The sequence below is a fragment of the Streptomyces sp. NPDC087787 genome (assembly GCF_044743035.1).
Classification (GTDB): domain Bacteria; phylum Actinomycetota; class Actinomycetes; order Streptomycetales; family Streptomycetaceae; genus Streptomyces.
Genome location: NZ_JBIUVQ010000012.1, coordinates 113,544 through 171,214, shown reverse-complemented (window position 1 = coordinate 171,214; position 57,671 = coordinate 113,544). Strand labels below are relative to the sequence as shown.

45 protein-coding genes, 2 tRNA genes and 2 pseudogenes (1 of these 49 only partly in view) are annotated in these 57,671 nt (G+C 71.6%); 17 read left to right on the top strand and 32 right to left on the bottom strand.

The features are described 5' to 3' along the window. Positions 1-435: the final stretch of an adenosine deaminase gene (locus tag ACIOWN_RS20525; protein WP_362350363.1), read on the top strand. Its footprint begins 1,212 nt before the window's first position; only the last 435 of its 1,647 coding nucleotides appear in the window; its start codon lies off the left edge, out of view; it ends in the stop codon at positions 433-435. Between the two features lie 158 nt (positions 436-593). Here the strand turns inward: ACIOWN_RS20525 and ACIOWN_RS20520 are convergent, their stop codons facing one another. The 14 genes from ACIOWN_RS20520 to bldG form a co-directional block, all read right to left on the bottom strand. Continuing rightward, positions 594-2,936, bottom strand: coding sequence for a SpoIIE family protein phosphatase (locus ACIOWN_RS20520; protein ID WP_401983042.1), 2,343 nt, complete (start codon positions 2,934-2,936; stop codon positions 594-596). Between the two features lie 115 nt (positions 2,937-3,051). Then, positions 3,052-4,362, bottom strand: a complete 1,311-nt coding sequence (locus ACIOWN_RS20515) for a PP2C family protein-serine/threonine phosphatase (protein WP_401983040.1) — start codon at positions 4,360-4,362, stop codon at positions 3,052-3,054. Between the two features lie 167 nt (positions 4,363-4,529). After that, positions 4,530-4,718, bottom strand: a complete 189-nt coding sequence (locus tag ACIOWN_RS20510; RefSeq protein ID WP_362350143.1) for a hypothetical protein — start codon at positions 4,716-4,718, stop codon at positions 4,530-4,532. Between the two features lie 268 nt (positions 4,719-4,986). After that, positions 4,987-5,063 (bottom strand) — tRNA-Thr (locus ACIOWN_RS20505). A 117-nt stretch (positions 5,064-5,180) separates the two neighbouring features. Next, positions 5,181-6,800, bottom strand: a complete 1,620-nt coding sequence (locus ACIOWN_RS20500; protein WP_362350140.1) for an alpha/beta hydrolase — start codon at positions 6,798-6,800, stop codon at positions 5,181-5,183. A 92-nt stretch (positions 6,801-6,892) separates the two neighbouring features. Continuing rightward, on the bottom strand, positions 6,893-8,098 hold the full coding sequence (locus tag ACIOWN_RS20495) for a DNA polymerase III subunit delta' (protein ID WP_362350137.1): 1,206 nt from the start codon (positions 8,096-8,098) through the stop codon (positions 6,893-6,895). A gap of 219 nt (positions 8,099-8,317) precedes the next feature. Continuing rightward, on the bottom strand, positions 8,318-11,680 hold the full coding sequence (gene tmk, locus ACIOWN_RS20490) for a dTMP kinase (RefSeq protein WP_362350134.1): 3,363 nt from the start codon (positions 11,678-11,680) through the stop codon (positions 8,318-8,320). 165 nt (positions 11,681-11,845) lie between these two features. Continuing rightward, on the bottom strand, positions 11,846-14,704 hold the full coding sequence (topA, locus tag ACIOWN_RS20485; protein ID WP_362350131.1) for a type I DNA topoisomerase: 2,859 nt from the start codon (positions 14,702-14,704) through the stop codon (positions 11,846-11,848). Between the two features lie 248 nt (positions 14,705-14,952). Beyond that, positions 14,953-15,150, bottom strand: coding sequence for a hypothetical protein (locus ACIOWN_RS20480; protein WP_362350128.1), 198 nt, complete (start codon positions 15,148-15,150; stop codon positions 14,953-14,955). Between the two features lie 312 nt (positions 15,151-15,462). Beyond that, entirely contained in the window at positions 15,463-17,007 is a 1,545-nt protein-coding gene (locus ACIOWN_RS20475; protein WP_362350126.1) for a class I SAM-dependent methyltransferase, read from the bottom strand. 70 nt (positions 17,008-17,077) lie between these two features. Further along, entirely contained in the window at positions 17,078-17,695 is a 618-nt protein-coding gene (locus tag ACIOWN_RS20470; protein ID WP_362350124.1) for a small secreted protein, read from the bottom strand. 189 nt (positions 17,696-17,884) lie between these two features. Further along, a complete protein-coding gene (locus ACIOWN_RS20465; protein WP_362350122.1) occupies positions 17,885-20,287 on the bottom strand; it encodes a sodium-translocating pyrophosphatase in 2,403 nt (800 codons plus the stop codon). 313 nt (positions 20,288-20,600) lie between these two features. Continuing rightward, complete coding sequence (locus ACIOWN_RS20460; RefSeq protein WP_362350119.1) at positions 20,601-21,035, bottom strand: ATP-binding protein; 435 nt, start codon at positions 21,033-21,035, stop codon at positions 20,601-20,603. 105 nt (positions 21,036-21,140) lie between these two features. Then, complete coding sequence (gene bldG, locus ACIOWN_RS20455; RefSeq protein ID WP_009189842.1) at positions 21,141-21,482, bottom strand: anti-sigma factor antagonist BldG; 342 nt, start codon at positions 21,480-21,482, stop codon at positions 21,141-21,143. An 82-nt stretch (positions 21,483-21,564) separates the two neighbouring features. On the opposite strand from bldG, the gene ACIOWN_RS20450 reads away from it, so the two are divergent. Then, positions 21,565-24,075: a DEAD/DEAH box helicase gene (locus ACIOWN_RS20450; protein ID WP_362350116.1), complete on the top strand. Its 2,511-nt coding sequence runs from the start codon at positions 21,565-21,567 to the stop codon at positions 24,073-24,075. Positions 24,076-24,497: 422 nt separating this feature from the next. Here ACIOWN_RS20450 and ACIOWN_RS20445 read toward each other — a convergent pair. The 7 genes and pseudogenes from ACIOWN_RS20445 to ssd form a co-directional block, all read right to left on the bottom strand. After that, positions 24,498-24,869 (bottom strand): annotated as a pseudogene (locus ACIOWN_RS20445) (Rv3654c family TadE-like protein); the annotation flags it as partial. 59 nt (positions 24,870-24,928) lie between these two features. Beyond that, entirely contained in the window at positions 24,929-25,276 is a 348-nt protein-coding gene (locus ACIOWN_RS20440; RefSeq protein ID WP_401983036.1) for a TadE family type IV pilus minor pilin, read from the bottom strand. Positions 25,277-25,337: 61 nt separating this feature from the next. After that, positions 25,338-25,529: a DUF4244 domain-containing protein gene (locus tag ACIOWN_RS20435; protein WP_362350110.1), complete on the bottom strand. Its 192-nt coding sequence runs from the start codon at positions 25,527-25,529 to the stop codon at positions 25,338-25,340. Between the two features lie 83 nt (positions 25,530-25,612). Next, complete coding sequence (locus ACIOWN_RS20430; protein WP_401983034.1) at positions 25,613-26,452, bottom strand: type II secretion system F family protein; 840 nt, start codon at positions 26,450-26,452, stop codon at positions 25,613-25,615. Further along, entirely contained in the window at positions 26,410-27,300 is an 891-nt protein-coding gene (locus ACIOWN_RS20425; protein ID WP_401983032.1) for a type II secretion system F family protein, read from the bottom strand. Before ACIOWN_RS20425 ends, ACIOWN_RS20430 begins: the two co-directional genes overlap by 43 nt. Continuing rightward, positions 27,293-28,468: a TadA family conjugal transfer-associated ATPase gene (locus tag ACIOWN_RS20420; protein ID WP_362350360.1), complete on the bottom strand. Its 1,176-nt coding sequence runs from the start codon at positions 28,466-28,468 to the stop codon at positions 27,293-27,295. The genes ACIOWN_RS20425 and ACIOWN_RS20420 overlap by 8 nt, the downstream gene beginning before the upstream one ends. A 74-nt stretch (positions 28,469-28,542) precedes the next feature. Further along, a complete protein-coding gene (gene ssd / locus ACIOWN_RS20415) occupies positions 28,543-29,646 on the bottom strand; it encodes a septum site-determining protein Ssd (RefSeq protein ID WP_362350103.1) in 1,104 nt (367 codons plus the stop codon). A 555-nt stretch (positions 29,647-30,201) separates the two neighbouring features. Here ssd and ACIOWN_RS20410 point away from each other — a divergent pair. Continuing rightward, on the top strand, positions 30,202-31,035 hold the full coding sequence (locus ACIOWN_RS20410; protein ID WP_362350100.1) for an HAD-IB family hydrolase: 834 nt from the start codon (positions 30,202-30,204) through the stop codon (positions 31,033-31,035). 371 nt (positions 31,036-31,406) lie between these two features. On the opposite strand, the gene ACIOWN_RS20405 is transcribed toward ACIOWN_RS20410, so the two are convergent. Continuing rightward, on the bottom strand, positions 31,407-32,267 hold the full coding sequence (locus ACIOWN_RS20405) for an oxidoreductase (protein ID WP_362350098.1): 861 nt from the start codon (positions 32,265-32,267) through the stop codon (positions 31,407-31,409). A 100-nt stretch (positions 32,268-32,367) separates the two neighbouring features. Between ACIOWN_RS20405 and ACIOWN_RS20400 the strand changes: the two genes are divergently transcribed. Continuing rightward, complete coding sequence (locus ACIOWN_RS20400; protein WP_362350096.1) at positions 32,368-33,348, top strand: ATP-binding protein; 981 nt, start codon at positions 32,368-32,370, stop codon at positions 33,346-33,348. Between the two features lie 97 nt (positions 33,349-33,445). Here ACIOWN_RS20400 and ACIOWN_RS20395 read toward each other — a convergent pair whose 3' ends face one another. Next, positions 33,446-34,708 (bottom strand): hypothetical protein, encoded by a 1,263-nt coding sequence (locus ACIOWN_RS20395; RefSeq protein ID WP_362350093.1) that lies wholly within the window; start codon positions 34,706-34,708, stop codon positions 33,446-33,448. 303 nt (positions 34,709-35,011) lie between these two features. On the opposite strand from ACIOWN_RS20395, the pseudogene ACIOWN_RS20390 reads away from it, so the two are divergent. From ACIOWN_RS20390 to ACIOWN_RS20365, 6 genes and pseudogenes are all read left to right on the top strand, one after another. Next, a pseudogene (locus ACIOWN_RS20390) lies at positions 35,012-36,541 on the top strand (SulP family inorganic anion transporter); the annotation flags it as partial. 244 nt (positions 36,542-36,785) lie between these two features. Further along, positions 36,786-38,750, top strand: a complete 1,965-nt coding sequence (gene acs / locus ACIOWN_RS20385) for an acetate--CoA ligase (protein ID WP_401983029.1) — start codon at positions 36,786-36,788, stop codon at positions 38,748-38,750. Positions 38,751-38,972: 222 nt separating this feature from the next. After that, the gene (gene nhaA, locus ACIOWN_RS20380) at positions 38,973-40,412 is read left to right on the top strand and encodes a Na+/H+ antiporter NhaA (protein WP_362350088.1); all 1,440 of its coding nucleotides are present in this window, start codon (positions 38,973-38,975) and stop codon (positions 40,410-40,412) included. A 114-nt stretch (positions 40,413-40,526) separates the two neighbouring features. Next, on the top strand, positions 40,527-41,021 hold the full coding sequence (locus ACIOWN_RS20375) for a phage holin family protein (protein WP_362350085.1): 495 nt from the start codon (positions 40,527-40,529) through the stop codon (positions 41,019-41,021). Further along, entirely contained in the window at positions 41,018-41,968 is a 951-nt protein-coding gene (locus tag ACIOWN_RS20370) for an alpha/beta hydrolase (protein WP_362350082.1), read from the top strand. Before ACIOWN_RS20375 ends, ACIOWN_RS20370 begins: the two co-directional genes overlap by 4 nt. 127 nt (positions 41,969-42,095) lie before the next feature. After that, the gene (locus ACIOWN_RS20365) at positions 42,096-42,275 is read left to right on the top strand and encodes a hypothetical protein (RefSeq protein ID WP_362350079.1); all 180 of its coding nucleotides are present in this window, start codon (positions 42,096-42,098) and stop codon (positions 42,273-42,275) included. A gap of 22 nt (positions 42,276-42,297) precedes the next feature. Here the strand turns inward: ACIOWN_RS20365 and ACIOWN_RS20360 are convergent, their stop codons facing one another. The 3 genes from ACIOWN_RS20360 to nth all read right to left on the bottom strand — a co-directional run bounded on the left by ACIOWN_RS20360 (position 42,298) and on the right by nth (position 45,416). Continuing rightward, positions 42,298-43,497: a MarP family serine protease gene (locus ACIOWN_RS20360; RefSeq protein WP_362350076.1), complete on the bottom strand. Its 1,200-nt coding sequence runs from the start codon at positions 43,495-43,497 to the stop codon at positions 42,298-42,300. A 98-nt stretch (positions 43,498-43,595) separates the two neighbouring features. Beyond that, positions 43,596-44,300: a CoA pyrophosphatase gene (locus ACIOWN_RS20355; protein WP_326803434.1), complete on the bottom strand. Its 705-nt coding sequence runs from the start codon at positions 44,298-44,300 to the stop codon at positions 43,596-43,598. 135 nt (positions 44,301-44,435) lie between these two features. Continuing rightward, positions 44,436-45,416: an endonuclease III gene (gene nth / locus ACIOWN_RS20350; protein ID WP_401983026.1), complete on the bottom strand. Its 981-nt coding sequence runs from the start codon at positions 45,414-45,416 to the stop codon at positions 44,436-44,438. 335 nt (positions 45,417-45,751) lie between these two features. Between nth and ACIOWN_RS20345 the strand changes: the two genes are divergently transcribed. Beyond that, positions 45,752-46,426, top strand: coding sequence for a Crp/Fnr family transcriptional regulator (locus ACIOWN_RS20345; RefSeq protein ID WP_100568471.1), 675 nt, complete (start codon positions 45,752-45,754; stop codon positions 46,424-46,426). 102 nt (positions 46,427-46,528) lie between these two features. On the opposite strand, the gene ACIOWN_RS20340 is transcribed toward ACIOWN_RS20345, so the two are convergent. The 4 genes from ACIOWN_RS20340 to ACIOWN_RS20325 all read right to left on the bottom strand — a co-directional run bounded on the left by ACIOWN_RS20340 (position 46,529) and on the right by ACIOWN_RS20325 (position 48,963). Further along, positions 46,529-47,359, bottom strand: coding sequence for an MBL fold metallo-hydrolase (locus ACIOWN_RS20340; RefSeq protein WP_362350070.1), 831 nt, complete (start codon positions 47,357-47,359; stop codon positions 46,529-46,531). Between the two features lie 43 nt (positions 47,360-47,402). Continuing rightward, positions 47,403-48,272, bottom strand: coding sequence for an NUDIX hydrolase (locus ACIOWN_RS20335; protein WP_362350067.1), 870 nt, complete (start codon positions 48,270-48,272; stop codon positions 47,403-47,405). 71 nt (positions 48,273-48,343) lie between these two features. Further along, a complete protein-coding gene (locus ACIOWN_RS20330) occupies positions 48,344-48,808 on the bottom strand; it encodes a RidA family protein (RefSeq protein ID WP_100568468.1) in 465 nt (154 codons plus the stop codon). Continuing rightward, the gene (locus ACIOWN_RS20325) at positions 48,805-48,963 is read right to left on the bottom strand and encodes a DUF4177 domain-containing protein (RefSeq protein WP_009189813.1); all 159 of its coding nucleotides are present in this window, start codon (positions 48,961-48,963) and stop codon (positions 48,805-48,807) included. Before ACIOWN_RS20325 ends, ACIOWN_RS20330 begins: the two co-directional genes overlap by 4 nt. Before the next feature lie 106 nt (positions 48,964-49,069). Between ACIOWN_RS20325 and ACIOWN_RS20320 the strand changes: the two genes are divergently transcribed. Beyond that, the gene (locus tag ACIOWN_RS20320) at positions 49,070-50,047 is read left to right on the top strand and encodes an ArsA-related P-loop ATPase (protein WP_362350062.1); all 978 of its coding nucleotides are present in this window, start codon (positions 49,070-49,072) and stop codon (positions 50,045-50,047) included. Then, positions 50,044-51,420, top strand: coding sequence for an ArsA family ATPase (locus ACIOWN_RS20315; RefSeq protein WP_362350059.1), 1,377 nt, complete (start codon positions 50,044-50,046; stop codon positions 51,418-51,420). The genes ACIOWN_RS20320 and ACIOWN_RS20315 overlap by 4 nt, the downstream gene beginning before the upstream one ends. Before the next feature lie 157 nt (positions 51,421-51,577). On the opposite strand, the gene ACIOWN_RS20310 is transcribed toward ACIOWN_RS20315, so the two are convergent. Beyond that, positions 51,578-51,916 carry a WhiB family transcriptional regulator gene (locus ACIOWN_RS20310; RefSeq protein ID WP_172632898.1) on the bottom strand — a complete coding sequence of 113 codons (339 nt, stop codon included), beginning with the start codon at positions 51,914-51,916 and terminating at the stop codon, positions 51,578-51,580. A gap of 583 nt (positions 51,917-52,499) precedes the next feature. Between ACIOWN_RS20310 and ACIOWN_RS20305 the strand changes: the two genes are divergently transcribed. Beyond that, on the top strand, positions 52,500-54,761 hold the full coding sequence (locus ACIOWN_RS20305; protein WP_362350057.1) for a transglycosylase domain-containing protein: 2,262 nt from the start codon (positions 52,500-52,502) through the stop codon (positions 54,759-54,761). Positions 54,762-54,863: 102 nt separating this feature from the next. On the opposite strand, the gene ACIOWN_RS20300 is transcribed toward ACIOWN_RS20305, so the two are convergent. Next, complete coding sequence (locus ACIOWN_RS20300) at positions 54,864-55,328, bottom strand: GatB/YqeY domain-containing protein (RefSeq protein WP_362350054.1); 465 nt, start codon at positions 55,326-55,328, stop codon at positions 54,864-54,866. A gap of 154 nt (positions 55,329-55,482) precedes the next feature. Between ACIOWN_RS20300 and ACIOWN_RS20295 the strand changes: the two genes are divergently transcribed. From ACIOWN_RS20295 to ACIOWN_RS20285, 3 genes are all read left to right on the top strand, one after another. Then, positions 55,483-56,409 carry a metallophosphoesterase gene (locus tag ACIOWN_RS20295; protein ID WP_401983023.1) on the top strand — a complete coding sequence of 309 codons (927 nt, stop codon included), beginning with the start codon at positions 55,483-55,485 and terminating at the stop codon, positions 56,407-56,409. Positions 56,410-56,538: 129 nt separating this feature from the next. Then, positions 56,539-57,372, top strand: coding sequence for a Pr6Pr family membrane protein (locus ACIOWN_RS20290; RefSeq protein ID WP_362350048.1), 834 nt, complete (start codon positions 56,539-56,541; stop codon positions 57,370-57,372). A gap of 32 nt (positions 57,373-57,404) precedes the next feature. Then, a tRNA-Pro gene (locus tag ACIOWN_RS20285) sits at positions 57,405-57,478 on the top strand. Positions 57,479-57,671 lie beyond the last annotated feature (193 nt).

The following is a 57,671-nucleotide window of genomic DNA, read 5'->3' as shown; positions in this document are numbered from 1 at the left end:
GCCGTCGAAGTGCCCTTCTCCAGCAACGCCCAGATCCTCGGCGTGAAGGGCGCCGAACACCCCTTCACCACGTACCGCCGCTTCGGCGTCCCCATCGTGCTGGCCACCGACGACCCCGGCGTGTCCCGGATCGACATCAGCCACGAGTACCAGTACGCCGCCGCGACCTACGGCCTGTCCTACCCCGAGCTGAAGGACCTCGCGCGCGCCTCGCTCCAGTACGCCTTCCTGCCCGGGGCGAGCCTGTGGCAGGGCAATCCCACCACCGGGGGCTACCGGGTCGTGCCCGCCTGCCGCGGTGAACGCCCCGGCCTGTCCGTACAGTCCGCGGCGTGTCAGCGTCTGCTGTACGGCAGCCCCAGGGCGGAACTCGAATGGCGCCAGGAGGCGGCCTTCGCCACCTTCGAACGCACACACGCCCGCACGACCCGCTGAACCCCACCCTCCGCGCGCCCTCCCCCGGGTGCGCGGAGGAACAGATTCCGGGAGGCCGCCACCCGTTGTCCGCGCGTGGCGCGCATGCCGCGGCCGGACGGTGGGACTACGGCCTGCCGATCATGCACGGATCACGGCGCGCACCACCGCTCGCCGCGCTACTGCTCCGAGTCGGGCGGCAGCAGCCCGTCGACGGACAGCCCTTCCAGACCATCCAGCCCTTCCAGCCCCGCCAGTCCCGCCACGGACAGACCCTGCACCGGCGCGCCCTCAACCGGCAGGGCCAGCTCGCACCAGATGGTCTTGCCGTCGCGGGCATGGCGGGTACCCCAGCGCTGGGTGAGCTGGGCGACCAGCATCAGGCCGCGTCCGCCCTCGTCGAAGATGCGGGCCTGGTGCAGATGCGGGGCGGTACTGCTGGCGTCGGAGACCTCGCAGATGATCGTCCGGTCGTGGATGAGCCGCATCTGTATGGGCGGCTGGCCGTAGCGGATGGCGTTGGTGACCAGCTCGCTCACCACCAGTTCGGTCACGAAGCCGATCTCCTCCAGGCCCCAGGAGGCCAGCAGGCGGGCGGTGCGAGCCCGGATCCGGGCCACTTCCGCCGGTTCCGCGGCGATGTCCCAGGTGGCGACGTGCGTCTCGTCCAGGCTGTGCGGCCGGGCCAGCAGCAGTGCGGCGTCGTCGGCCGGGGGCTCGGGCAGCAGCGTCTTGACCACGTGGTCGCACAGGGCTTCCAGCGAGTCGCACGGCTCGGTCAGTACCTGGCGCAGCTCCTCCAGCCCCGCCTCCAGGTCGCGCTGCCGGGATTCGACCAGGCCGTCGGTGTAGAAGGCGAGCAGGCTGCCCTCCGGCACCTCGATCTCCGCCGTCTCGAACGGCACACCGCCGACACCGAGCGGCGGCCCGGAGGGCAGGTCGAGGAAGTCGGCGCTGCCGTCCGGGGCCACGACGATCGGCGCCGGATGGCCGGCACGGGCCAGCGCGCAGCGCCCGGTCACCGGGTCGTACACCGCGTACAGGCAGGTGGTCCCGACGTCGGCGGCGCCGCCGCGTGCCGGGTCGGCACCGTCGTCGGCGCCGGATTCCGCGGACTGCCGGCTCACCAGGTCGTCCAGCCGGGTGAGCAGTTCCTCGGGGGTGGGATCGACATCGGCGAGGGTGCGCACGGCCGTACGCAGCCTGCCCATGGCCGCGGCGGCGTGGATGCCGTGTCCGACCACGTCCCCGACCACCAGCGCGACCCGGGCACCGGAGAGCCCGATCACGTCGAACCAGTCCCCGCCCACCCCGGCGCGGGCCGCGGCGGGCAGATAGCGGGAGGCGGCCGACACCGCCGAGTGCTCGGGCAGCTGCTGCGGCAGCAGACTGCTCTGGAGGGTGCGCGCGATCTCGTACTGGTTCTCCAGCGCCGCGGCCTTCTCTATGCTCGCCGAGGCCAGCTGGGCGAGCTGGACGAGGACCGCCTCGTCGTCGGCCGTGAATTCGCCGCCGTCCGTCTTGTCCGAGAGCTGGATCAGCCCGAGGTTGCGGCCGTCGGTGGCGATCAGCGGGACGGCCAGCCAGCCGCGCATCGGCGGATGGACCGGGGCGTAGGAGCCGAAGCCCCGCCAGGCGGGATGCGCCTCCAGCTCGTCCTGGGTCATCCGCATCGGCCGGTTGTCCTTGCACACCAGGACGTAGATCCCCTCTCCGGCCGGGGGCGCGTCGAAGAAGCGGTACTCGCCGTACTTGTCCGACAGGGAGACCGCGTTGATCGCCTGGGTCCAGCGGAGGTTCGTGGTCATGCTGGTGACCGACTGGTGCGTGCCCACCAGCGCCCTGGCCTCCTCGGTGACCGTCTGCAGGGCGTAGTCCAGTGAGGGCGCGGCGTTGATCCGCAGACTGGCCCGGGCCAGGTCCTGCAACTGCTGTGATCGTCTGTGCTCGAGCACGGCGGCGGCCGCGGCCCGCGCGTAGAGCCGGCTGTGCTCGGCCGCGTCCAGCCGCAACCGGATCTCGCTCATCACCGATACGCCCAGTTGCTCGAGGGCGTGCTGCTGGTCCGGGTCCCACAGCCGAGGCCTGGTGTCGATCACGTACAGCACGCCGATCGGCAGTTCCTCGAGGAGCAGCGGCACACCCAGGTAGGCGCGCATGCCGGTGGCGGCGACCGCGCGGTCGGCCCGGTGTACGGAGTCGCAGCGGATGTCGTCGATGGCCAGCGGCCGGCCCGAGACCACCACCTCGGAGCAGAAACCCCAGTCGACCCGTTCCTGCTCCCCGTGCCACGGTACGGCCCTGCCGTTGTCGCCCCGGATGTACTGCTGGTCCGCCCCGGCCAGGCTGATCAGGGCCATACGGGTGTCCAGCAGCCGGACGGCCAGGTCCACGGACCGGGTGAAGGTGTCCGCGGTCAGTGCGTCGACCGCGCGGACGGCATCCACCGCGGCCAGCCGTGCGGGCTCGTGCAGCACCGCGGCAGGGTTCGGCGGATCGCCCGCCTTACCGAGCTCGGCCATGACCCCTCCGCGCCTGCCGTGTGAGTACGCACCCCGCTTGGATCCGGCGGTCCAGGCCTTGGTCCTGAACCCCTGGGCCGCCCGGGGATGTCGCCCGGACGTTCCAATCAGGGAGTCACCCTTGCCTGATTTCAAAAGTACGCCTGCCGCCCGCGGCGGCGAACCGGACCGGGTCCGCCGACGCGCACTGTCCCCGGCCGGTCCATGACTGAGACCGGAACTGAGACCGCGGCGCCCGTAGCGCGCCAGTGCCCTGTGGGGAGGGCTCGGCATTCCGCTCGTACCGCTGTCGGTCTTCGCCTTCTCCCGCTTCGTCATGGGGGATGAGGGCCCGGCGGATGGCGAGGAGGGCGACGTCGTCGCCGAAGCGTCCGTCGGTGTGGGCGAGCAGGTCGCGTTCGATGCGGTGGAGCAGTGCCTCTGGAGGGTGGTTGGTCCACTGGGCTGCACGTTCCGCGAACGGGTAGAAGACGCCGTTGTGGTCACGGGCTTCGATGACACCGTCGGTGTACAGGACCAGCGTGTCCCCGGGGGCGAAGGGCAGGACATCGACGACGTGGTTGCCGGGATCCGTGACGCCGACGCCGAGTGGGGGCGCGGGGTGGAGGCGGGGCACGTGGACGGTGTTGTCCGGGCCGAGCAACAGGGGTGCCGGGTGACCGCAACTGGTCATGCGGACCAGGGGCTCGGCGTCGGCGATCTCGACCAGAAGAGCGGTCACGAAACGTTCTCCCGCCTCGCCCTCCGGTTCGAAGTCGGCGAGGTAGCGGATCATGCTCCGTTCCAGGGAAGTGGCCAGATCGGGCAGGGAGGCCTGCTGGTGAGCGGCCTCGCGGAAGGCGCCGAGCAGGAGGGCGGCCTCGCCCAGGGCGGGAAGGCCCTTGCCCCGCACGTCGCCAATCATCACGCGGGCCGCGCTGCCGGTGCGGACGGCGGCATACAGGTCGCCGCCGACAGCGGCCTCCTCCTCGGCAGCCAGATAGACACAGGCGAGCCGCAGCGGGCCCAGCCGCCTCGGCAACGGCCACATCACCACCTGCTGGGCGGCCTCGGCGATCGACCGGACCCGGGCCATCTGGCGTGCGTGCCGGTCGCGAACCGCACACAGGACCACGATCAACGAGGTGATCACCGCAATAGCGATCACCTCCACCATCACATTCCGCGAAGCCACCCTTCCGGCGAACCAGCCGTTGGCCGCCTCGCCCGCCATGGCCAGGACCCCGATACCGGCCGTCGTCCAGGGGCCCGCGAACCACGCGGTGAGCGTAGGCGCGACCACCAGCAGGGGACCGAGAACGATGTCTGGCCCGGTCGCGATGTCCGCGGCGGTGATCACAACGACGAGCACGACAGGGATCAGCAGCAGCAGGTGGCTCGGCTGCCACGGCTGCTCGCGACCCACATGTCCCTGCCTGGAGCCCACGCCTTCCACACTGCACCGCTCCGGTGGCTTGCGCCACGACGGCTTTCAAGACCGACCCCTTCTGCACCCGAGGCGCGGATCATCGGCGAGAACGTGGCAACGCTGGTGGACCCGCCAACCGTCGACGGACAGAGGCGCACGCGCTCACCACGCGGCCGTGGTCTCTCCTACCGCCTGGATCGCCGGGAACGCTGCCACTCGCGGGCCGTCCCGACCATGGTGAGGCCGACGAACGTCCATACGCCAGCCCTCGCAGCGTCCCAGAACGTCCAGTGGTCCCACAGCTCGATCACCAGCGCGCCCACTGCAGCCGCGATGAAGGCCACCACCGCGTTTCCCAGCAATATCCGCCCCATGCCGCCCCCACCCTCGTCCCTGACGAACCGCGCATCAAGCTACGCCAAGGGTGGCCCCCGTTCTCGCCAAAATCCGGAGCCACCCTTGTCCAACCCAGCCGCAACAGACCTGTTGGAGGTCTCCCTGCAACGCCTTCGCCCCGTCCGGAACCGCCGACTGAGACCAGAACTGAGACCGGCGACAGTCGTGCCGCCCGCGCCCGGCGGCGCCGTCGTCTCCGCTGATGGAGAAAGCCCAGCTCAGACGCTGTCTGAGCTGGGCTTCGGATGGAGCCGCTTTCGGGATTCGAACCCGAGACCTACGCATTACGAGTGCGTTGCTCTGGCCATCTGAGCTAAAGCGGCGTGCGGTCGGCACCATGGTGCGATCGGCAACGTCGGTAAGTCTACACAGTTTCCGGGGGTGCTTCGCACACGCCCCCGGTGCCCCTGGGGCCGGGGCGCCGGGGGGCGGGGCGGTGGTTACGAGCAGCGCTTGCCGTTCGCCGGAGGTGTTCCCTGGAGGAGATAGGTGTTGATCGCGGAGTCGATGCAGCCGCTGCCGCGGCGGTAGGCGGTGTGGCCGTCGCCGTCGAGGGTCAGCAGGCGGCCCGAGGCGAGCTGGCGGGACAGGGCCTGGGCCCAGCGGTAGGGGGTCGCCGGGTCGCGGGTGGTGCCGACCACCACGATGGGGGCGGCGCCCCTGGCCTCGATGCGATGGGACTGGCCCGTGGGCTTCACCGGCCAGTACGCGCAGTTCAGCGTGTTCCAGGCGAGGCCGCGGCCGAAGACCGGGGAGGCCTTCTCGAAGGCGGCGAGGGCTCCCTCCACCTGCTCGGGGTCCGTGAAGGGGGCCGGCAGGTCCAGGCAGTTCACGGCGGCGTTGGCGTACATCAGGTTGGTGTAGTGGCCGCCGGAGTCGCGCTCGTAGTAGCTGTCGGCGAGGGCCAGCAGCGCGGCGCCGTCGTTCCGCTTCATCGCCGACGTCAGCGCCGCGCGCAGTTGCGGCCAGGCCGCCTGGTCGTACATCGCCGCGATCACCCCGATGGTGCCGAGGGATTCGCCGAGGCTGCGGCCGCCGGCGTCACCGGCGGTGATCGGGTGGGCGTCGAGTCTGCGGAAGAAGGCGGCGAGCTGGTCGCCGACCTGCTCCGGCGTCGCGCCGGGGCCGCCGAGCGGGCAGTCGCTCTGCCGTACGCAGTCCTTCGCGAACGACTGGAAGGCCCCGTCGAAGCCCGCCGCCTGGTCCATGTTCATCCGGCGTGCCGACAGCGAGGGGTCCATGGCCCCGTCCAGGACCAGGCGGCCGACGCGTTGCGGGAACAGGCCGGCGTACGTCGCCCCGAGGAACGTCCCGTACGAGGCACCGACGTAGTTCAGCTTTCCGTCGCCCAGCACCGCGCGCAGGATGTCCATGTCGCGTGCCGCCTCCACGGTGGAGACGTGCCGCAGCAGCCGGGCGGCGTGCGCGCCGCAGCCCTCCGCGAACTTGCGGTACGCGGCGACGAGCGCGTCGGTCTCCTTGCGGTCGTCGGGCGTGAAGTCGGTCTGCGTGTACGTGTCCATGTCCCGGTCGTCGAGGCACTGCACGGAGTCGCTGCGGGAGACCCCGCGCGGATCCATCGCGACCAGGTCGTAGCGGGCGCGGACCTCCTCCGGATAGCCGGCACCGGCGTAGTGCTGGAGATAGGCGATGGCCGAGCCGCCCGGCCCGCCCGGGTTCAACAGGAGCGAACCGAGCCGCCCGCCCGGGCCGGACGCCTTCTTGCGGGCCACGGCCAGCCGGACGTCACCGGCGTCGGGCCGGTCGTAGTCGAGCGGCGCCTTGACCGTGGCGCACTCGAAGCCGGCCACCCCGCAGCCGCGCCAGGCCGGCTTCTGTCCGTAGTACGGCGACAGGGCGGGCGGCGTGGCCCGCGGCAGCGCGGCCAGCGCCGCGACCGCCGCGGGTTCGGCCCGGTGCTGCGTGGTGCCTGGGGTGCAGGCCGAGACCAGCAGGGCGGCGGCCGCCAGGAGGGTGCCGCCCGCGCGTACCGCGCGGAGGGAGGTTCGGGGCCGAGGGCCTCTGCTGCTGTTCGGACGGAGGGCGCGCCTGATGTGCATCCAGCGAGCGTAACTCTCCGCGACTGGTTGAGTGCGTTACGTGCGGAGCGTGGCTCGTACGAGTGACGCCGATGTCTCGGTGCCCGGCCTCGTCAGCCCGCTCTCAGGGCCATCGTCATGGCCTCCACCGCCAGCAGCGGGGACACGTTGCGGTCGAGGGCGTCGCGGCAGGCCGCGATCGCCTCTATGCGGCGCAGCGTGGACTCGGGCGAGCCGCCGCGGGCGAGGCGCTCCAGGGTGTCCTCGACGTCCGCGTTGGCGATGGCGACGCGGGAGCCGAGCTGGAGGGCCAGGACGTCGCGGTAGAGGCCGGTGAGGTCGGTCAGGGCGAGGTCGAGGCTGTCACGCTGGGTGCGGGTGCGTCGGCGCTTCTGCTTGTCCTCCAGGTCCTTCATCACGCCTGCCGTGCCGCGGGGCAGCCGGCCGCCCTGGGCCGCGCCGAGCGCCGCCCTCAGCTCCTCGGCCTCCTTGGCGTCCATCTCCTCCGCGAGCGCCTTGGCGTCGTCGGCCGCCGCGTCGACGAGTTCCTGGGCGGCCCTCAGGCAGCCGCCTATCTCGTCCACGCGCAGGGGGAGCTTCAGGACGGTGGCCCGGCGTTCGCGTGCGGCGGGGTCGGTGGCCAGGCGGCGGGCCCGCTCGATGTGGCCCTGGGTGGCGCGGGCCGCGGAGGCCGCGACGGCGGGTTCGACGCCCTCCCGGCGTACGAGCATGTCGGCTACGGCGTCCACCGACGGTGTGCGCAGGTTCACGTGCCGGCAGCGGGAGCGGATCGTGGGCAGGACGTCCTCGACCGAGGGGGCGCACAGCAGCCAGACGGTGCGCGGGGCGGGCTCCTCCACGGCCTTCAGCACGGCGTTGGCGGACTTCTCGTTCAGCCGCTCGGCGTCCTCGACGAGGATCACCTGCCAGCGGCCGGTCGCCGGGGCGGTGAACGACTTGCGCACGGTGTCCCGCATGTCGTCGGCAAGGATCTGCGTGCCCACGGCGGCGACCGTGTTGACGTCGGCGTGGGTGCCGATCAGCGCCGTGTGGCAGCCGTCGCAGAAGCCGCAGCCCGGGACTCCGCCGACGGCGCGGTCGGGGCTCACGCACTGGAGGGCGGCGGCGAAGGCCCGTGCCGTCTGCGTGGTCCCCGCGCCGGGTGGTCCCGTGAACAGCCACGCGTGCGTCATCTTCGACGCCTCCGGCGGCGGCGCGCCCGTGGTGGCCGCGGTGACCAGGGCGTCGGCGTCCCGGGCAGCGGCGCTCAGCTGTTCACTGACGCGCTCCTGCCCGACGAGGTCGTCCCACACGCTCATGGGTCACGCCGCCCTCTCGTCATGTCGTCATGTCCGTCATGGTTCGTGATGCGAGAACCATTGTGCGGGGCACCACTGACAACGCGGCGGGCGGGCTCCGCCGAGCCCCCACACCGACGGCCGCCTCCGAGCCCCCGCCGACGGCCGCCTCCGGGGCGCGGGCCGGGGCCCTTCGGCGTGGGGGAAGTCTCCGGCCCCCATGCCGGCACGGGGTCCGGCTCAGCCTCGCCGGCCCCTGCCCCGGCCGCCCTCGCCGTCGTCGGGCCCGTCGCCGTCCTCGCGCGGGCCCAGCAGTTCGTCCGCCAGGGTCGGCAGGTCGTCGAGGGGGGTCTCCTCGGCCCAGTCCGGCCGCGGCCGCCGCCGGGCGACCGCCTCGGCGTCCACCTGGGGCAGCTCCCGCGTACGGTCGTCACCGTCGTCGTGCCGGACGGCCCGCGACCGCTCGCCCCGGCCGTCCCGCTCGTCCCGGAAGAAACCGGGCGGGACCCGGTCCGCGGGGTCCTCCCCGCGCACCGGAGGCAGGACCGCCGTCTCGTCCGCGGCCCCCGGCGTGAAGGCCGGCAGTACGGCGGTCTCGTCCACGGCTCCCGGCGGGACGGGCGGCAGTACGGCCGTCTCGTCGGCGGCACCCGGCGCCACTACGGGCTTCGGGAGCTTCGCGGTCACCTCGGACTCCGACTCGCCCGCCGTCCGCGGCCGCCCCGACTCCGCCGGCCCGCGCGACGTCCCACGGAAGTCCTCGCCGGAGCCACGGCCCCTGTCCTGGTCCGAGCCCCGGCTCGTGCCCCGGTCCGAGCCCTCGCCCGAAGGCTCGCCGGCCGCCCGCTCGTCCCGCACCGGCGGCAGCACCGCGGTCTCGTCCACGGGCCCGCCCGACGCGTTCGTCGGCGTCACCACCGGCGTCGGCACGGTCATCGCCTCCGGCGGCACGGCCGCGGCCGAGGGCTCCGTGGACCGGCGCGGACCCGTCTGCGCGGTGGCCGCCGCCTGCTCCGCCGCCCGCCGGGCCTCCTCGGCCCGGCGCAGGGCCTCCTCCGCCTTGCGCTGCTTCTCCATCCGCCGCGCCTCGGCCTCGGCGCGCAGCCGCTGCTCCTCCTCGGCCTGCAGACGCCGCTGCTCCTCCTCGGCCTTGCGGCGCGCCTCGGCCTCCGCCCGTGCCCGCTCCTCCGCGAGCAGCCGGGCCTGTTCCTCCTCGGCCTTGCGGCGGGCCTCCTCGGCGCGCAGCCGGGCCTCCTCGGCCTGCCGCTCCGCCTCGCGCCGCTGCGCCTCCTCCAGCTCGCGCCGCTTGCGCTCCTCCTCCTCGGCGCGCAGCCGGGCCAGCTGCTCCTGGCGTTCGCGCTCCTGGCGCTCCTCCTCGGCCTTGCGCCGGGCCTCCTCCTCGGCCTTGCGGCGCGCCTCCTCCTCGGCCTTCCTGCGCGCTTCCTCCTGCGCCTTCAGCTCGGCCTCGGACAGCGGCAGCATCTGGTCGAGCCGGTGCCGGACGACCGTGGTCACCGCCTCCGGCTCCTGCCCGGCGTCCACCACGAGGTAGCGGCCGGGGTCGGCGGCGGCCAGCGCCAGGAAACCGGACCGCACGCGCGCGTGGAACTCGGCCGGCTCCGACTCCAGGCGGTCGGGCGCCTCCGTGAACCGCTCACGGGCGGTCTCCGGCGAGACGTCCAGCAGGACCGTCAGGTGCGGCACAAGGCCGTTCGTCGCCCAGCGGGAGATCCGCGCGATCTCCGTCGGGGACAGGTCACGGCCCGCGCCCTGGTAGGCGACGGAGGAGTCGATGTACCGGTCGGTGATCACTACGGCGCCCCGCTTCAGCGCGGGCCGTACGACCGTGTCGACGTGCTCCGCGCGGTCGGCGGCGTACAGCAGGGCCTCCGCGCGGTGGGACAGCCCCTGCGAGGACACGTCCAGCAGGATCGAGCGCAGCCGCTTGCCCACGGGAGTGGCACCCGGCTCGCGGGTGAGGACGACCTCGTGGCCCTTGGACCTGATCCAGTCGGCGAGCGCCTCGGCCTGCGTGGACTTGCCGGCGCCGTCACCGCCCTCCAGGGCGATGAAGAACCCGGACTCCGCGGGGGCCGTCACCGGGTCGTCGCCGCCCCGCAGGGCGTCGACGAGGTCCTGCCGCAGCGGTACGCCGGAGCGGTCGTCGACCTTGGCGAGGACCAGCGCGGCCACCGGCAGCAGCAGCGCGCCGACCAGCATCAGCGTGAACGCGGCGCCGCCGTGCGCGAACACGAACCGGCCGTCCTGGAGCCGGTGCGGGCCGATCCCGGCCGCGACCACGGGGGCGAGCACGACACCGAGCGCCACGAAGACGCGTACCACCGCGTGCAGGTGCTCGGTCATGCGCGGCTTGCGGTAGTCCTCGGCCTCCTGGTCGAGCAGCGTGTGCCCGGTGTTGGCGGCGGCGCCCGCGCTCACGCCGGCCAGCGCGAGGATCAGCAGGACCGTGGTGACGTCGGGGACCAGCCCGGCGGCGAGCAGGGCGACGCCGGTGAGGGCGATCGTCAGGGCCAGCAGCCGTCGCCGCGACAGGGAGACCAGCGCCTTCGGCGCCGTACGGATGCCGACCGCGACCCCACCGGTCAGGGCGAGCACCGCCAGCCCGTACAGCACCGGACCGCCGTGCAGGTCCGTGGCGTGCAGCACGCAGACGGCGACGGCGGCCGCGACCGCCCCGGCGACGGACGCGCAGGCGAGCACAAGCAGCGGCACGGCACCCGTGCGGCCCTTGTCGACACCGGAGCCCGTCTTCGGGCGGCGCAGGCCCTCCAGCGGCGAGCGCGGGCGCGGGGTGCGGGTGCCGGGCAGTTCCAGGTTGGTCAGCACGGACAGGGACGCGGCGAACAGTCCGGCCGCGACGTACGCGCCAAGGGCCGCCTGGTGCTGGTCGAACCAGGCGACTGCGGTGCCCAGGAGGTTGTTGACCAGGGAGGCGGCGACCAGGGAGGCGGCCGCCAGCGGGACCGCCAGGAAGGTGGTCCGCAGCGACAGGCGGCGCAGGGCGTCCATGTGGTCCGGCAGCGGGCGCACCGTGGCGCCCTCCGGGGGCGGGGCGGGCAGCAGCGCGGGGGCCGCGCCGTCCCGGCACACGCTCCAGAGGCGCTCGGCGGCCCCGGTCACGAAGACGGTGACCAGGAGGAGGACCAGGGCGTTGTCCGGCGTCCAGTCGATCCACAGCGGGGCGACGATCAGCAGGGCGGCACGCAGGCCGTCGGCGCCGACCATGGTCCAGCGCCGGTCGAGCGGCCCCTCCTGGGAGGTGAGCGAGGTGAACGGTCCGAGGAGGACCGCGCCGAAGAACAGCGTCGCCAGGACGCGCGCTCCGAAGACCGTCGCCACTGCGAAGGCCACGCCCCGGTAGCCACCGCCGAAGGGGCCGGTGACGGCCGCCGCCTGGAGGGCGAGGACGACCAGGACCAGGAGCGCGAGGGTGTCCCCGACTCCTTCGGCCAGTTGGGCGCTCCACAGCCGCCGCAACTGCGGCCGGCGCAGCAGGGCGCGGACGGCACGCTCGCGGGAATCGGTCAGGAGAGCGTCGTCGGGTGCGGAGGTGTGGGCCGTTGGCTGCTCGGCTCGCGTCATGCGTTCAGCCTATCGGGACGCACCGACAGCTCGGAGTGACCGACCGGAGGTGCGCACGCCCCGACACCAAAGTGATGCCGGGGCGTGCCTTTTGCAAAGGAGCCGTGAGGGATCCGCGGTGCGACCGGTCCTTCGGAGAGGAGCCGTGCCGGATCCGCCGCGCGATCAGTCCTCCGCCGCCTTGGCGGCCGTCGCCTTCGCGGTGGTCTTCTTGGCCGCCGTCTTCTTGGCCGCCGTCTTCTTGGCGGTGGTCGTCTTCTTCGCCGCGGTCTTCTTCGCGGCCGTGGACGCCGTCTTCTTCGCCGGCGTCTTCTTGGCGGCGGCCTTCTTCGCGGTCTTCTTGGCCGGGCCCTTCGCGCGCTTCTCGGCGAGGAGCTCGAAACCGCGCTCCGGGGTGATCGCCTCGACGCTGTCGCCGGAGCGCAGGGTCGCGTTGGTCTCGCCGTCGGTGACGTACGGGCCGAAGCGGCCGTCCTTCACCACGACCGGCTTGCCGCTGACCGGGTCCTCGCCGAGCTCCTTAAGCGGCGGCTTGGCGGCCGCGCGGCCCCGCTGCTTGGGCTGGGCGTAGATCGCCAGCGCCTCGTCCAGCGTGATCGTGAAGAGCTGGTCCTCGGACTGCAGGGAACGCGAGTCCGTTCCCTTCTTCAGGTACGGACCGTAGCGGCCGTTCTGGGCGGTGATCTCCTGGCCCTCCGCGTCGGTGCCGACGACCCGCGGCAGCGACATGAGCTTCAGGGCGTCGTCCAGGGTGACCGTGTCCAGGGACATCGACTTGAACAGCGAGGCCGTACGCGCCTTGACCGCGTTCTTGCCGGTCTTCGGGGTGCCCTCGGGGAGCACCTCGGTGACGTACGGGCCGTAGCGGCCGTCCTTGGCGACGATCGTGTGGCCGGTGGCCGGGTCGGCGCCCAGCTCGAAGTCGCCGCTCGGCCTGGCGAGCAGTTCCTCGGCGAACTCGACGGACAGCTCGTCGGGGGCCAGGTCGTCCGGGATGTCGGCGCGCTGGTGGGTGTCGGTCTCCTTCTCACCGCGCTCGATGTACGGGCCGTAGCGGCCGACCCGCAGCACGATGTCGTTGCCGACCGGGAACGACGACACCTCGCGCGCGTCGATGGCGCCCAGGTCCGTCACCAGCTCCTTGAGGCCGCCGAGGTGGTCCCCGTCGCCGTTGCCGGCCTCGGCGGCGCCGCCGGTGCCGCCCGCGGCGAGGCCGCTGCCGGACGCCGTCTCGCCGAAGTAGAACCGCTTCAGCCACGGCACGGCCTTCGCCTCACCGCGCGCGATGCGGTCGAGGTCGTCCTCCATCCTGGCGGTGAAGTCGTAGTCGACGAGCCGCCCGAAGTGCTTCTCCAGGAGGTTGACCACGGCGAAGGACAGGAAGGACGGCACGAGAGCCGTGCCCTTCTTGAAGACGTAGCCGCGGTCGAGGATCGTGCCGATGATCGACGCGTACGTCGACGGGCGGCCGATCTCGCGCTCCTCCAGCTCCTTGACCAGGCTGGCCTCGGTGTAGCGGGCCGGGGGCTTGGTGGCGTGGCCGTCGACCGTGATCTCCTCGGCCGTGAGCGCGTCGCCCTCGCCGACCTGAGGCAGCCGGCGCTCGCGGTCGTCGAGCTCGGCGTTGGGGTCGTCGGCGCCCTCGACGTAGGCCTTGAGGAAGCCGTGGAAGGTGATCGTCTTGCCGGACGCGCTGAACTCCACGTCCCGGCTGTCGGCCGCGGTGCCGCCGATCCGCACGGTCACGCTGTTTCCGGTCGCGTCCTTCATCTGGGAGGCGACCGTCCGCTTCCAGATCAGCTCGTAGAGCTTGAACTGGTCGCCGGTCAGGGACGTCTCGGCGGGCGTGCGGAAACGATCACCCGAAGGACGGATCGCCTCGTGCGCCTCCTGCGCGTTCTTGACCTTGCCGGCGTACGTACGGGGCTGCGGCGGCAGGTAGTCGGCGCCGTAGAGGTGGGTGACCTGGGCGCGTGCGGCGGCGATCGCCGTGTCGCTCAGGGTCGTGGAGTCCGTACGCATGTACGTGATGAAGCCGTTCTCGTACAGCTTCTGCGCGATCTGCATGGTCGCCTTCGCCCCGAAGCCGAGCTTGCGGCTGGCCTCCTGCTGGAGCGTCGTCGTACGGAACGGGGCGTACGGCGAGCGGCGGTACGGCTTGGACTCGACCGAGCGGACGGAGAAGCGGGTGTCCTCCAGTGCGGCGGCGAGCGCACGGGCGTTCGCCTCGTCGAGGTGGAGGATGCTCTCGCTCTTGAGCCGGCCCAGGGAGTCGAAGTCGCGGCCCTGCGCGACGCGCCTGCCGTCGACGGTCTGCAGGCGTGCGACCAGCGACGACGGATCGCTCGGGTCGCCCGCGCGGCCGGTCGCGAAGGTGCCGGTCAGGTCCCAGTACGCGGCGGAGCGGAACGCCATGCGCTCGCGCTCCCGCTCGACCACGAGCCGTGTCGCGACGGACTGGACCCGGCCCGCCGACAGCCGCGGCATGACCTTCTTCCACAGCACGGGCGAGACCTCGTAGCCGTAGAGGCGGTCGAGGATGCGCCGGGTCTCCTGGGCGTCGACCAGCCGCTGGTTGAGCTGGCGCGGGTTGGCGACCGCCTCCCGGATGGCGTCCTTGGTGATCTCGTGGAAGACCATCCGCTTGACCGGGATCTTCGGCTTGAGCACCTCCTGAAGGTGCCAGGCGATGGCCTCGCCCTCGCGGTCCTCATCGGTGGCGAGGAAGAGCTCGTCGGACTCCTTCAGCAGATCCTTGAGCTTTTTGACCTGGGCCTTCTTGTCCGCGTTGACGACATAGATCGGCTGGAAGTCGTGTTCCACGTCCACACCGAGGCGGCGGACCTCGCCGGTGTACTTCTCGGGCACCTCCGCGGCGCCGCTGGGAAGGTCGCGGATGTGCCCGACGCTCGCCTCGACGATGTAGCCGGGGCCGAGGTAGCCCTTGATCGTCTTCGCCTTGGCAGGCGACTCGACGATGACGAGTCGGCGGCCGCCCTGTGCGGTCTCGCTGGTCGGGGACAACTTCGCTCTTCTCTCCGGTCGACGCTGGGGCCTCCCCAGGCCTTGATTTCCCGGGGGTCGGGTCGTGGTGACGCTGCGGAGTGTGACGGTACATCCCGCCCCCGTGTCAAACGGGAAAAGCCCGCAACGGCCACTCGAACGGTAACCCGACTACCCCCCTTCCTGCCGCCCGGAGTGCTCACCAGGCCGTTCGCGCTGATGCGGAGGGTGATTTCTCAGTTACGGAGACCGGACGGGCGCCGCGGCTCTCACAGCCGCCCGAAGCACCACACGCCGAGGGTCACGGCGGTCACGGCGGCCAGGGTCGCGACGGTCGCCGACGCGGTGCGCGGCAGGCCGGCGGCGATGGCCTCCCGGTGCCGGACCCGGACCACCGTCCACCCCAACAAGGCTGCTCCGAACAGGGAGAACACCGTTCCTGTGAAGATCGCCGGACCGCTCTCCATGTACGTACGCTCCCGTCCCCGCAGGCCCCGGTACGGGAGGCTGACAGCCGCGGGCGACGACGGCACGAACCCGCGGTGAACACGAGTCGGCCCGCTTCCCGAGGCGGTGCTTCCACCCCCTCCGCACGTGACGGGAATCAAGCTCTCCGCTTTTTTTCCGCCTTTTCCCGCCCGACCCCCGGCAAAGATCGAAAAGCAGGGCCGAGCCCGATCGAAACGGACTCGCAGGCCGCGGAAACGACGAGAACTCGCCGTCGCCCCCGCAGCCTCGCCGATCGCTGGAACCGATCACTGATCCGGTCGTCGAACCGGTCACTGAGCCGGTTCTTCCCCCGGTTTCTGCGCCGGTTCGATGAAGCCCTGCTCCACCAACAGGCGGATCTGGGCCGGTGTGCGGTCGCGCAGGAGAAGCGGACTCTCGCCCATCAGCTGGGCGATGGCGTCCAGGATGCGGCCGGCGCTCAGCGTGCCGTCGCAGACACCGGCGAAGCCGGCGCCCACCGTGTCCACCGCGGTGGCCCGGCGCATCCCCCGGTTCTGGCGCAGCACGACATGCTCGGGGTCCTCGGCGCCAGGCAGTCCGACCTGCTCCTGGACCACCTCGCGCACAAGCCGGAAGTGACCGTCGAGCAGGGCGGCGTCGTCGTGTTCCCGCAGGTAGTCGACCCGGGCGAAGTGTGCCCTGACGGTGTCGCCGAGCGGCTGCTCCACCGGGTGCGGCCACTCCTCCACGGTGATCGAGGGCGTCGCGGCGCTTGTCCTGCGCAGCGTGATCCAGCCGAAGCCCACGGCCCTGACCTTGCGCGCCTCGAACTCCTCCAGCCAGACGTCGTACCGCTCCTGGTACTCCGCGGCGTCACCGCGGTGGTCTCCCGCGTCCCTCAGCCACAGCTCGGCGTACTGCGTGACGTCCTGCACCTCGCGCTGCACGATCCACGCGTCGCACCCGCGCGGCACCCAGGACCTGAGCCTGTCCTGCCAGTCCTCCCCCTCGACGTGCTGCCAGTTGGCGAGGAACTGCGCGAATCCGCCCTCGTTCAGCCGGTCGCCCGCCTCCTGGACGAGCGTGCGGCACAGATCGTCCCCGGCCATCCCGCCGTCGCGGTACGTCAGCCGGGCGCCCGGGGAGATCACGAAGGGCGGGTTCGACACGATCAGGTCGAACCGCTCGTCGTCGTGGACCGGCTCGAACAGCGAGCCCTGGCGCAGATCGGCGGCCCGCGCGCCGGACAGCGCCAGCGTCAGGGCGGTGATGTGCAGCGCGCGCGGATTGACGTCGGTCGCGGTCACGCGCGTGGCGTGCCGGCCGGCGTGCAGCGCCTGGATGCCGGAGCCGGTGCCGAGGTCGAGCGCGGAGCCGACCGGTGTGCGGACCGTGATGCCGGCCAGGGTCGTGGAGGCGCCGCCGACGCCGAGGACGACTCCCTCGTCCCGGCTGCCGATCCCGCCCGCGCCGCCCACCGCACAGCCCAGGTCGGACACGATGAACCAGTCCTCGCCGTCGAGTCCGCCGTAGGGCCGGACGTCCACGGCCGCGGCGACCTCGTCCGCGCCGACGCGCACCAGCCAGCCGGTCTCCAGGCACGCCTCGGCGGGCAGGACGTCCGCCACGCGCGCGTACGGCACCGGCTGCTGGAGCAGGAACAGCCGGACCAGAAGCTCGAGCGGCGTGTCGCCGCGTGTGGCCCGGAGCGCGGGTACGGTCTCGCTGCGCGCCAGCGCGGCGTACGCGGGCGCGCCGAGCAGTTCGAGCAGTCCGTCGGCGGTGAAGGAGGCGCCGAGCAGGGCGTCCCTGAGCCGGGCGGCGACGTCCGGTCGGTCGGAGGCGGGCAGTGCGGGCAGGCTGGTGTCACTCACGCCCCCATTGTGTCGGCTCACTCCGACAGCGCACGCGCGCGTCTCAGCGCGCGTCGTGCGCCCGCGTACGTCAGCCGCTGGTCGCCGGGGACGAGGCCGAACCGGACGGGGTGGCGGAGGCGGACTTGCAGCTCGGCTGCTGGGCCATCGCCCTGCCGACGTCGCCTTCCTCAAGGTTCTTCAGCGCGTCGTTCCCGGTCCGGCTCAGCTTGTCCAGCCGGGTGGCGATGTCCTTGAGGCCGTCCGCGAACTTGGCCTGGTTCTTGGTGTCGAGCTTGTCCACCTGCTCCTTCAGGGAGGTGTACGAGGCCGACAGGCCGTTGAGTTCCTTGACCGCGTCCTGCTGCTTCTTCGGGCCGTTGTCGACCTCGGGTGCGCCGGCCGTGTTCACGGCCTGCCCGATGGCCTTGTAGGCGTCGGCCATGTCCTGGAAGGCCTGCGCGTCGGTCTTCTGGACCTGGGTCGGCGCGCTGTTGTCCGACGTCTCCTTCTGGATGGCGGTGTTCGCGGCCTCGATCTTCTTCGCCTGCGGCTGCACCGCGTCGCACACCTGCTTGGCCCAGGCGTTCAGCGCGTCGCTCTTGCCGTCGGCAGCGCTGCTGGTGCAGCCCGTCAGTGCCAGTACGAGTACCGCACCGCCGGACGCTGCGGCCGCGAGCTTCTTGTTCACCGGTTTGGTCCCTTCCATGGCTCTCGGCCCCGGAACATACACGCCATGTCGGCCGCACCAGCGAGCCGGTCGCCCCATGTGTAGTGTCTTGAGGCCATTTGCACCAAGCGAGAGAAGGCTCACTGGAAGCGTCCGCACACGCGGCGGGCGGGCGACGCGTCGTACGCGCCGCCCGCCCGTCTCCTCGGCTGGGCCGGGATGAGACCTCTACGACACCACCGCGGCATCGGCTGACTTGGAGACCGTTTCGGCGTCGTCGTCCCCCACGGCGATACCGCGCCGCTTGGAGACGTAGACCGCGCCGACGATCACGGCCAGCGACAGGACCGCGACCACGATCCGCACGCCGAGGCTCTTGTCGCTGCCGTAGGAGAACTTGATGACCGCGGGCGCGATGAGCAGCGACACCAGGTTCATCACCTTCAGCAGCGGGTTGATCGCGGGGCCGGCGGTGTCCTTGAAGGGATCGCCCACCGTGTCCCCGATCACCGTGGCCTCGTGGGCCTCGCTGCCCTTGCCGCCGTGGTGGCCGTCCTCGACGAGCTTCTTGGCGTTGTCCCAGGCACCACCGGAGTTGGCGAGGAACACCGCCATCAGCGTGCCCGCGCCGATCGCACCCGCGAGATAGGCGCCCAGCGCACCGACACCGAGCGTGAACCCGATGAAGATGGGCGCCATGACGGCGAGCAGCCCGGGCGTGGCGAGTTCGCGCAGTGCGTCCTTGGTGCAGATGTCGACGACCTTGCCGTACTCCGGCTTCTCGCTGAAGTCCATGATCCCGGGCTTCTCGCGGAACTGCCGGCGCACCTCGAACACCACCGAACCGGCCGACCGGGACACCGCGTTGATCGCCAGCCCCGAGAAGAGGAAGACGACCGCCGCGCCGGCGATGAGGCCGACCAGGTTGTTGGGCTGCGAGATGTCCATGATCAGGGTCATCGGCGCGCCCGAGCCGGTCAGTTTCTCCCCGACGTCACGCGCGCCCGTGGTGATGGCGTCCCGGTACGACCCGAAGAGCGCCGAGGCCGCGAGGACGGCGGTGGCGATGGCGATGCCCTTGGTGATGGCCTTGGTGGTGTTGCCCACCGCGTCCAGGTTCGTGAGCACCTGGGCGCCCGCTCCCTCGACGTCGCCGGACATCTCGGCGATGCCCTGGGCGTTGTCGGAGACCGGGCCGAAGGTGTCCATGGCGACGATCACGCCGACCGTGGTGAGCAGTCCGGTGCCGGCCAGCGCCACCGCGAACAGTGCCAGCATGATCGACGTACCGCCGAGCAGGAAGGCCCCGTACACGCTCAGGCCGATCAGCAGGGCGGTGTAGACCGCCGACTCCAGGCCGACGGAGACACCGGCGAGGACGACGGTGGCCGGGCCGGTGAGCGAGGCCTTGCCGATGTCTCTGACCGGCCGCCGGGTGGTCTCGGTGAAGTAGCCGGTCAGCTGCTGGATCACCGCGGCCAGCAGGATGCCGATCCCGACCGCGACCAGGGCGAGGATCCGCGGGTCGCCGTCCTTGCCCCTGATCGCCGCGTCGGTGACGCCGGTGAGACCGGAGTACGTCGACGGCAGGTAGAGGAAGACGGCGACCGCGACCAGGGCGAGTGAGATCACCGCGGAGATGAAGAAGCCTCGGTTGATCGCGCTCATGCCGCTGCGGTCGGCGCGGCGCGGCGCCACCGCGAAGATCCCGATCATCGCGGTGATCACGCCGATGGCCGGCACCAGCAGCGGGAAGGCGAGTCCGTCGTTGCCGAAGGCCGCCTTGCCCAGGATGAGCGCGGCGACCAGCGTGACGGCGTACGACTCGAAGAGGTCGGCGGCCATGCCCGCGCAGTCGCCGACGTTGTCGCCCACGTTGTCGGCGATGGTCGCGGCATTGCGAGGATCATCCTCAGGAATGCCCTGCTCGACCTTGCCGACCAGGTCGGCGCCGACGTCGGCGGCCTTGGTGAAGATGCCGCCGCCCACCCGCATGAACATCGCGATCAGCGCGGCACCGAGGCCGAAGCCCTCCAGCACCTTCGGCGCGTCGGCCGCGTACACCAGCACCACACAGGAGGCGCCGAGCAGGCCGAGCCCCACCGTGAACATGCCGACGACACCGCCGGTGCGAAAAGCGATCTTCATGGCCTTGTGCGAGACGGCGGTGAGATCCTTTTCCGGCTCACCCGCCGAAGGGGTCGCTTCCCGGGCCGCCGCGGCGACACGTACATTGCTGCGCACGGCGAGCCACATGCCGATATAGCCGGTCGCCGCCGAGAAGGCGGCTCCGATCAGGAAGAACACCGATCGTCCGGCGCGCTGATTCCAGTCGTCCGCAGGCAGCAGCATGAGCAGGAAGAAAACGATCACGGCGAATACGCCGAGCGTGCGCAGCTGACGGCCCAGATAGGCGTTCGCGCCTTCCTGGACCGCTTCCGCGATCTTCTTCATGCTGCTGGTGCCCTCGCCCGCTGCCAGCACCTGGCGCACCAGGATGCCCGCGACCACGAGAGCGGCCAGCGCGACGGCCGCGATGGCCACCACGATGATCCGATTGTCGTTGGTCAACACTGCAGCTGCGAAGGTTGTGGGGTGACCCGACTGCTGAGGGGTAGAAAGCCCCGCCATTCGTCCTCCTTGACGCTTGGGCTGAGCTCAAGATGTGGACGGATTGTAGGTAGCGGAACCTGATCAAAACAGAGCGCGGCAAACCGAATTGCCCTTCACCTGCTCTTCAGCAAATGATCGACGTCACGCCACGGAACCCGAAAGAGGTAATGGTTCAAAACCATTGACCCGCGATCAATGGTTGATCAAATGATCTGCCGACAGGTCGTGAATTCATTCACGAATTTAAATGTACCTGGTGGAGACGTTGACGCAACAAGAAGGGCCCTGCGAAGCAGGGCCCTCATGTGCTGCGCCGAACGGGTGAGATGGGTCAGGGAAGCGTCGCGACCGGCGGCGGCGTGGTCGGCCAGGTCATCTTGATCAGCCCGCCATGCTCCCCTGCGGAGACCTCCACGTCGTCGACGAGGCCGCTGATGACCGCGAGGCCCATCTCGTCCTCCTCGGCTTCAGCCTCGTCCACCGCACCGGGGGCATCCCCGGCGTGGAACGGCGCGTGCCGGGCCTCGTCGCCGACCTCGATGGAGAACTGCTTCTCCTCCTCGGTCAGCATCACCTTCACCGGTGCCGAGATCCCGCTGTTGCGATGCAGCCCCACAGCCCGCGTGCAGGCCTCGCCGACGGCGAGTCTGACCTCGTCGAGGACGGCCTCGTCGACTCCGGCCCTGCGCGCCACCGCTGCCGCCACCAGACGGGCGGTCCTGACGTGCTCGGGCAGCGCGCTGAAGCGGAGTTCGACGGTGGCCATGCATCCCCCTCGGAGCTACGGGCGTGCTGTCGGAGGGCCGGGCCGCCGAAATGCCCGGCCTCCGCTTGGACTCTTCCGCCCCGGTCACCGGCCCGGGGCCGGCGGTCAGTCGGTGGCTGCCACCGCTTCGTCCACCGAGGTGTGGATCGGGAACACCTTGGTGAGACCGGTGATACGGAAGATCTTGAGAATGCGCTCCTGGTTGCACACCAGGCGCAGCGAGCCCTCATGGGCACGCACTCGCTTCAGGCCACCGACCAGTACGCCGAGCCCGGTGGAGTCGAGGAAGTCCACGCCCTCCATGTCGACGACGAGGTGGAAATTCCCGTCGTTCACCAGCTCGACCAGCTGCTCGCGCAGCTTGGGCGCGGTATATACGTCGATTTCGCCACCGACCTCGACGACCGTACGATCGCCGACGGTACGGGTCGACAGGGACAGGTCCACGGATCCTCCAGCACCTTGCTATCGAGCGGTCGCCCCTCAGGACACCTCGGCTTGAAGCCCCCGGGACGGTTCGCCAGCCGCGATGGCATTCAATCACTTACCGGCAGGCGTGCACGACGCCTTGGTCCCATTGTCCTGCACGTCGGTGACAGACTCGGTGCCGATGGCCAAGAATCACCGATCCGATCGATCCCCGGCTGCCCCCGTCACCCGCCTGGCACCGGGCACGGTCCTCGACCGGCTCGCCGCGGGGCAGAACCGGGCTGCGCGCATCACTCATACGGAGCACTTGCCCCCGCGCGCGGGGCGCCATGCCGTCTGGCCCGACCGGATTCGGCCGGAGGTGATCTCGGCGGTCCAGGCGTGCGGGATCGAGCACCCGTGGGCGCACCAGGCTCGCGCCGCGGAACACGCCCTGGACGGCGACTCCGTCGTAGTCGCCACCGGCACCGCGTCCGGCAAGTCCCTGGCCTACCTCGTCCCGGTGCTCTCGACGCTGCTGGACGGTTCCGAGGCGGCCAACGGCCGCGGCGCCACCACCCTGTACCTGGCCCCCACCAAGGCCCTCGCGGCCGACCAGTGCCGCGCGGTGAAGGAACTCGCCCGGCCGCTGGGCAAGGCCGTACGCCCGGCGGTGTACGACGGCGACACCCCGCCCGAGGAACGCGAGTGGATCCGCCAGTACGCCAACCACGTCCTGACCAACCCCGACATGCTGCACCGCGGGATCCTGCCCTCGCACCCGCGCTGGTCCTCCTTCCTGCGGGCCCTGAAGTACGTCGTCATCGACGAATGCCACACCTACCGCGGTGTCTTCGGCTCCCATGTCGCCCAGGTCCTGCGCCGACTGCGCCGGCTGTGCGCGCGCTACGGCGCCTCTCCGGTCTTCCTGCTGGCCTCGGCCACCGCGGCGGAGCCCGCGGTGGCCGCCCGCCGCCTCACCGGCGTGCCCGTGGTGGAGGTGGCCGACGACGCCTCGCCCCGCGGTGAACTGGTGTTCGCCCTCTGGGAGCCCCCGCTGACCGAGCTGCGGGGAGAACGGGGCGCGCCCGTCCGGCGTACCGCCACCGCCGAGACGGCGGACCTGCTGACCGACCTCGCCCTCCAGGGCGTGCGCTCGGTCGCCTTCGTACGGTCCCGGCGCAGCGCCGAGCTGATCTCGGTGATCGCCCAGGAGCGGCTGGCCGAGATCGACCGGCCGCTCTCCCGGCGTGTCGCGGCCTACCGGGGCGGCTACCTGCCCGAGGAGCGCCGCGCCCTGGAACGCGCCCTGCACTCCGGCGAACTCCTGGGCCTGGCCGCCACGACCGCCCTGGAACTGGGCGTGGACGTGTCCGGCCTGGACGCCGTGCTAATCGCCGGATACCCGGGCACCCGCGCCTCCCTGTGGCAGCAGGCGGGCCGCGCGGGACGCTCCGGTCAGGGCGCCCTCGCGGTGCTGGTCGCCCGCGACGACCCGCTGGACACCTTCCTCGTCCACCATCCCGACGCCCTGTTCGACCAGCCGGTCGAGTCCACGGTCCTCGACCCCGACAATCCGTACGTCCTCGCCCCGCACCTGTGCGCGGCCGCCGCCGAGCTGCCGCTCACCGACGAGGACACCGAACTGTTCGGCCCGGCCTGCGCCGAGCTGCTGCCGCAGCTGGAGGCCGCGAAGCTGCTGCGCCGCCGGACGAAGGCCTGGCACTGGACCCGCCGGGAGCGGGCCGCGGAGCTCACCGACATCCGCGGCGAGGGCGGGCGGCCGGTGCAGATCGTCGAGTCCGGCACCGGCCGGCTGCTCGGCACGGTCGACGCGGGCGCCGCGCACACCTCGGTCCACGAGGGCGCGGTCCACCTGCACCAGGGCCGCACGTACCTGGTGCGCTCCCTCGACCTGGACGACTCGGTCGCCCTGGTGGAGGAGGCCGCCCCGCCGTACACGACGGTCGCCCGCGACACGACGGCGATCTCTGTCCTGGAGACGGACACCGAGGTGCCGTGGGGCGACGGCCGCCTGTGCTACGGCTCCGTCGAGGTCACCAACCAGGTGGTCTCCTTCCTGCGCAGACGTGTCATCACCGGCGAAGTGCTCGGCGAGACGAAACTCGACCTCCCTCCTCGTACGCTGCGCACCCGCGCGGTGTGGTGGACGGTCACCGAGGACCAGCTCGACGAGGCCCGCGTCAACCCGGAGATCCTCGGCGGCGCCCTGCACGCGGCGGAGCACGCGTCGATCGGCATGCTGCCCCTGTTCGCCACCTGCGACCGGTGGGACATCGGCGGCGTGTCCGTCCCGCTGCACCCCGACACGCTGCTGCCCACGGTCTTCGTCTACGACGGCCATCCGGGCGGCGCGGGCTTCGCCGAGCGCGCCTTCCACACCGCGCGCGCCTGGCTCTCCGCCACCCGCGAGGCCATCGCCTCCTGCGAGTGCGACTCCGGCTGCCCGTCCTGCATCCAGTCCCCCAAGTGCGGCAACGGCAACGACCCGCTGCACAAGAGGGGGGCGGTACGTCTGCTGACGGTGCTGCTGAAGGCGGCTCCGGAGGAAGAGGCGGCGGAGGCGGGGGCGGAGACGAGGGCTGAGATCGGGGCGGAGACCGAGGTCTAGGGTCTTTCGTTTGGATCAGGCCGGATCAGGGAGCGGGGTCTGGTGCCGTGCATCGCAAGGCGGAGGAGGGCGGCAGGGCGGAGCCCTGACAACCGACGACAACGCCGCAAGGTGCGGTGCCAGGGCCCGCGAGCCCGGCATGATCCAAACGAGAGGCCCTAGGCGAATGCTTGGGCGAAGGCGGGGACTTGGCCCACTCGGGTGACAGGTGGCGGCGCGGTGGATCCGGCGGGGGCCGTGGGCCCGGCTATGGAGCCCGCAGAGGGCGTCAAGCCGGCTGTCCCTGCCCTGGATGTCGCAGGGGCCCTGGACCGGGCCATGGGTCCTCCAGGCCGCACGGACCCTGCCGTCGGCTCCCCTGGCCCCGTCGCCCCTGCCGTGGGCTTGGCGGGGCCCGCAGGCGTGTCCGCTGGGGCAACCGGTCCCACGGGAGCGTCCGCCGGGATCGCCGGACCCGCTCTCGCCCTCACCTCCGCGGTGAAGGGCCCCCGTCGCGCCGCCGCCGTGACGTCCGAGGTGTCGCCCACGACCGCGCACCGGACGAGCCGGGCGCCCTGCGCCCGGGCCACCTTCTCCGCCCGCGCACAGGCGACGGTGCCGCCCTCGGCCCAGTGGCCCGCCGCCGCCAGAGCGGCGAGGTCGGCGGCCCCGGCCGTGCGGTGCCGGTCAACTACCGCCTCCCCCAGGGCGAGACCGGTGCCGAACACCACGCACAACAGGGCGATCGCGCCGACGCTCCACACGGTGGCGGAACCACGGTCCGGCAGACGGCACCCTCGACACCCGCTACGGATGAGCCGGCGGAAGCGGCGGAACCCCGCGATGCGGCCCCTCGACCTCCCCGTCCTCCGCTTCACGTCCCCGCTCCCCGCTGGGCGCGCGTCCCGACCATGTCCTCCGCCTCCGCCACGGCTTCCTCCCTCAGCTGGAAGGGCAGCACGCCCAGCCCCGGCGGGTCGGCCACGACGACCACGTGCACGTGATCTCCCCGGCGGGTCACCGTGACCTTCGCACCGTGCGGTGCCACGTCCCGGGCCACTCGGGTCACCGAGCCCTCTGGGTCCTGGCGGGCGGCGGCCCGAGCCCCCGCCCGTGCCGCGTCCACGCACTGGATCTGCGCGAGCACCACCAGCAGGACCCAGACCAGCGTCGTCACCACGAGCACCAGCACGGGCAGGACCATGGCGGCCTCCGCAGTCACGAACCCCGCGTCGGCGGCCACCCGTTCAGCTCGGCGTGCCCGCGCCTGTGCCCGTGCCCGATCACATCCGCGCACTGAGCGCTCGCTTCACGATGTTCTGCAACTCCGTCTTGACCTGGCCGCTCGTCACCACCTCGTAGAGCAGGACGGCGAACGCCACCGCCGCGATGATCCCCATCGCGTACTCGGACGTCACCATTCCCGCGTCCCGGCACATCAGGGCACGCAGCCGTGCCCGTACCTTTCCGTACATCTCAACCCCCGTGAGGTCTCGGTCTGCTGCTTGGTCCGTTGCTTGCCTGTTGGTTCTCTGTCGGTTCCGTTCCGCCGCCGCCCTCAGCCACCACCTCCGCCCAGCAGTCCGCCCGCGAGGCCGATCAGCACGGGCAACACGCCCACCGCGACGAAGGCGGGCAGGAAACACAGCCCCACCGGTGCGGTGACCAGTACGGCCGCCCGGCGTGCCCTGGCCGTCGCGGTGCGCGCCCGGTCGGCGCGGACGTCGGCCGCGAGCCGGGCGGCCGGGCCCGCGGCGGGGAGGCCCGACTCGTCGGCCCGCTCCAGCAGCCGTGCCAGGGCCGCGGCTCCCGGTATCGAGGCGAGTCCGCGCCAGGCGTCTGCCGGCTGCCCGCCGAGCCGGACCTGGGCGGCTCCCCGGGCCAGCGCGTCCCCGACGGGACCACCCAGGGCCTCTCCGACGGCCTGGGCGGCGATCACCGGGCCGGCACCGGCCGCGACACAGGCCGCCAGCAGGTCGGCCGCGAGCGGAAGTTGACGGGCGGCTTCGACCGCGCCGGACTCCGCTTCGGGACGACTCGCCGTCCGCCGCCGCCACTGCCACATCCCGGCCGCCCCGGCGAGCCCGAGCACGAGCCCGGTCAGCCCGCCGACCAGCACCCACCCGGCCCCGGCGACACCCACCGCCGGCAAGCACTGCCGCAGGTCACTTGTCGCACGGAGCCGTGCACGCGAGCGCCGTGCCTCCTCCGCCGTCCGCTCCGTCCCCAGCAGCGCGGCCGTCCGCCGCCGCGCTCTCCGCTCCCGGCCCATCGCCTCCATCCATCTCACCGTCAGCCACAGGAGCGCCGCCGCCCCCGCGACCGTCCCCAGCCTGTGGACAACACCACCCGCGCTCACATCGCCTCCGCCGCTCGCACGATCCGCAAGGCCCACCACAGGCCCGCGCCCTCCAGCACGCCACCGATGACCAGGCAGCCCAGACCCGCTCCCGTGTGCAGCAGCACCCGCAAGGGGTCGGCCCCCATGGCCGTGCCCAGCAGGAGTCCGAGGGCCGGCAGGCCGGCGAGCATGACGGCCGTGACCCTGGCCCCTGACAACTGGGCCCGCAGATCGGCACGTTGGTCGCGCTCCGCCCGCAGTGCCCCTTCGAGCCGGTCCAGCCCGGCCGCCAGGCCCGCGCCCTGGTCCACGGCCACCCGCCAGCAGGCCGCGAGGCCGCGCAGGCCCTCGGCCCCCGGCTGCCGGGCCGCCCCGGCGAGCGCGGCGGGCACGTCCCCGCCGAACCGGGCCGCCGCCAGCACCGCCGCCTGCGCGTCGCCGAGCCCGCCCGAGTCGCGCGCGGCGCAAAGCAGCGCCTCGCCCGGCTGCCGCCCGGCCCGCACCTCTCCGGCGAGGGCCCCGCACAGGGCGATCACCGCGTCCGCCTGCCGCTCCTGCCGTCGGCGCGCCGCCCGGGCGAGCCGGGTACGGCGCAGCAGCGGCACCCCGACCGCCCCCGCGACGACCGGCAGCACCGAGGCGCCCAGCACCGCGAGCACCAGCCCGGCGGCCGCTGCCCACCACTCGCCGCGCAACCGTCCTCGGGCTTGAGCCAGTTGGCGAAGGATCCGGTCGGAGGGTGGCTGTCCCGGGCCCTCCGGCCCGCCGCCGGCGAACAGCACCCGCGCCCGCCGTGCCGCAGAGTGCCACCCGCCCAGCAGCCACACGGCCGGCAGCCACACGGCCGCCCCGGCACACACCGCGCCCGCGGCCACCCGGACCGAACCCCAGAACCCCTCATCCATCGCGGTCCTCACCTCCTCTCCCGCTCTCCCTCCGGAGCAGCCCCCGCAGCCGCTCCCACCCCGGTTCCGCCACGAATGCCTCCGCGCCCCAGCGCAGCGCCGGCACGGTCCGCACCAGTCCCGAGGCATCCCGCTCCAGCACCCGCACCTCGGCGATCCGCCGCCTCCCGGAACGGTCCCGCACGAGGTGCAGCACCACCGACAGCGCGGCTGCCAACTGGCTGTGCAGCGCTGCCCGGTCGAGCCCGGCGGCGGTGCCCAGCGCCTCCAGCCGGGCGGGGACGTCCGCCGCTGCGTTGGCGTGCACCGTGCCGCAGCCGCCTTCGTGGCCAGTGTTGAGGGCGGCCAGCAGATGGACCACCTCGCCGCCGCGCACCTCGCCCACGACCAGTCGGTCCGGCCGCATCCGCAGTGCCTGCCGCACCAGGTCCTCGAGGGTGACCAGGCCCGCGCCCTCCTGGTTGGCGGGTCTGGTCTCCAGGCGGACGACGTGCGGATGGTCGGGTCGCAGCTCCGCGGAGTCCTCGGCGAGGACGATCCGCTCACCGGGCCCGGCGAGCCCGAGCAGCGCGCTGAGCAGGGTGGTCTTCCCGGTTCCGGTCCCTCCGCTGATGAGGAAGGACAGCCGGGCCTCGATCAGCGCCCGCAGTACGCGGTCCCCGCCGGGCGGCACCGTGCCCGCCGCGACCAGTTCCTCCAGCGTGAACGCGCGTGGCCGTACGACCCGCAGGGACAGGCAGGTGCAGCCGACGGCGACGGGAGGCAGCACGGCGTGCAGCCGGGTGCCGTCGGGCAGCCGGGCGTCGACCCATGGCCGGGCGTCGTCCAGCCGGCGGCCGGCCACGGCGGCCAGGCGCTGCGCGAGGCGCCGTACGGCAGCCGCGTCGGGGAAGGCGACGGCGGCCCGCTCCAGTCCGCCGCCCCGGTCCACCCACACCCGGTCCGGGGCCGACACGAGGACGTCGGTCACCGACGGATCGGCCAGCAACGGCTCCAGTGGACCGCTGCCGATCAGTTCGGAGCGCAACCGCTCGGCCGCGCCGAGCACTTCCGCGTCCCCGAGCACCCGGCCCTGTTCGCGCAGGGCCTGCGCGACCCGCGCGGGCGTCGGCTCGGCCCCGTTCTCGGCGAGCCACTGCCGTACGCCGTCCAGCAACTCCACCGGCATGCGGGGCCCGTTGGCGGGCGCGGGCTCGTCCAGCGCGTCCGCGGGCGCCGTCCGCAGGTGTTCGGCAACCGTCCTCATGCGGCCGCCGCCTCGATCAGTGCCCGCTCCCAGAAGGCGGTGCAGAAGCGGGCGAGCGGTCCGCGCGCCACCGCGCCGGGCGGGGTCCTGCCCTCGCCGGAGCGCCGCAGTGCCGACTCCACGGGCACCTCGCCCGCCAGCGGCAGGCCGAGCAGCCTGGCCACCTCACGGTCGTCGAGCCCGGGCGCGTACGGCCCCCGGACCGCCACCCGCAGATCGCGCAGGACCATGCCGACCGCCGACGCCACCCGTGCCGCGGCCGCCACGGCGCGCAGTTCGGCGGGGACCACGAGCAGGCCGAGGTCGATCTGGGCGAGCGCCTCGGCGACCCCTTCGTCGACGCGGCGGGGCAGGTCGACCACCACGGCGCCGCCGCGCCGACGGGCGGCGGCCAGCACCGCCCGGACGGCCTGCGGTGGGACGGCCACGCAGTCGCCACGGTCCCAGCTGAGCACGCGCAGCGAGTGCAGTTCGGGCAGCGACTCCTCCAGGGCGCCGCCGCCGACTCTTCCGCGCGAGGCGGCGAACGCGGGCCAGCGCAGCCCGTCGGCCGTCTCCCCGCCCAGCAGGACGTCGAGGCCGCCGCCCAGCGGATCCGCGTCCACGAGCAGGGTACGCAGGCCCTCCCGGGCGGAGGTGACGGCGAGGGCGCAGGCCAGGGTGGACGCGCCCGCTCCGCCGCGGCCGCCGATGACGCCCACGGTGAGCGCGGGACGGCCGACGCCCTCGGCGACGTCGGCGATGCGGTCGACCAGCCACTGCTCGCCGTCGGGCAGCACCAGCACGTGGTCCGCGCCGATCTCGATGGCGCGCCGCCAGATCCCGGAGTCGTCCTGGTCTCGGCCGACCAGCACCACTCCGCGCCGGCGGGCGGCTCCGCGCACCCGCCGGGCGGCGTCGTCGCCGACCAGTACCAGCGGTGCCGTCTCCCAGCCACCTCTGCGCTCGGGAAGACCGTGATGGACCTCGGGGGTGGCGCCGGCCGCCGCGCACAGGCGCAGCAGGTCGTCGAGGAGTCCGGCGTCCTCGGTGACGATCAGTGGTCTGCCCTGCAACCCTCCGGCCTCGGGCGGTGGATCGTGTGTGACGGTTCCGGCCACGGGTCGGACCCCCTTCGCTGCTTCTTTCGCGTGGACCGTGCGGCCCCGCGAATCCCGAACATGAGAAGAACCGGCGATCGGCCTTCCTTTGGGCGGCCGATACGGAACCGGCCAAGAACTCGCCGGGAGCGGTGCGCGTCGGGAATCACGGTGCAGTGATCCGGAAAATCGTGTGGATCTTGGTCAAAAACTGTGGACGACTCGATGGCTGTGAATATCGCCGTCACCCATACCGGTGACCCGTGTACTGGTTCCCGTGCGACTTCCACAGAGCAGCGACACAACTACGCACGGTGACAGATCGCGGAGATGACCCAAACCCACGTGATGCGGCCGATTCGGCTCGGCAACCACGGACAGAAAGGGAGAAACCCACCCGGACATGCGACGACCCCCGCCGGGGGGGAGAGCGGGGGTCGTCTTCACGGCCGACTCGGGGGGGGAGGAGTCGGACCGCGTTGGCACGGTCGCGAACGATCCGTGACTTCCATGGTGTACCCGAGAGCCTTCTCAGGCAAACCCACACGCCCACCTTACGCCGAATGGGCTGCCCCTATGCTCAGGGGCGTGGAAAACCACTCCTTGCCCCGCACAGCGGCCTTCTTCGATCTGGACAAGACGGTCATTGCGAAGTCGAGCACGCTCACCTTCAGCAAGTCGTTCTACCAAGGCGGACTGATCAACCGCAGGGCCGTGTTGCGAACGGCGTACGCCCAGTTCGTCTTCCTCGCCGGCGGCGCCGACCACGACCAGATGGAGCGCATGCGCGAGTACCTGTCCGCGCTGTGCCGCGGCTGGAACGTGCGGCAGGTCAAGGAGATCGTCGCCGAGACGCTGCACGACCTGATCGACCCGATCATCTACGACGAGGCCGCGTCCCTCATCGAGGAGCACCACACCGCCGGCCGCGACGTGGTCATCGTGTCCACGTCGGGCGCGGAGGTGGTCGAGCCGATCGGCGAACTGCTGGGCGCGGACCGCGTGGTGGCCACCCGGATGGTGGTGGGGGAGGACGGCTGCTTCACCGGCGAGGTGGAGTACTACGCCTACGGCCCGACGAAGGCGGAGGCGATCCGCGAGCTGGCCGAGTCCGAGGGGTACGACCTCAGCCGCTGCTACGCCTACAGCGACTCGGTGACCGATCTGCCGATGCTGGAGTCGGTCGGGCATCCGCACGCCGTGAACCCCGACCGGGCGCTGCGCCGGGAGGCCGTCGCGCGCGCGTGGCCGGTTCTCGACTTCCACCGGCCGGTGCGGCTCAAGCAGCGGCTGCCCGCCCTCTCGGTGCCGCCGCGTCCGGCCCTGGTCGCGATGGCGGCCATAGGCGCGGCGGCGGCCACCGCGGGACTCGTCTGGTACACGAGCCGGCGCCGGAATTCGATCGCCTGATTCGCCGCTCGGCCGCCTTGAAATGCCGCACGGCACCAGCGCGTCCGTTTAGCTCCTGTTTGAACCTGAAAGTAAAGAAGTGCAGCCGGGGGTTCCGCTTGTACCCCGCTTGCAGTACAAAGGACTCGACGGCCCGCGAGACCGGAGGACATCCGCAAGGATCACCTTCAACAGCGCTATTGGCCCCACGGACCGAGCATGAACACCGGGCACCCACGCGACGTCGACCCGTCGATTACGGGCCAGCCGCACCAGGTGACGGGCAAAGATCCCGGCCTGATGGGCGACATATCGAGGACGCTTGGTAACTCGGTGCTCATGCCAGCGGCGGTACGAGTTCTCGTACCGCCGCAACCCTGTGTCCGGGTCCGTCACGCCGCTCCGCGCTGAAGCGCCTCGCACACCGCCGTGGACTCGCGCGCCCCCAGCTCCACCGCCCTGGCGCAGTGGGCGATCCAGGCCGCCATGCCCTCCGGGGTACCGGAGACATAGCCGTCCAGGGCCGTCAGGTAGGCCGCGCGGCCAAGTTCGGCGTGGCCGACCTCGGCGGGGCAGACCGACTTGGGGTCGAGACCGCTGCCGACCAGGACGATGCGCTCGGCCGCCCGGGCGATCAGCCCGTTGTGGGAGACGAAGGGCCGCAGCGCCAGAAGCTCGCCGTGCACAACGGCCGCCGTCACCAGGGCGGGCGCGGAGCCCCCGGCGATGATCAGTTCCGACAGCCCCTCCAGGCGTCCGGAGACCTCATCGGCGCTCGGCGGCGCCAGTTCGATCAGCGGCTCGCCGACACCCTCACCCGCCTGGCGCGGCCGTCCGACCGCGTCCTCCTGGCTCGCGGCGGCGACCAGGTGCAGCCGGGCCAGCACCCGCAGGGGCGACTGCCGCCAGATGGACAGCAGTTGCCCGGCCTCGGCCGTCAGTCTCAGGGCGGCGCCCATCACCCGCGCCTCGTCACCGCTGAAGTCGGAGCGGCGCCGCACCTCCTCCAGGGCCCAGTCCGCACCGGACAGCGCCGCGGAGCTGCGCGCAGCGCGCAGCGCCGCCTCGGAGGTGACCTCGTTGCTCCTGCGCCGCATGACCCGGTGCCCGTACACCCGGTCCACGGCCTTGCGCACGGACTCCACGGACTCGGTCACACCGGGCAGCGCACCCAGGGCCGCAAGGGGGTCCTGCCTGTTCGAGTTCGTGCGAGAGCCCGGCGGAGGCTCGGCGGTCGCGCCTGTCGTACTCATGGGTAAGACCCTACGGGCCCGAGCGCCCCACCCCACGATGGAGTGGTCTTCTTCACGCATCCCTCCACGCTCAGCGATCGAGCCACTACGCTTCGTGAACATGAAAATTGCTTTCGTCGGGAAGGGCGGCAGCGGCAAGACCACCCTGTCCTCTCTGTTCATCCGGCATCTCGCGGCCGCCGGCGCGCCCGTCGTCGCGATCGACGCCGACATCAACCAGCATCTGGGGGCCGCGCTCGGCCTGGAGGAGGCGCAGTCCGCCGCACTGCCGGCGATGGGCGACCATCTGCCGCTGATCAAGGACTGCCTGCGCGGCACCAACCCGCGCATCACCTCCGCCGAGACGATGATCAAGACGACCCCGCCGGGCGAGGGCTCGCGCCTGCTGCGCCTGTGCGAGGACAACCCGCTCTACGACGCCTGCGCGCACCCGGTGGAACTCGACGGCGAGGCCGTCCGTTTGATGGTCACCGGCCCCTTCACGGACGCCGACCTGGGGGTCGCCTGCTACCACTCCAAGACGGGTGCGGTGGAGCTGTTTCTGAACCACCTGGTGGACAGCCGCGACGAGTACGCCGTGGTCGACATGACGGCGGGCTCGGACTCCTTCGCCTCCGGCATGTTCACCCGTTTCGACATCACGTTCCTCGTCGCCGAGCCGACCCGGAAGGGGGTCTCCGTCTACCGCCAGTACAAGGAGTACGCCCGTGACTACGGGGTCGTGCTGCGTGTCGTCGGCAACAAGGTTCAGGGCCGGGACGACCTCGACTTCCTGCGCGCCGAGGTCGGGGACGACCTGCTCGTGACCGTCGGGCACTCGGACTGGGTGCGCGCCATGGAGAAGGGCCGGCCGCCCCGGTTCGAGTTCCTGGAGGACGCCAACCGCCGCGCCCTGCGCATGCTCCAGGTCGCCGCCGACGCCACCTACGAGCTGCGCGACTGGGACCGCTACACCCGCCAGATGGTGCACTTCCACCTGAAGAACGCCGCCTCGTGGGGAAACGAGCGGACCGGGGCCGACCTCGCGTCCCAGATCGACCCCGGCTTCGTCCTCGGCGAGGGCGTCACCGCCCCGGCGTGAGTCCCGCCACGGGCCCGAGTCCCAGCCGCGGCCGGGACTCCAGCCCCGGTGTGGAGCCCCGGCACGGCCCAAGGGCCCGCCATGGCTTGGAGTGCCGCTACGGCTTGGGCGCCCCGGGCACGCCCTTGGGGGCCGGGGCCGGGCGTGATGACAGGAAGGACGTCCAGCCCTGCTTCGGGGCCTCGCCGACCTCGAGGGTCCGCAGCCGGTCGAGGGTCCGCGGGTCCTGGGCGTCCAGCCAGTCGGCCAGCTGGTGGAAGGAGACGCAGCGCACGTCGGGCTTGTTGCACACCTGCTTCACGACGTCCTCGACGGCGCGCATGTAGGTGCCGCCGTTCCAGGACTCGAAGTGGTTGCCGATCACCAGCGGGGCGCGGTTGCCGTCGTAGGCCCGCTGGAAGCCCTTGAGCAGGCCGTCACGCATCTGGTTGCCCCAGTAGCCGAACTTCGCGGGGTCGCCCTGGGTCTGCGTGCCGGACTGGTTGACCATGAAGTTGTAGTCCATGGTCAGCTGCTCGAAGGTGTGCCCGGGGAAGGGCACCAGCTGCATCGACAGGTCCCACAGGCCGTCCTTCTTCTTGGGCCACTCCTGGTTGTTGACGCCGCTGCTGTCGTAACGGAAGCCCAGCCGGCTCGCCGCCTTGACGAAGTTCTTCTGGCCCTCCAGGCACGGGGTGCGGCCGCCGATGAGCTCCTTGTCGTAGTCGAAGGGCAGCGAGGCGGCGCTCTTCAAGCCTGTGTTGGTCTTCCAGGTCTTCACGAACTGCTTTGCCTGGGAGATCTCGCTCTTCCACTCGTCGACCGACCAATTTCCGACCCCGCCGTCGGGGCCGCAGAAGTGACCGTTGAAGTGGGTGCCGATCTCATTGCCCTCCAACCACGCCAGCCGTGCCTGCTCGACCGTGTCGGCGATGCCCTGCGCGTCATTGAAGCCGATGTCGGAGCTGCCCGGGGCGTGCTGCGGCGGCCGGTACAGGTCGCGCTTCTCCTGCGGGAGCAGGTACACGCCGCTGAGGAAGAAGGTCATGGTCGCGTTGTTGGCCTTGGCCACCCGGCGGAAGTGGGAGAACAGCTTCTGACTGTCCTCACCGGCCCCGTCCCAGGAGAACACGACGAACTGCGGCGGCTTCTCACCGGCCTTGAGCCGCTCCGGCCTGGGCAGGTGCGGCTGCGCTCCGGTGTACGCGGTGGACCCGTCGCCGATCAGGCGTACGACACTGCCGGGCAGTTGCGGGCCCTTCTGCGGGGCGCCGGGCGCGCCCTGCCTCGGCGCCTCGGGGCCGCTCGCGCAACCCGCGAGCGACGAGGCGCAGACCGCGGCGACGGCGACGCCCACGGCGATCCTCTGGGTGGCGGCCATGTTCCGCCCACCTTCTTCCTTCTCTCGTCCGACGCCGATACGGCGTGTGCTGGTGATGTGCCGGACGGGCCGACAGCGCCGTCAAGATCGCACGGACTGGAGAAGGAATTAGTAGGACAAGCCGACGAAAAGTCCACTTCACTCAACGAGGTGATTCACTGCCCCGTTTGAGCAGACGGTCTAGGCATGGGCTTTACGCGGCATTACGATTGCTTTACCAAGCGTTGAATCCGCCGTTCCCGCTGAATTCCTTTGATTCAGCCGCAAGTTCCGCGCCCGCGCCAACCCGAGGAGACGGTGCACATGCCGGCCTGCGCCCCCGACGACACCGCGAAGTCCGCCCGCACCGAGCGTGCCCACCCGCCCCACAGCCCGCCCCGGCGCCCACGTCGCCTCCGCCTCGCGGGCGCCGACGTGTCGGCCTCCGTCGCGGTTTTCCTGATCGCCCTGCCCCTCTCCCTCGGTATCGCTCTGGCCACCGGCGCTCCGCTGCGGGCCGGCCTCGTGGCCGCCGCCGTGGGCGGACTCGTCGCCGGACGGCTCGGCGGCTCACCGCTCCAGGTCAGCGGCCCCGCCGCCGGACTCACCGTCGTGACCGCCGATCTGATTCACCGTTATGGATGGCGTACGACCTGCGCGGTCACCGTTCTGGCCGGTCTCGCCCAACTCGCCCTCGGCTGCTTGCGCGTGGCCCGCGGCGCGCTCGCCGTCAGCCCCGCCGTCGTGCACGGCATACTCGCCGGGATCGGGGTGACCATCGCCGTCGCCCAGGTGCACATCGCCCTCGGCGGCAGCCCGCAGAGCTCCGTGATCGACAACCTCCGCGCCATGCCAGCCCAGTTGAGCGCGCTCGACCCGGCGGCCCTCGCGGTGAGCGCGCTGACCCTGGCGGTACTGCTGTCCTGGCCGCGCCTGCCCGGTCGACCAGGCCGCCTGCTGGGCAGGGTGCCGGCCGCGCTCGTCGCCGTCGCCGCGGCCACCGCCGTCGCCTCCCTCACCGGGCTGGTGCTGCCCAGGGTCGATCTGCCGTCCTGGCGCAGCCACGCCCTGGCCGGACTGCCCCAGGGGCCGGTGCTCGGGCTCGTCGCCGCGGTGCTCGGCACCACGCTGGTGTGCAGCGTGCAGTCGCTGCTCGGCGCAGTCGCCGTGGACAAGCTGGTCGCGGGCCGCGCGGGACCGGCCGCCCGGGCCGGCCGCTCGGACCTGGACCGGGAACTGCTCGGCCAGGGCGCCGCCAACGTCGTCTCCGGCGCGCTCGGCGGCCTGCCGGTCGCCGGGGTGGCCGTGCGGAGTACGGCGAATGTGCGCGCGGGTGCCGTGAGCCGGAACTCCACGATGCTGCACGGCTTTCTCGTAGTGATCGCCGCGCTGCTGATGGTCCCGGTGCTGGAGTTCGTCCCGCTCGCCTCGCTCGCCGCCCTGGTGATGGCCGTCGGCCTCCAGATGGTGTCCCCGCACCACATCCGCACGGTGACCCGCCACCGGGAGGCCCCGGTGTACGCCGCCACCGCCCTCGGCGTGGTGGTCCTCGGCATTCTGCAGGGCGTGGCTCTCGGCATCGCCGTAGCCGTCGCCGTCGCCCTGCGCCGCCTCGCCCGCACCCGCATCACGCACGAAGAGCGGAAAGGAGTCCATCACCTGGAGGTACGAGGGCAGTTGACGTTCCTCGCGGTGCCACAGCTCAGCCGGGCCCTGCATCTCGTGCCCCCGGGAACCACCGTGGTCGTCCGACTGGACGGCTCGTTCATGGATCACGCGGCGTACGAGTCACTGCGGGACTGGCAGCGGACGCACACCGCTCGGGGCGGCTCGGTCGAGCTCAGCGGCTGCCGTCACCCGGAATCCTTCACCCTGACCGAAGTGACAAAGACACCCCAGGCGGGGGCGCCCTCCCTTACGGTCAGTGACAATCAGAGCGCGCCGAGCAAGAAAGGAGTCCAGGAGTGAACCTCCGGGGACCGGCGCGCGTGACCCGTGAATGAGCGGGTGTCAGGATAAGAGGGGTTGACCGACACCCTGGGGCCCTCGGAGAATCGGGCGCATTAATTGGTCTAAACCACTGGGACGGTGTGCGACGATGGCAGACAACGAGCGTTCTTCACTCTCCAACCTCCTGAAGGAGGAGCGACGCTTCGCGCCGCCCGCCGACCTGGCCGCGAACGCCAACGTCACGTCGGACGCGTACGAGCAGGCCAAGGCCGACCGGCTCGGTTTCTGGGCGGAGCAGGCCCGTCGGCTGACCTGGGCCGTGGAGCCGACCGAGACGCTCGACTGGTCGAACCCGCCGTTCGCCAAGTGGTTCAAGGACGGCACGCTCAACGTGGCGTACAACTGCGTCGACCGGCATGTCGAGGCCGGACACGGCGACCGGGTCGCGATCCACTTCGAGGGTGAGCCCGGCGACCACCGCGCCATCACCTACGCCGAGCTCAAGGACGAGGTCTCCAAGGCCGCGAACGCCCTGCTCGAACTGGGCGTCCGAAAGGGCGACCGGGTCGCGATCTACATGCCGATGATCCCGGAGACCGCGGTCGCGATGCTGGCCTGCGCCAGGATCGGTGCCACGCACTCGGTGGTCTTCGGCGGCTTCTCCGCGGACGCGCTCGCCACCCGCATCAAGGACGCCGACGCCCGCGTCGTGATCACCGCCGACGGCGGTTACCGCCGCGGCAAGCCGTCCGCGCTCAAGCCGGCCGTCGACGAGGCGGTCGGGCGCGTGGACAACGTCGACCACGTGCTGGTGGTCCGCCGCACCGGCCAGGAGGTCGCCTGGACCGAGGGCCGGGACCTGTGGTGGCACGAGATCGTCGACCGCCAGCCGGCCGAGCACACCCCGGAGGCGTTCGAGGCGGAGCACCCGCTGTTCATCCTGTACACCTCGGGCACCACGGGGAAGCCGAAGGGCATCCTGCACACCTCCGGCGGCTACCTCACGCAGGTCGCGTACACGCACTGGGCGGTCTTCGACCTCAAGCCGGAGACCGACGTGTTCTGGTGCACCGCCGACGTCGGCTGGGTCACCGGCCACTCGTACATCGTGTACGGGCCGCTGGCCAACGGCGCGACGCAGGTCATGTACGAGGGCACGCCGGACACCCCGCACCAGGGCCGCTTCTGGGAGGTCGTGCAGAAGTACGGCGTGACGATCCTCTACACGGCGCCGACCGCGATCCGTACGTTCATGAAGTGGGGCGACGACATCCCCGCGAAGTTCGACCTGTCCTCCCTGCGCGTCCTCGGCTCGGTCGGCGAGCCGATCAACCCGGAGGCGTGGATCTGGTACCGCAAGAACATCGGCGGCGACCGCACCCCGGTCGTCGACACCTGGTGGCAGACGGAGACCGGCGGCATCATGATCTCCCCGCTGCCGGGGGTGACCGACGCCAAGCCCGGCTCGGCCCAGCGGCCGCTGCCCGGCATCTCCGCCACCGTGGTGGACGACGAGGCGAACGAGGTGCCCAACGGCGGCGGTGGCTACCTGGTGCTCACCGAGCCGTGGCCGTCGATGCTGCGCACCATCTGGGGCGACGACCAGCGGTTCATCGACACCTACTGGTCGCGGTTCGAGGGCCGCTACTTCGCCGGTGACGGTGCCAAGAAGGACGACGACGGCGACATCTGGCTGCTCGGCCGCGTGGACGACGTGATGCTCGTGTCCGGGCACAACATCTCCACCACCGAGGTCGAGTCCGCCCTCGTCTCCCACCCGTCGGTCGCCGAGGCGGCCGTGGTCGGCGCGACGGACGAGACCACCGGACAGGCGATCGTCGCCTTCGTGATCCTGCGCGGCGCGGTCACGGAGACCGAGAACCTGGTCGGCGAGCTGCGCGACCACGTCGGCTCGACCCTCGGCCCGATCGCCAAGCCCAAGCGGATCCTGCCGGTGGCGGAGCTGCCGAAGACCCGCTCCGGGAAGATCATGCGGCGCCTGCTGCGTGACGTGGCGGAGAACCGGCAGCTCGGCGACGTCACGACGCTGACCGACTCCACCGTCATGGACCTCATCCAGGCCAAGCTCCCCGCGTCGTCCAGCGAGGACTGAGCGGGGACCGCCCGGAATCCGGGCGAGGACTGAGAACGGCGTCAAGGGGCACTCGGCGCGACAAGCGCCCGGTGCCCCTTCCGCACCGGCGAAAGAAACGCCGGACCCGCTCGCCTCTGGCTTGGGTATGGTGGGCGGGACAACACAACGGAACAAACCCTCAGGTGCGCCGGGAAGTCTGGTCGGCATGTGATTCGTCATGCCCACCGACCGGAGGTTCCCGTGACCGCGCCCCGCACCGACACCCCCCGCAAGTTTCTCGGCCGCCTGTCCCTGCCCGAGCGGAACTTCGTGGCGGACGCGCTGCGCACCGAGACCGTCGGTGGTGTGATCCTCCTGCTCGCCGCGGTCGCCGCGCTGCTCTGGGCGAACATCCCCGCCCTGCGCGGCAGCTACGAGAGCGTCGGGCACTTCCACCTTGGCCCCGCCTCCCTCGGCCTGAACCTCTCCGTGGAGCACTGGGCCGCCGACGGACTGCTCGCCGTGTTCTTCTTCGTCGCCGGAATCGAGCTCAAGCGCGAACTGGTGGCCGGGGACCTGAAAGACGGCAAGGCCGCGATCCTGCCGGTGATCGCCGCGCTGTGCGGCATGGCGGTACCGGCCGTCGTCTACGTCCTGACCAATCTCGGCTCGGGCGGCTCGCTCGGCGGCTGGGCGGTGCCGACCGCGACGGACATCGCCTTCGCGCTCGCCGTCCTCGCGGTCATCGGTACCTCGCTGCCCAGCGCCCTGCGTGCCTTCCTGCTGACGCTCGCCGTCGTCGACGACCTGTTCGCGATCCTGATCATCGCCGTCTTCTTCACCGGCCACCTGAACTTCGCCGCGCTCGGCGGGGCGGCGGCCGGACTCGCCGTCTTCTGGCTGCTGCTGCGCAAGGGCGTGCGCGGTTGGTACGTGTACGTGCCGCTCGGCCTGGTCATCTGGGCGCTGATGTACAACAGCGGCGTGCACGCCACCATCGCGGGCGTCGCGATGGGCCTGATGCTGCGCTGCGCCCCCCACGAGAACGAGGAGTCCTCCCCCGGCGAGCGCATCGAACACCTCGTACGGCCTCTCTCGGCGGGCCTGGCGGTGCCGCTGTTCGCCCTGTTCAGCGCGGGCGTCTCCCTCTCGGGCGGGGCGCTGGCCAACGTGTTCACCCGGCCCGAGACACTCGGCGTCGTCCTCGGACTGATCGTCGGCAAGACCGTCGGCATCTTCGGCGGGACCTGGCTCACCGCCCGCTTCACCAGGGCGTCGCTCAGCGAGGACCTCGCCTGGGCCGACCTCTTCGCCGTGGCCACGCTCGCCGGGATCGGCTTCACCGTCTCCCTGCTCATCGGCGAACTCGCCTTCACCGGCGACGCGGCGCTCACCGACGAAGTCAAGGCCTCCGTCCTCACCGGCTCCCTCATCGCGGCGATTCTGGCCACCGTTCTGCTGAAGATACGCAACGCCCGGTACCGGAAGCTGTGCGAGTCCGAGGAGCGGGACGAGGACCTCGACGGCATCCCGGACGTCTACGAGCAGGACGACCCCGCCTACCACGTGCGCATGGCCGAAATGCACGAGCGGAAGGCCGCCGAGCACCGCAGGCTCGCCGAGGAGAAAGCAGCCGAAGGGAGCGCGGGGCTTGCCGAAGTGCCGGGCGGGGCAGGCGAGGAGGACGGCGGTCCGGCATGATCTGACGGGACGGTACAAATGACGGGAGCGTTCCCAGTCGGGCAGAAGTCAGGCAGCAGCCGGACCGAGACCGGGGGAACAGAGTCCGCAGTCAGGCAGGAGAGGAAGACCGCGATGAGCGCACCCGACGGCAGCCCGGTCGGCGCCGAACGCAGCATCGGCCAACTGTTCGCCTCGGCGACCACCGAGATGTCGGCGCTGGTGCACGACGAGATCGCACTGGCCAAGGCCCAGCTGCGGCAGGACTTCAAGCGCGGCGCGACCAGCGGCGGGGCGTTCAGCGTGGCCGGTGCGCTTCTGCTGTTCTCCCTGCCGATGCTCAACTTCGCGCTGGCGTACGGCGTTCGCACCTGGACCAACTGGAACCTCGCCCTCTGCTTCCTGGTGTCCTTCGGGGCCAACGTCCTCGTCGCCATCGTTCTGGCCCTGATCGGCGTGCTCATGGCGAAGAAGGCGAAGAAGAGCCAGGGCCCACAGAAGGTCGCCGCGTCGATGAAGGCGACGGCCGGAGTGCTCCAGAACGCCAAGCCGCACCCGCGTCAGGAGCCTGTCGCCCTGGAGGACCGCTCCCCCGCGGCCATCGAGGCTGTGGCACGCTCGACCTCATGACGGAGCCCGCCACCCCTTCGGCGCAATCGACGCCGGTCGTCCGGATCGACCTGCCCGGCGGCAGGAAGGTGACGCACCGGGACGTCGCGGCCAACGGCGCCCGCTTCCACATCGCCGAGCTGGGCGACGGACCGCTGGTCCTGCTGCTGCACGGCTTCCCGCAGTTCTGGTGGACCTGGCGGCACCAGCTTGTCGCCCTCGCCGACGCCGGTTTCCGGGCCGTCGCGATGGACCTGCGCGGCGTGGGCGGCAGCGACCGTACGCCCCGCGGTTACGACCCGGCCAACCTCGCCCTGGACATCACCGGCGTGGTCCGCTCGCTCGGCGAGCCGGACGCCGCGCTGGTCGGCCACGACCTCGGCGGCTATCTGGCGTGGACGGCGGCCGCGATGCGGCCCAAGCTGGTGCGGCGGCTCGCGGTGGTCTCGATGCCACACCCCAGGCGCTGGCGTTCGGCGATGCTCGGGGACGTCCGGCAGACCGCGGCGAGTTCCTACATCTGGGGGTTCCAGCGGCCCTGGATCCCCGAGCGGCAGCTCACCGCGGACAACGGCGCCCTGGTGGCCCGGCTCGTACGGGACTGGTCGGGGCCGCGGCTGCCGGACGACGAGGCGGTGGAGACGTACCGCCGCGCCATGTGCATCCCCTCGACGGCACACTGCTCCGTCGAGCCGTACCGCTGGCTGGTGCGCTCCCTGGCACGGCCCGACGGCATCCAGTTCTACCGCCGGATGAAGCGGCTCGTGCGCGTCCCGACACTGCATCTGCACGGCTCCCTCGACCCCGTGCAGCGCACGCGCAGCGCGGCCGGCTCGGGCGAGTACGTCGAAGCCCCCTACCGCTGGCGCCTCTTCGACGGCCTCGGCCACTTCCCGCACGAAGAGGACCCGGTGGCGTTCTCGACGGAGCTGGTCAACTGGCTGAAGGACCCCGAACCGGATCGGTGACCCGGCCGATGCGCCCGGTATCCGAACGTGAACAACTGTCCTGCGAACTGCCAATTGCCCGGCGCATAGGCCAATTGGGGAGTCCGCGGGCGGTTATCGACCATGGGGCGGGGGCAGACGTCCCGGTATGGGCTGGACGCACGACTACAACGACGTAGCACGCACCCGCCGTTCGGTGAACGGTCCCAACTCCCACCAGCGCGGCACTCCGCAGCCGGCGGACACGGACCCAAGGGTGGGCATTCCCCGCATCCTGCGCCGCCGAGCGCGCTGGGTCTCCGTACGCCTGCGTCACAGCCGCAGCTGACCCCGGCACCGGCCGGGAGGGCCTACAGCGCGCAGTCGTCGCTGCCCACCTGCTGGTTCGCGGTACGACCCCGCGCGATGTCCTGCTGGATCTCGTCGATCGTGAGTGCGTAGCCGGTGTCGGCGTCGTCGAGGGACTTGGCGAACACCACCCCGTACACCTTGCCGTCGGTCGTGAGCAGCGGGCCGCCGGAGTTCCCCTGGCGCACGGTCGTGTACAGCGAGTAGACGTCCCGGCGCACAGTGCCACGGTGGTAGATGTCCGGGCCGCTGGCCGTGATGCGGCCGCGCACCCGCGCGGCCCGGACGTCGTACGACCCGTTCTCCGGGAAGCCGGCGACGATCGCGCCGTCGCCGCTGCGCGCGTCGGTGCCGGTGAACTTCAGGGCCGGCGCCTTCAGATCCGGCACGTCGAGCACGGCGATGTCGCGGTGCCAGTCGTACAGGACGACGGTGGCGTCGTACTTCCGCCCCTCGCCGCCTATCTGCACGGTGGGTTCGTCGACCCCGCCCACGACGTGCGCGTTGGTCATGACGCGGCGGTCGCCGAAGACGAAGCCGCTGCCCTCCAGCACCTTGCCGCAACTGCGCGCGGTGCCCATGATTTTGACGACGGACTGCTTGGCGCGCAGGGCGACGACGCTGTTGGCCAGCGCCGGGTCCGGGGGCTGCACGTCGGTGATGGGCTCGTTGGCGAACGGGCTGAAGACCTGCGGGAAGCCGTTCTGCGCGAGGACGGAGGTGAAGTCCGCGAACCAGGTGTCGGCCTGCGCGGGCAGCACCTCGGAGACCCCGAGCAGCACCCGGGAGTTGCGCACCTCCTTGCCCAGCGTCGGTATCGTCGTGCCGCCGAGGGCCGAGCCGATCAGCCAGGCGACCAGCAGCATGGCGACGACGTTGACCAGGGCGCCGCCGGTCGCGTCCAGGGCGCGGGCCGGTGACCAGGTGATGTACACGCGCAGCTTGCTGCCGAGGTGGGTGGTCAGGGCCTGGCCGATCGAGGCGCAGACGATCACGACGATGACCGCGACGACGGCCGCGGTGGTGCTGACCGGCGTGTTCTCCGTCATCGCGTCCCAGATCACCGGAAGCGTGTAGACGGCGAGAAGACCGCCGCCCAGGAAGCCGATCACCGACAGGATGCCGACGACGAATCCCTGGCGATAGCCCACGACCGCGAACCACGCGGCGGCGATCAGCAGCAGGATGTCCAGCACGTTCACCGCGTCGAGCCTCGCCTCATCATGTTCCCATCACCCCAGGCCGGCCGGTCTCTTCCTGGAGTTCCGCCCCCGGGAGCACCGCCGCGGTGCCCACCCTGTCACGACCCCCAGTCGAGCGGGACCTGCTTGTCGCGGTCCCAGGGCAGCTCCCAGCCCGCGTAGTGGAGCACACGGTCGATGATCCCGGCGGTGAAGCCCCACACAAGGGCGGATTCGACCAGGAATGCCGGACCTCGGTGGCCGCTGGGGTGGACGGTCGTGGCCCGGTTGTCGGGGTTCGTGAGATCCGCCACGGGCACGGTGAACACGCGTGCGGTCTCCGCCGGGTCGACGACGCCCACCGGGCTGGGCTCGCGCCACCAGCCGAGCACGGGCGTGACCACGAAGCCGCTGACCGGGATGTACAGCCGGGGCAGCGCGCCGAACAGCTGGACCCCGCCCGGTTCGAGCCCGGTCTCCTCCTCGGCCTCGCGCAGTGCGGCCCGCAGCGGGCCCTCGCCCTGCGGGTCGCCGTCCTCGGGGTCGAGCGCCCCGCCGGGGAACGACGGCTGGCCGGCGTGCGAGCGCAGCGAGCTCGCCCGCTCCATGAGCAGCAGCTCGGGTCCGCGCTCGGCCTCGCCGAAGAGGATCAGGACGGCGGACTGGCGCCCCGCGCCGTCCTTCGGCGGCAGGAAGCGGCTCAGCTGGACCGGCCGGACCGTCTCGGCCACCCGCGCGACCGGCTCGAGCCAGCCGGGCAGCCCTTCCCTGCTGAGCGCCACCGAGCCGCCCTGCGTCCCGCTCGCCTCACTGGCCCGCGTCATCGCCACCCCCGTTCCCCTCGCCGTCCTGGCCGCCGTCCAGCCGTACCCCTCGGGGTCCTGCCGTGTCCCACGCCCGAGCTCCTCGGCATCCCGCCGTGTCCAACGCCCGGCGGCACCGAGATCGTTCCGCCGGTGTCATCCGGCCCCCAGCGGCGATGCCGGCCGGCCGCCCGCGTCCAGGTAGGACTGCGGCGGCTTGAGGCGCTGACCGGGGAAGCCGCCCTTCTCGTACTTCAGCAGCTTCTTCGCCTTCTCCGGGTCCGTCTCGCCCTCGCCGTAGGCCGGGCAGAGCGGGGCGATCGGGCAGGCGCCGCACGCGGGCTTGCGGGCGTGACAGATGCGGCGGCCGTGGAAGATCACGTGGTGCGAGAGCATCGTCCAGTCGCTCTTGGGGAAGAGCGCGGCCACGGCGGCCTCGATCTTGTCGGGCTCGGTCTCCTCGGTCCACTGCCAGCGCCGCACGAGCCGCTGGAAGTGCGTGTCCACGGTCAGGCCGGGCCTGCCGAAGGCGTTGCCGAGGACCACGAAGGCGGTCTTGCGGCCGACGCCGGGGAGCTTGACGAGGTCCTCGAGCCGCCCCGGGACCTCGCCGCCGAACTCCTCCGTCAGCGCCTTTGACAGGCCTATCACCGACTTGGTCTTGGCCCGGAAGAAGCCGGTGGGCCGGAGGATCTCCTCGACCTCCTCGGGGTTCGCGGCGGCGAGGTCCTCGGGGGTGGGGTACCTGGCGAACAGCCCGGGCGTGGTCTGGTTGACCCGCAGGTCCGTGGTCTGGGCCGACAGGACCGTGGCGACCAGCAGCTGGAAGGGGTTCTCGAAGTCCAGCTCCGGGTGGGCGTAGGGGTACACCTCGGCGAGCTCGCGGTCGATACGGCGGGCCCGGCGGACCAGGGCCGTGCGCGACTCGTTCTTCACCGGCTTCGGGGCGAGCGTCTTCGCCGGCGCGGCCTTCTTGACGGCGGCGGTGGCCTTCTTCGGCGCGACCGTCACCTTCTTCGGCGCCACGGCCTTCCTGACGGGGGCCGCGCTCCTGGCGGAGGGCGCCTTCTTGGCGCGGGCAGCGCGGGCGGCTTTCTTCCCGGGTACCGCCTTCTTCCCAGTCGCAGCCTTCTTCACCGGTGCCTTTTTCGCCGCTTCTGCCCTGTTCGTTCCATCGTAGGGCTCTTGTTCGCCCACAGCGGAATCCTCACGTACAACCACCCGCCCAGCCCCCTCGGCCTGCGCTCTCACCGGCGATTTGGACACCCGGCCAGCCTAAAGCCCAGCACCGACATCCGCTCCGGACCCCCGAGATCGGCCCCTGATTGGCCCCCTGCCGCGTAAGCGTGCACACCTGTGCGGCATCCTTGTGACAGATCACACTGTTTGGACCGTCCGGCAAAATGGGGAACACGGACCCCTGGCACACGGGGGAGCAAGATCCTCTGAGCAGGTCGACAAGGAGAGAACTCGTGGACGACGTTCTGCGGCGCAATCCGCTCTTCGCGGCGCTCGACGACGAGCAGGCCGCGGAGCTTCGCGCCTCCATGACGGAGGTGACACTCGCACGAGGCGACTCGTTGTTCCACGAGGGCGACCCGGGCGACCGGCTCTACGTGGTCACCGAGGGCAAGGTCAAGCTGCACCGCACGTCCCCGGACGGCCGCGAGAACATGCTGGCCGTCGTCGGTCCCGGCGAGCTCATCGGCGAGCTGTCGCTGTTCGACCCGGGCCCGCGCACCGCGACCGCGACCGCGCTGACCGAGGTCAAGATGCTCGCCCTCGGCCACGGCGACCTCCAGCCCTGGCTGAACGTGCGGCCCGAGGTGGCAGGCGCCCTGCTGCGCGCCGTCGCCCGGCGCCTGCGCAAGACCAACGACCAGATGTCGGACCTGGTCTTCTCCGACGTTCCGGGCCGTGTCGCCCGTGCCCTGCTGGACCTCTCCCGCCGCTTCGGCGTGCAGTCCGAGGAGGGCATCCACGTGGTGCACGACCTCACCCAGGAGGAGCTGGCCCAGCTGGTCGGCGCCTCCCGTGAGACCGTGAACAAGGCCCTGGCCGACTTCGCCCAGCGCGGCTGGCTCCGCCTGGAGGCCCGCGCGGTGATCCTGCTCGACGTCGAGCGCCTCGCGAAGCGCTCGCGCTGACCCGTTCCCGCGGTCCTTGAGGGCCCCGTCCCGGCCGGGACGGGGCCCTCGCCGTCGGCAGCGGTACGGAGCTCGTCGCCGGCCGTCATACGGGGCTCGCCGTCAGATGAGGCCGTGCCCCCGCAGGTACTCCAGCTGGGCGCGCACCGACAGCTCGGCGGCCGGCCACAGGGAGCGGTCCACGTCGGCGTACACGTGCGCGACCACCTGGGACGGGGTCCGGTGACCGGCCTCGACGGCCGTCTCGACCTGGGCGAGCCGGTGGGCCCGGTGGGCGAGGTAGAACTCGACGGCGCCCTGGGCGTCCTCCAGGACGGGTCCGTGGCCGGGCAGGACCGTGTGGACGCCGTCGTCGACCGTGAGTGACCTGAGCCGCCGCAGCGAGTCCAGGTAGTCACCGAGACGGCCGTCGGGATGCGCGACGACGGTCGTGCCGCGGCCCAGGATCGTGTCGCCGGTGAGCACGGCGCGGTCGGCCGGCAGGTGGAAGCAGAGGGAGTCGGCGGTGTGGCCCGGGGTCGCTACGACCCGCAGCTCCAGCCCGCCCACCTTGATCACGTCCCCGGCGCCCAGCCCCTCGTCGCCCAGCCGCAGGGCCGGGTCGAGCGCACGCACGCGCGTACGGGTCAGCTCGGCGAAGCGGGCGGCGCCCTCGGCGTGGTCGGGATGGCCGTGCGTCAGCAGGGTCAGCGCGATCCGCTTGCCCGCCTCCTCGGCGGTGGCGGCCACCTTGGCCAGGTGGCCCTCGTCCAGCGGCCCGGGGTCGATCACGACGGCCAGGTCGGAGTCCGGCTCCGAGACGATCCAGGTGTTGGTGCCGTCCAGGGTCATGGGGGACGCGTTCGGCGCGAGGACGTTGACGGCCCGCGCGGTGGCGGGGCCGGCCAGTACACCGCCCCGGGGCTGTCCGGGCAACGCTGCTGCGTCCGTCATGCGAGGAGGCCTTCCTGGACGTCGGCCGGACGGGAGCGGCGGCTCACGCGCGCGCCGTGCCGCTCGGGATGTGCTGGGTGAACTCGTCGTGCCCCGGCCAGGTCAGGACCACCTCGCCGGCCACCAGGCGGGCCTGCGCGAGCACGGGGGTCAGATCGCGGGACCGTGCGGCGGCGAGCGCCTCGGCGGGGCTGGCGCAGGGCATCAGCTGGCGCAGGGTGGCGATGGTGGGCGGCATCATCAGCAGCTCGCCCCGGTCGTACGCGGCCGCCGCCTCCACGGGCCTGATCCACACCGTGCGGTCGGCCTCCGTGGACGCGTTCCGGGTGCGCTGGCCCTCGGGGAGCGCGGCCACGAAGAACCAGGTGTCGTAGCGGCGGGGCTCGAACTCGGGGGTGATCCAGCGGGTCCAGGCGCCCAGCAGGTCCGAGCGCAGGACCAGGCCCCGGCGGTCCAGGAACTCCGCGAACGACAGCTCACGGGCGACCAGGGCGGCGCGGTCGGCCTCCCAGTCGGCACCCGTGGTGTCGCCGACGACACTGTCCGCGCCGGGGCCGGCGAGCAGGACGCCGGCCTCCTCGTACGTCTCGCGGACGGCCGCGCAGACGACCGCCTGGGCCTCCTTCTCGTCGACGCCGAGGCGATCGGCCCACCACGCGCGCGAGGGCCCCGCCCAGCGGACGTGGTGGTCGTCGTCACGGGGGTCGACGCCACCGCCCGGGTACGCGTACGCGCCTCCGGCGAAGGCCATGGAGGCGCGTCTGCGCAGCATGTGCACCGCGGGGCCGGGCCCGGTCTCCTTCAGGAGCATGACGGTGGCCGCGCGCTTCGGCGTCACCGGTGTGAGGGTGCCGTCCGCGAGCGCGCGGATACGGTCCGGCCAGTCCGGGGGAAACCACTGCCCATTCGCCATGGGCGGAGGCTATCCCCTGGTGACCGAATGTTCGAGAGGTGGCCGAGGTCAGAGCCGGTGCCGGGCTCCGCCTACGGCTCCAGCTCGACCTGGATCTCCACCTCCACGGGCGCGTCCAGCGGCAGCACCGCGACGCCGACCGCGCTGCGCGCGTGCACGCCCTTCTCCCCGAGGACCTCGGCCAGCAGCTCGCTGGCGCCGTTGACGACCCCGGGCTGGCCGGTGAAGTCCGCCGCAGAGGCGACGAAGCCCACGACCTTCACCACACGTGCGACACGGTCCAGGTCGCCCGCGACGGACTTGACGGCCGCCAGGGCGTTGAGCGCGCAGGTGCGCGCCAGGTCCTTGGCCTCCTCCGGGGTGACCTCCAGGCCCACCTTGCCGGTGACCGGGAGCTTTCCCTCCACCATCGGCAGCTGTCCCGCGGTGTAGACGTACACGCCGGACCGCACGGCCGGCTGGTAGGCGGCCAGCGGCGGCACGACCTCCGGCAGCCTCAGGCCCAGCTCCGCCAGCCTCGCCTCGACCGCGCTCATGCCTGCTTCTCCCGCTTCAGGTAGGCCACCAGCTGCTCGGGGTTCGGTCCGGGCACGACCTGGACGAGCTCCCAGCCGTCCTCGCCCCAGGTGTCCAGAATCTGCTTCGTGGCATGGACGAGCAGCGGCACGGTTGCGTATTCCCACTTGGTCATGGGGCCGACTGTATCCGCTGCCTCCGGCGGCCCACGCGGCCGACCACGGCGCGGTTGTCCACAGCCTCCCGCGTGACCCGAGCGCGAACTGGTTAGTCTCGAATACGTGAGCAGGCTCCAGGTCGTCAGCGGCAAGGGCGGGACCGGAAAGACGACGGTCGCCGCCGCCCTCGCGCTGGCCCTGGCCACGGAGGGGAAGCGCACGCTCCTCGTCGAGGTCGAGGGCCGGCAGGGCATCGCACAGCTCTTCGAAACGGAGGCGCTGCCCTACGAGGAACGGAAGATCGCAGTCGCTCCCGGGGGCGGGGAGGTGTACGCGCTGGCCATAGACCCCGAACTGGCCCTGCTGGACTACCTCCAGATGTTCTACAAGCTGGGCGGTGCCGGCCGGGCCCTGAAGAAGCTCGGCGCCATCGACTTCGCCACCACCATCGCGCCCGGACTCAGAGACGTCCTGCTGACCGGCAAGGCGTGCGAGGCGGTTCGGCGCAAGGACCGCGACGGCCGGTTCGTCTACGACTACGTGATCATGGACGCGCCGCCCACCGGGCGGATCACCCGCTTCCTCAACGTCAACGACGAGGTGGCGGGCCTGGCGAAGATCGGCCCGATACACAATCAGGCCCAGGCGGTGATGCGGGTGCTGAAGTCGCCCGAGACGGCCGTGCACCTGGTGGCGCTGCTGGAGGAGATGCCGGTCCAGGAGACCGTCGACGGCATCTCCGAACTGCGCGCCGCCCGGCTGCCGGTGGGACGCATCATCGTGAACATGGTGCGCCCGCAGATGCTGGACGCGGACGACCTGGAACTCGTACGGACCGCTTCGCGCGCCGCGCTCGCCCGGTCGCTGTCCTCCGCCGGGCTCGGCGGGGCGCGGAGCGGCCAGAACGCCGAACGGCTGGTGGGCCCGCTGCTGGAGCAGGCCGAGGAGTACGCCGAGCGTTACACGCTGGAGGAGGAGCAGCGGTCCGTGCTGAGCGAGCTGGGTCTGCCCCTGCACGAACTGCCGCTGCTCGCCGAGGGCATGGACCTGGCGGGCCTGTACGAACTGGCGACCGAGCTGCGGAAGCAGGGGATGTCATGAGCCCGGACCCGGCACCCGAGCGGGAGGCCGCACGCACCTCCGCCCACGCGTACGACGGCGTCCGCCGTCTGGCCCCCACGCGCGTGCTGGAGATCGACCCGCTGCTCGACGACCCGGCGACGCGCATCGTGGTGTGCTGCGGCTCGGGCGGGGTCGGCAAGACCACCACCGCGGCGGCCCTCGGCCTGCGCGCCGCCGAACGCGGCCGCAAGGTGGTCGTCCTGACCATCGACCCGGCCCGCCGGCTCGCCCAGTCCATGGGCATCGACTCCCTGGACAACGTCCCGCGCCGGGTGAAGGGCACCGAGGGCGAGGGCGAGCTGCACGCCATGATGCTCGACATGAAGCGCACCTTCGACGAGGTCGTCGAGGCGCACGCGGATTCCGAGCGGGCGGCCGCGATCCTGGCCAACCCCTTCTACCAGTCGCTCTCCGCGGGCTTCGCCGGCACGCAGGAGTACATGGCGATGGAGAAGCTGGGCCAGCTGCGGGCCCGGGACGAGTGGGACCTCATCGTCGTCGACACCCCGCCCTCCCGCTCCGCCCTGGACTTCCTGGACGCGCCCAAGCGGCTCGGCTCCTTCCTCGACGGCCGGCTGATCCGGCTGCTGACCGCCCCGGCGAAGCTGGGCGGGCGCGCGGGGATGAAGTTCCTGAACGTCGGGATGTCGATGATGACCGGCACGCTCGGCAAGCTGCTGGGCGGTCAGCTGCTCAAGGACGTCCAGACGTTCGTGGCCGCGATGGACACGACCTTCGGCGGCTTCCGGACCCGCGCGGACGCCACGTACAAGCTGCTCCAGGCACCGGGAACCGCGTTCCTGGTGGTCGCGGCCCCGGAGCGGGACGCGCTGCGCGAGGCCGCGTACTTCGTGGAGCGGCTGGCCGCGGAGAAGATGCCGCTGGCCGGTCTGGTGCTCAACCGGGTGCACGGCAGCGGGGCCGGTGAGCTGTCGGCCGAGCGGGCGCTCGCCGCCGCGGAAAATCTTGAGGACTCCCGCATTGTGGATCAGCGGGACGGGAAAGCTGGACTTCGTAACTCTCCCGCAACGTACGGCAGTTCAGACTATTCCGCCGCTCATTCCGATTCCGGCGCACCTCCCGCGGACCCCGAGGCGCCCGCCGACGACGGCTTCGCGCCGGAGCCGTCCGTCGACCAGGTCACCGCGGGCCTGCTGAGGCTGCATGCCGAGCGCATGCAGCTGCTCTCCCGTGAGCAGCGCACGCGTGACCGCTTCGCCGCCCGGCATCCCGAGGTGGCGGTGGCCGAAGTGGCCGCGCTGCCCGGGGACGTGCACGACCTCACGGGACTGCGGGACATCGGAAACCGGCTCGCGGAACACCGCCACGAGCTGCCCGACCCGGGCGCCTGACACGCGCCCGCCGGGTCTTCCGCTGTCCCTCCCCGCGACGGGACAGCCCGGGACAGCCACCGGACGCATGGACAACCGCAGACCGCCCAGGAGGGACGACTCAGGTACCCACGAACGCGCTCCGGCCGCCCGGAGGGACGACGCCCCAGTCCGACGCTCAGCCCACCGCCGCGTAGTCCTCGTACACCTGGTCGTCGGCGAGGGACACCAGTCCCGCGCCCCGCTCGTACTCCATGCGCGCGGTCTCCAGCAGCCGGCGCCAGGAGGTCACGGTCGGCCGCCGGCGCAGCAATGCGCGACGCTCACGCTCTGTCATGCCTCCCCAGACGCCGAACTCGACACGGTTGTCGAGCGCGTCAGCGAGGCATTCGGTGCGAACCGGGCATCCGGTGCACACCGCCTTGGCCCTGTTCTGCGCTGCTCCCTGAACGAACAGTTCATCCGGATCAGTAGTGCGGCAGGCCGCCTGCGCACTCCAGTCGGTAACCCAGCCCATACCGGCGCCGTCCTCTCCCGAATCGAGGCTCCCCCACGGCGGCAGCGGCATATTCACCGCCGCCAGTTGAGGACGTTACGGAAGGTGGGCACGGCGCAACACCCCCAGCGGGCCCAATCTTGAATGGTCCGAACGGACTATGGGTAAGCGGCAGATCACCCGGGGGAGTGAGCTGACGACATGCGCGACATTCCCGGCACAGCGGGGCAGTTGCCGCGTGCCGTAACGGTCATCGAATGACACACAGGGGGAATTCGGGCTCCCGTCCCACACTCTCCGGTCGCGCACCCCGACACCATCCGGACCACCCGGACCAAGAAAGGCCGAAGGGAGCCGGAACGTTTCGGGGCTGCCGGACGTATGGATACGTGGCCGTACCGCTGTGACAGTCGAGAGCAGCTTAGGCCAAGGCATATACGCGTGTCCGGCGAATGAGAACACAGGCCGGTCCGCCGCCTCGGCCACCGTTCGCGGCACGGCGCGCCCCCACCCGCCTGCCCCCGGATGTCACGATCCTGCATTCGAACATTCCGAGACGCCCTGCTCCGTCGGAACGCTCATCACTACGGATTAGGCTGCCCTCATGCCAAAGAAGCGCTCGGGCGGTGGTCTGTCGCCAACGCAGCAGGCCGCAAAGTTCCTCGGTGTCAGTGTGCTCGCGGGAGCCGTGATGGCGGGCATCGCACTGCCCGCGGCCGGCGCGCTGGGCCTGGCCGCCAAGGGATCGGCCACGGGGTTCGACGACATCCCGGCCAACCTCAAGCGTCCGCCGCTCAGTCAGCGGACCACGATCCTGGACCGCCAGGGCAACCAGATCGCCCAGGTCTACTCCCGCGACCGTACGGTGGTCGAACTGAAGGACATCTCGCCGTACATGCAGAAGGCGATCGTCGCGATCGAGGACTCCCGCTTCTACGAGCACGGCGCGATCGACCTGAAGGGCGTGCTCCGCGCGCTCAACAAGAACGCGCAGAGCGGCGGGGTCTCCGAGGGCGCATCCACGCTCACCCAGCAGTACGTCAAGAACGTCTTCGTCGAGGAGGCCGGCGACGACCCGACGAAGGTCGCGGAGGCCACCCAGCAGACCATCGGCCGCAAGGTCAAGGAACTGAAGTTCGCGATCCAGGTGGAACAGGACCTGGGCAAGCACAAGATCCTCGCGAACTACCTCAACATCACGTACTTCGGGCAGCAGGCCTACGGCGTCGAGGCCGCCTCCCAGCGCTACTTCTCCAAGCACGCCAAGGACCTGACCCTGCCCGAGGCGGCGCTCCTCGCCGGCATCGTCCAGTCCCCGAGCCGCTACGACCCCGTCAACGACGAGGCCGAGGCCACCAAGCGGCGCAACGTCGTGCTCCAGCGGATGGCCGGCGTCGGCAACATCTCGCAGGCGGAGGCCGACAAGGCCATGAAGGAGCCGCTGGGCCTGAAGGTCACCCAGCCGCGCAACGGCTGCATCACCGCGGTCAAGGGCGCCGGCTTCTTCTGCAAGTACGTCGAGCGGATCTTCCTCAACGACCCGGTCTTCGGCAAGACCCGCCAGCAGCGCGCCAAGATCTGGAACCAGGGCGGACTGACCATCCGCACGACGCTGGACCCGCAGGCCCAGCAGTCCGTGCAGGACTCGCTGAAGAAGCACGTCTACCAGTCCGACCCGGTCGCGGGCGCGGCGGTGCTGGTCGAGCCCGGCACCGGCAAGGTCCTCGCGATGGGCCAGTCCAAGCCGTACGGCTACGGCAAGAACGAGACCGAGATCAACTACTCGGTGGGCAGCGACCTGGGCGGCTCGAACTACGGCTTCCCGACCGGTTCGACCTTCAAGCCGTTCGTGGCGGCGGCCGCGCTGGAGCAGGGCAGGCCGCCGACGCAGGAGTACTCGTCGCCGTACGAGATGCCGTACCCGGATCCCGTGCAGACGTGCAGCGGCAAGCCCTGGATCAACCAGAGTCACGAGAAGGTGCCCAACGAGAGCAAGTCGGAGGTCGGCCCGTACCAGCTGAAGGAGGCGATGGCCAAGTCGGTCAACACCTACTTCGTGCAGATGGTCGCCGACATCGGCCTCTGCCCGTTGATGCAGATCGTCGACAAGCTGCACGTGGTGCAGGGCAGCGGCGAGAAGCTGCCCGAGGTGCCCGCGATCTCGCTCGGCTCCAAGGGCATCTCCCCGCTGACGATGGCGAGCGCCTACGCGGCCTTCGCCTCCCGCGGCACGTACTGCACGCCGGTCGCCATCGAGTCGATCACGCAGAAGATCGGCGGCCAGCAGAAGTCGCTCGCGGTGCCGAAGTCGTCCTGCACGCGGGCCATGTCCGAGACGACCGCGGACACCGTCAACACGCTGCTCCAGGGCGTGATCGACTCCGGTACGGGTTCGCAGGCGGGCCTGTCCGACCGCGCCAACGCGGGCAAGACGGGTACGACGGACGAGCGCAAGAACGCGTGGTTCGTCGGCTACACGCCGAACATGTCGGGCGCGGTGTGGGTGGGCAGCGCGTCGCAGAGCGTCAAGATGATCAACATCAACATCGGCGGCGTCTTCAACTCACTCGTCTACGGCGGTCAGGTGCCCGGCCCGATCTGGCGTGACGCGATGACCGGCGCCCTCGTCGGCAAGGAGGCCCCGGCCTTCAACCTCGTCGACATCCCGGACGCGCCCAAGGAAGAGGACAGGCACAAGGGCAGGGACCGGGGCGACGGTCGCGGGAACGGCGGCGACAACGGCGGCCCCGGCGACAACAACGGGGGCTTCCCGAACCCGTCCATCTCCTTCCCGAACGGCTTCTTCCAGGGCCAGAACGGCGGAGGACCGCGAGGCAACGGCAACGGAGGCCGGGGACACGGCTGACGGACAGGCGGCGGGGGCTCGTTCCTCCGCCGCCGCCACGACGAAGGGGCGCCGGCGGAGGGCCGGCGCCCCTTCGTCGTACGTGCCCGGGAACCGGCCGGGTCAGCCGGCCAGAAGCCTCTTCACCACTGCGGCGACGCGGCCGCCCTCGGCCTGGCCCGCGACCTTCGGGTTCACGATCTTCATGACCGCGCCCATGGCCCGCGGCCCCTCCGCACCGGCGGCCTTCGCCTCCTGAACGGCCTGGGCGACGATCCGCTCCAGCTCCTCGTCGGACATCTGCTTGGGCAGGTACGTGGCGAGCAGCTCGCCCTCCGCCTTCTCCCGCTCGGCCGACTCCGCACGACCACCCTGCGCGAAGGCCTCGGCCGCCTCCCGGCGCTTCTTGGCCTCCTTGGTGATCACCTTGAGGACCTCGTCGTCGGAGAGCTCGCGCTTCTCCTTGCCCGCGACCTCCTCCTTGGTGATCGCGGCGAGCGTCAGCCGGAGCGTCGAGGAGCGGAGCTCGTCACGCTCCTTGATCGCGGCGTTGAGGTCATCGTGCAGCTTCGACTTGAGCGTGGTCATGGGTTTGATTGTCGCAGGTACGGCAAGGAGCCCGCGCGCCGATTTACGGCGCCCCGGGGAAACGCCGATCCCGGGGCGTGGCGCGCCCGTTGGCCCCGCGAACGGGACCACCGGCGATTTCCACCGGACGGCACCGGCCTGAGACGATGGACGCATGCGCGCGCGATACGGAGTACCCCTGGGCATCACGGCGGTCGCGGCCGCCGGTCTCCTCTACTCGGCGGGGTTCGAAGCCCGCTCCTTCCGCCTGAGGCGGGTGACGGTCCCGGTCCTGCCCTCCGGCATGCGCCCCCTGCGGATCCTTCAGGTCTCCGACATCCACATGGTCGGCGGCCAGCGCAAGAAGCAGCGCTGGCTGCGCTCGCTCGCCGGACTGCGCCCCGACTTCGTGATCAACACGGGCGACAACCTGTCCGACCCGGAGGGCGTCCCGGAGGTCCTCGACGCCCTCGGCCCGCTGATGGAGTTCCCGGGCGCGTACGTCTTCGGGTCCAACGACTACTACGGTCCCAAGCTGCGCAACCCGGCCCGCTACCTGCTGGAGAAGACCAGCGGCCGACACGGCCTGAACGGCAACGCGCCCGCCGTGGGGGTGATCCACAACCCGTGGGAGGACCTGCGCGACGGCTTCGACGCGGCCGGCTGGCTCAACCTCACGAACACCCGCGGCACCCTCAAGCTCGAGGGCCTCTCGGTGGAGCTGACGGGCCTGGACGACCCGCACATCAAGCGGGACCGCTACGCGCGGGTGGCGGGCGGCCCGTCCACCGACGCGGACTTCTCGATGGGCGTGGTGCACGCCCCGTACCTGCGCGTCCTGGACGCCTTCACGGCCGACGACTACCCCCTGGTCCTGGCCGGCCACACCCACGGCGGCCAGCTCTGCATCCCCTTCTACGGCGCCCTGGTCACCAACTGCGACCTGGACACCGACCGGGTGAAGGGCCTGTCCACCCACAACGCCGAGGGCCACACGTCCTACCTGCACGTCTCGGCCGGCTGCGGGACCAACCGCTACACCCCGGTCCGCTTCGCCTGCCCCCCGGAGGCGACGCTGCTGACGCTGGTGGAACGGCCGTGACGGGGTAGCGCCGGGGCGGGGGCGGGGAGGGTTTCCGCCGCACGGCCGTGCCTGGCTCCGTGCGGCGATCCGTAACCCGTACGGACTACCCGAATCGCCCCCTATGTCCACCCTCCCTACCGTGAGGGCATGGCCGCCGAGACCCCCGAACTGCCCGAGGTGCCGGAGATACCTCCGACGCCTTTCATGCCTCGGGACATACCGGAGCTCCCCGTGATCCCGGGCATCGTCAAGCTGATGCCCTCCTCCTTCGTCCCCCCGGCCGCCGTCATGGGGCCCACCCGTCATGCCGGGGCGGCGGTCTGCCGCCTCCTCACCGCCGCGGCGATCGTGGCCGCGGTGGCCGTGGAACTGCACCTCGGCTCCCCGGCCCGCGTCCTGAGCGCGTTCGCGATCCAGAGCAGCATCCTTCTCGCCCTCGTCCTCTGCCTGTCGGCCCGCAGGGCCTGGACGGCCCGCCGGCCGCTGCCGGCCTGGCTGACCGGAGCGACCGTGCTCTACGCCCTGATCACGGCTGTCGTGCACCACGCGCTGCTGACCCGGACCTCGCCGGCGTTCTCGATCACGGGCGAGCCCGGCATCCATCCGCTCTGGCAGAGGACGGCCACCGTGATCCTGCTGACGGCGGCCCCGATCGCCGCCCTCCTGGACTGGCTCCTGTTCACCGAGCCCGACCGCCTCCACCTGCACCAGGCCGCGCCGTGGCTGCTCTTCCCCCTGGCCTACCTGGCCTTCTCCCTCACCCGCGGCGAACTGCTCCCCGCCGACGCCCCCGACCGCTATCTGCACACCTTCCTGGACGTCTCCCAGCACGGCTACAAGCACGTCCTCGCCACCGCGCTCCTCCTGGGCCTCGCCTTCTACGCCCTGGCCCTCCTCCTCGTGGCCGTCGACCACACCCGCCCGAACCCCATCCGCCGCCGCGCCAAAACCGGATTTCGCCTCTGGCCACCAGTGGGCTAAAGTAAACGTCGTCGCCGCGACAGCAGCGACATCGGGGTGTGGCGCAGCTTGGCAGCGCGCTTCGTTCGGGACGAAGAGGTCGTGGGTTCAAATCCCGCCACCCCGACAGTGAAGTACCAGGTCAGGGGCCTGATCCGCGAGAGCGGGTCGGGCCCCTGATTGGTTCCTGGGGTCATTTTGGGAAAGGAAGCGGCGCTGCCCAGGCCCGCCGCACGCGCTGTCGCGCGATACCTTGCCGATCGCCGTGCCTACCCGGTTCTTGACGTCGTTGACGTGCTTGCAGTGCTCGCCCAGCCTGG

Bases quoted from the DNA above. Each gene is read 5' to 3' on its own strand.
- ACIOWN_RS20340 (WP_362350070.1), bottom strand. From the start codon at position 47,359: ATGACGGACGCAGCAGCGTTGCCCGGACAGCCCCGGGGCGGTGTACTG.
- ACIOWN_RS20370 (WP_362350082.1), top strand. From the start codon at position 41,018: ATGACGGAGCCCGCCACCCCTTCGGCGCAATCGACGCCGGTCGTCCGG.
- ACIOWN_RS20315 (WP_362350059.1), top strand. From the start codon at position 50,044: ATGAGCCCGGACCCGGCACCCGAGCGGGAGGCCGCACGCACCTCCGCC.
- ACIOWN_RS20305 (WP_362350057.1), top strand. From the start codon at position 52,500: ATGCCAAAGAAGCGCTCGGGCGGTGGTCTGTCGCCAACGCAGCAGGCC.
- ACIOWN_RS20365 (WP_362350079.1), top strand. From the start codon at position 42,096: ATGGGCTGGACGCACGACTACAACGACGTAGCACGCACCCGCCGTTCG.
- ACIOWN_RS20510 (WP_362350143.1), bottom strand. From the start codon at position 4,718: ATGGGGCGGATATTGCTGGGAAACGCGGTGGTGGCCTTCATCGCGGCT.
- ACIOWN_RS20495 (WP_362350137.1), bottom strand. From the start codon at position 8,098: ATGAGCGTGTGGGACGACCTCGTCGGGCAGGAGCGCGTCAGTGAACAG.
- ACIOWN_RS20420 (WP_362350360.1), bottom strand. From the start codon at position 28,468: ATGCCGGTGGAGTTGCTGGACGGCGTACGGCAGTGGCTCGCCGAGAAC.
- ACIOWN_RS20330 (WP_100568468.1), bottom strand. From the start codon at position 48,808: ATGAGCGCGGTCGAGGCGAGGCTGGCGGAGCTGGGCCTGAGGCTGCCG.
- ACIOWN_RS20375 (WP_362350085.1), top strand. From the start codon at position 40,527: ATGAGCGCACCCGACGGCAGCCCGGTCGGCGCCGAACGCAGCATCGGC.
- tmk (WP_362350134.1), bottom strand. From the start codon at position 11,680: ATGACGCGAGCCGAGCAGCCAACGGCCCACACCTCCGCACCCGACGAC.
- ACIOWN_RS20460 (WP_362350119.1), bottom strand. From the start codon at position 21,035: ATGGCCACCGTCGAACTCCGCTTCAGCGCGCTGCCCGAGCACGTCAGG.
- acs (WP_401983029.1), top strand. From the start codon at position 36,786: ATGGCAGACAACGAGCGTTCTTCACTCTCCAACCTCCTGAAGGAGGAG.
- ACIOWN_RS20295 (WP_401983023.1), top strand. From the start codon at position 55,483: ATGCGCGCGCGATACGGAGTACCCCTGGGCATCACGGCGGTCGCGGCC.
- ACIOWN_RS20400 (WP_362350096.1), top strand. From the start codon at position 32,368: ATGAAAATTGCTTTCGTCGGGAAGGGCGGCAGCGGCAAGACCACCCTG.
- ACIOWN_RS20395 (WP_362350093.1), bottom strand. From the start codon at position 34,708: ATGGCCGCCACCCAGAGGATCGCCGTGGGCGTCGCCGTCGCCGCGGTC.
- ACIOWN_RS20410 (WP_362350100.1), top strand. From the start codon at position 30,202: ATGCTCAGGGGCGTGGAAAACCACTCCTTGCCCCGCACAGCGGCCTTC.
- ACIOWN_RS20425 (WP_401983032.1), bottom strand. From the start codon at position 27,300: ATGGATGAGGGGTTCTGGGGTTCGGTCCGGGTGGCCGCGGGCGCGGTG.
- ACIOWN_RS20290 (WP_362350048.1), top strand. From the start codon at position 56,539: ATGGCCGCCGAGACCCCCGAACTGCCCGAGGTGCCGGAGATACCTCCG.
- ACIOWN_RS20450 (WP_362350116.1), top strand. From the start codon at position 21,565: ATGGCATTCAATCACTTACCGGCAGGCGTGCACGACGCCTTGGTCCCA.
- ACIOWN_RS20405 (WP_362350098.1), bottom strand. From the start codon at position 32,267: ATGAGTACGACAGGCGCGACCGCCGAGCCTCCGCCGGGCTCTCGCACG.
- ACIOWN_RS20500 (WP_362350140.1), bottom strand. From the start codon at position 6,800: ATGCACATCAGGCGCGCCCTCCGTCCGAACAGCAGCAGAGGCCCTCGG.
- ACIOWN_RS20520 (WP_401983042.1), bottom strand. From the start codon at position 2,936: ATGGCCGAGCTCGGTAAGGCGGGCGATCCGCCGAACCCTGCCGCGGTG.
- ACIOWN_RS20355 (WP_326803434.1), bottom strand. From the start codon at position 44,300: ATGACGCGGGCCAGTGAGGCGAGCGGGACGCAGGGCGGCTCGGTGGCG.
- ACIOWN_RS20465 (WP_362350122.1), bottom strand. From the start codon at position 20,287: ATGGCGGGGCTTTCTACCCCTCAGCAGTCGGGTCACCCCACAACCTTC.
- ACIOWN_RS20310 (WP_172632898.1), bottom strand. From the start codon at position 51,916: ATGGGCTGGGTTACCGACTGGAGTGCGCAGGCGGCCTGCCGCACTACT.
- ACIOWN_RS20325 (WP_009189813.1), bottom strand. From the start codon at position 48,963: ATGACCAAGTGGGAATACGCAACCGTGCCGCTGCTCGTCCATGCCACG.
- ACIOWN_RS20335 (WP_362350067.1), bottom strand. From the start codon at position 48,272: ATGGCGAATGGGCAGTGGTTTCCCCCGGACTGGCCGGACCGTATCCGC.
- ACIOWN_RS20435 (WP_362350110.1), bottom strand. From the start codon at position 25,529: ATGTACGGAAAGGTACGGGCACGGCTGCGTGCCCTGATGTGCCGGGAC.
- ACIOWN_RS20470 (WP_362350124.1), bottom strand. From the start codon at position 17,695: ATGGAAGGGACCAAACCGGTGAACAAGAAGCTCGCGGCCGCAGCGTCC.
- ACIOWN_RS20480 (WP_362350128.1), bottom strand. From the start codon at position 15,150: ATGGAGAGCGGTCCGGCGATCTTCACAGGAACGGTGTTCTCCCTGTTC.
- ACIOWN_RS20300 (WP_362350054.1), bottom strand. From the start codon at position 55,328: ATGACCACGCTCAAGTCGAAGCTGCACGATGACCTCAACGCCGCGATC.